Annotated in this window: 51 protein-coding genes; 24 read left to right on the top strand and 27 right to left on the bottom strand. The window is 40.3% G+C overall.

What is annotated here, in order from left to right:
* The 4 genes from B2R65_RS04840 to B2R65_RS04825 form a co-directional block, all read right to left on the bottom strand.
* Positions 1-632: glycerophosphodiester phosphodiesterase family protein (locus B2R65_RS04840; RefSeq protein ID WP_286741380.1), on the bottom strand; the 632-nt coding region annotated here is incomplete at its 3' end.
* Positions 633-687: 55 nt separating this feature from the next.
* Positions 688-1,551: a carboxylate/amino acid/amine transporter gene (locus B2R65_RS04835; protein ID WP_256850692.1), complete on the bottom strand. Its 864-nt coding sequence runs from the start codon at positions 1,549-1,551 to the stop codon at positions 688-690.
* A gap of 103 nt (positions 1,552-1,654) precedes the next feature.
* Positions 1,655-3,790, bottom strand: a complete 2,136-nt coding sequence (locus B2R65_RS04830; protein WP_096042068.1) for a M3 family metallopeptidase — start codon at positions 3,788-3,790, stop codon at positions 1,655-1,657.
* 212 nt (positions 3,791-4,002) lie between these two features.
* On the bottom strand, positions 4,003-4,209 hold the full coding sequence (locus B2R65_RS04825) for a hypothetical protein (protein ID WP_004587392.1): 207 nt from the start codon (positions 4,207-4,209) through the stop codon (positions 4,003-4,005).
* A 197-nt stretch (positions 4,210-4,406) separates the two neighbouring features.
* On the opposite strand from B2R65_RS04825, the gene B2R65_RS04820 reads away from it, so the two are divergent.
* The 6 genes from B2R65_RS04820 to yegD all read left to right on the top strand — a co-directional run bounded on the left by B2R65_RS04820 (position 4,407) and on the right by yegD (position 11,361).
* Complete coding sequence (locus B2R65_RS04820) at positions 4,407-5,270, top strand: mechanosensitive ion channel family protein (protein ID WP_024034237.1); 864 nt, start codon at positions 4,407-4,409, stop codon at positions 5,268-5,270.
* A 409-nt stretch (positions 5,271-5,679) separates the two neighbouring features.
* Positions 5,680-7,944, top strand: a complete 2,265-nt coding sequence (locus tag B2R65_RS04815; protein WP_024034236.1) for a TonB-dependent receptor — start codon at positions 5,680-5,682, stop codon at positions 7,942-7,944.
* A gap of 105 nt (positions 7,945-8,049) precedes the next feature.
* Positions 8,050-8,349 (top strand): hypothetical protein, encoded by a 300-nt coding sequence (locus B2R65_RS04810; RefSeq protein ID WP_004587389.1) that lies wholly within the window; start codon positions 8,050-8,052, stop codon positions 8,347-8,349.
* A gap of 53 nt (positions 8,350-8,402) precedes the next feature.
* Complete coding sequence (locus B2R65_RS04805; protein WP_286741379.1) at positions 8,403-9,059, top strand: HAD family hydrolase; 657 nt, start codon at positions 8,403-8,405, stop codon at positions 9,057-9,059.
* Positions 9,060-9,092: 33 nt separating this feature from the next.
* Positions 9,093-9,935: a DNA ligase gene (locus tag B2R65_RS04800; protein WP_286741378.1), complete on the top strand. Its 843-nt coding sequence runs from the start codon at positions 9,093-9,095 to the stop codon at positions 9,933-9,935.
* Positions 9,936-9,996: 61 nt separating this feature from the next.
* Complete coding sequence (yegD, locus tag B2R65_RS04795) at positions 9,997-11,361, top strand: molecular chaperone (protein WP_286741377.1); 1,365 nt, start codon at positions 9,997-9,999, stop codon at positions 11,359-11,361.
* An 11-nt stretch (positions 11,362-11,372) separates the two neighbouring features.
* Here yegD and B2R65_RS04790 read toward each other — a convergent pair whose 3' ends face one another.
* Genes B2R65_RS04790 through B2R65_RS04780 form a run of 3 tightly spaced genes read right to left on the bottom strand, consistent with a single transcriptional unit; the run spans position 11,373 to position 13,728 of the window.
* Positions 11,373-11,837 carry a methylglyoxal synthase gene (locus B2R65_RS04790; protein WP_004587385.1) on the bottom strand — a complete coding sequence of 155 codons (465 nt, stop codon included), beginning with the start codon at positions 11,835-11,837 and terminating at the stop codon, positions 11,373-11,375.
* Positions 11,838-11,896: 59 nt separating this feature from the next.
* Positions 11,897-12,538, bottom strand: coding sequence for a LysE family translocator (locus tag B2R65_RS04785; protein ID WP_286741375.1), 642 nt, complete (start codon positions 12,536-12,538; stop codon positions 11,897-11,899).
* Positions 12,535-13,728, bottom strand: a complete 1,194-nt coding sequence (locus B2R65_RS04780; protein WP_055252998.1) for a multidrug effflux MFS transporter — start codon at positions 13,726-13,728, stop codon at positions 12,535-12,537. Before B2R65_RS04780 ends, B2R65_RS04785 begins: the two co-directional genes overlap by 4 nt.
* Positions 13,729-13,911: 183 nt before the next feature.
* Here B2R65_RS04780 and B2R65_RS04775 point away from each other — a divergent pair, with 183 nt between their 5' ends.
* On the top strand, positions 13,912-14,385 hold the full coding sequence (locus tag B2R65_RS04775; protein ID WP_029773430.1) for a hotdog fold domain-containing protein: 474 nt from the start codon (positions 13,912-13,914) through the stop codon (positions 14,383-14,385).
* A 7-nt stretch (positions 14,386-14,392) separates the two neighbouring features.
* Here B2R65_RS04775 and B2R65_RS04770 read toward each other — a convergent pair whose 3' ends face one another.
* The 3 genes from B2R65_RS04770 to B2R65_RS04760 form a co-directional block, all read right to left on the bottom strand.
* Positions 14,393-14,884 (bottom strand): bactofilin family protein, encoded by a 492-nt coding sequence (locus tag B2R65_RS04770; RefSeq protein WP_004587381.1) that lies wholly within the window; start codon positions 14,882-14,884, stop codon positions 14,393-14,395.
* Positions 14,874-16,037, bottom strand: a complete 1,164-nt coding sequence (locus B2R65_RS04765) for a M23 family metallopeptidase (protein WP_273607157.1) — start codon at positions 16,035-16,037, stop codon at positions 14,874-14,876. The genes B2R65_RS04770 and B2R65_RS04765 overlap by 11 nt, the downstream gene beginning before the upstream one ends.
* 138 nt (positions 16,038-16,175) lie before the next feature.
* The gene (locus B2R65_RS04760; protein ID WP_055253001.1) at positions 16,176-16,490 is read right to left on the bottom strand and encodes a YebG family protein; all 315 of its coding nucleotides are present in this window, start codon (positions 16,488-16,490) and stop codon (positions 16,176-16,178) included.
* Positions 16,491-16,835: 345 nt separating this feature from the next.
* On the opposite strand from B2R65_RS04760, the gene B2R65_RS04755 reads away from it, so the two are divergent.
* Positions 16,836-17,132 carry a ComEA family DNA-binding protein gene (locus B2R65_RS04755; protein ID WP_273607158.1) on the top strand — a complete coding sequence of 99 codons (297 nt, stop codon included), beginning with the start codon at positions 16,836-16,838 and terminating at the stop codon, positions 17,130-17,132.
* Between the two features lie 11 nt (positions 17,133-17,143).
* Here B2R65_RS04755 and B2R65_RS04750 read toward each other — a convergent pair whose 3' ends face one another.
* On the bottom strand, positions 17,144-17,446 hold the full coding sequence (locus tag B2R65_RS04750) for a DUF6170 family protein (protein ID WP_004587377.1): 303 nt from the start codon (positions 17,444-17,446) through the stop codon (positions 17,144-17,146).
* Between the two features lies 1 nt (position 17,447).
* Positions 17,448-17,966: a disulfide bond formation protein DsbB gene (gene dsbB / locus B2R65_RS04745; protein WP_004587376.1), complete on the bottom strand. Its 519-nt coding sequence runs from the start codon at positions 17,964-17,966 to the stop codon at positions 17,448-17,450.
* 525 nt (positions 17,967-18,491) lie between these two features.
* Here dsbB and fadR point away from each other — a divergent pair.
* Entirely contained in the window at positions 18,492-19,205 is a 714-nt protein-coding gene (gene fadR / locus B2R65_RS04740) for a fatty acid metabolism transcriptional regulator FadR (protein WP_004587375.1), read from the top strand.
* A gap of 235 nt (positions 19,206-19,440) precedes the next feature.
* Complete coding sequence (locus tag B2R65_RS04735; protein ID WP_004587374.1) at positions 19,441-20,046, top strand: peroxiredoxin; 606 nt, start codon at positions 19,441-19,443, stop codon at positions 20,044-20,046.
* A gap of 88 nt (positions 20,047-20,134) precedes the next feature.
* Here the strand turns inward: B2R65_RS04735 and B2R65_RS04730 are convergent, their stop codons facing one another.
* Entirely contained in the window at positions 20,135-22,726 is a 2,592-nt protein-coding gene (locus B2R65_RS04730) for a TonB-dependent receptor (protein ID WP_024031815.1), read from the bottom strand.
* A gap of 378 nt (positions 22,727-23,104) precedes the next feature.
* Complete coding sequence (gene smpB, locus B2R65_RS04725) at positions 23,105-23,584, bottom strand: SsrA-binding protein SmpB (RefSeq protein ID WP_004587371.1); 480 nt, start codon at positions 23,582-23,584, stop codon at positions 23,105-23,107.
* Between the two features lie 145 nt (positions 23,585-23,729).
* Between smpB and B2R65_RS04720 the strand changes: the two genes are divergently transcribed.
* Positions 23,730-24,167, top strand: a complete 438-nt coding sequence (locus tag B2R65_RS04720; RefSeq protein ID WP_055253005.1) for a type II toxin-antitoxin system RatA family toxin — start codon at positions 23,730-23,732, stop codon at positions 24,165-24,167.
* Positions 24,167-24,484 carry an RnfH family protein gene (locus B2R65_RS04715; RefSeq protein ID WP_029773434.1) on the top strand — a complete coding sequence of 106 codons (318 nt, stop codon included), beginning with the start codon at positions 24,167-24,169 and terminating at the stop codon, positions 24,482-24,484. Before B2R65_RS04720 ends, B2R65_RS04715 begins: the two co-directional genes overlap by 1 nt.
* Before the next feature lie 64 nt (positions 24,485-24,548).
* Here the strand turns inward: B2R65_RS04715 and B2R65_RS04710 are convergent, their stop codons facing one another.
* Positions 24,549-24,908 (bottom strand): outer membrane protein assembly factor BamE, encoded by a 360-nt coding sequence (locus B2R65_RS04710; RefSeq protein WP_004587368.1) that lies wholly within the window; start codon positions 24,906-24,908, stop codon positions 24,549-24,551.
* Positions 24,909-25,015: 107 nt separating this feature from the next.
* Here B2R65_RS04710 and B2R65_RS04705 point away from each other — a divergent pair, with 107 nt between their 5' ends.
* A complete protein-coding gene (locus B2R65_RS04705; protein WP_004587367.1) occupies positions 25,016-25,330 on the top strand; it encodes a GIY-YIG nuclease family protein in 315 nt (104 codons plus the stop codon).
* Here the strand turns inward: B2R65_RS04705 and B2R65_RS04700 are convergent.
* The 3 genes from B2R65_RS04700 to ilvC all read right to left on the bottom strand — a co-directional run bounded on the left by B2R65_RS04700 (position 25,316) and on the right by ilvC (position 30,130).
* Positions 25,316-26,494 (bottom strand): tetratricopeptide repeat protein, encoded by a 1,179-nt coding sequence (locus tag B2R65_RS04700; protein ID WP_286741371.1) that lies wholly within the window; start codon positions 26,492-26,494, stop codon positions 25,316-25,318. The two genes, B2R65_RS04705 and B2R65_RS04700, sit on opposite strands and share 15 nt — an antisense overlap.
* 79 nt (positions 26,495-26,573) lie before the next feature.
* The gene (locus B2R65_RS04695; RefSeq protein ID WP_024031820.1) at positions 26,574-28,493 is read right to left on the bottom strand and encodes a methyl-accepting chemotaxis protein; all 1,920 of its coding nucleotides are present in this window, start codon (positions 28,491-28,493) and stop codon (positions 26,574-26,576) included.
* A 164-nt stretch (positions 28,494-28,657) separates the two neighbouring features.
* A complete protein-coding gene (gene ilvC, locus B2R65_RS04690) occupies positions 28,658-30,130 on the bottom strand; it encodes a ketol-acid reductoisomerase (RefSeq protein WP_029773436.1) in 1,473 nt (490 codons plus the stop codon).
* Between the two features lie 139 nt (positions 30,131-30,269).
* On the opposite strand from ilvC, the gene ilvY reads away from it, so the two are divergent.
* The 6 genes from ilvY (at position 30,270) to B2R65_RS04660 (ending at position 35,678) form a co-directional block, all read left to right on the top strand.
* Positions 30,270-31,175, top strand: coding sequence for an HTH-type transcriptional activator IlvY (gene ilvY / locus B2R65_RS04685; RefSeq protein WP_286741368.1), 906 nt, complete (start codon positions 30,270-30,272; stop codon positions 31,173-31,175).
* Positions 31,176-31,296: 121 nt separating this feature from the next.
* A complete protein-coding gene (locus B2R65_RS04680; RefSeq protein WP_004587362.1) occupies positions 31,297-32,343 on the top strand; it encodes a GGDEF domain-containing protein in 1,047 nt (348 codons plus the stop codon).
* Between the two features lie 165 nt (positions 32,344-32,508).
* Positions 32,509-33,318, top strand: coding sequence for a MipA/OmpV family protein (locus B2R65_RS04675; RefSeq protein WP_054982656.1), 810 nt, complete (start codon positions 32,509-32,511; stop codon positions 33,316-33,318).
* 13 nt (positions 33,319-33,331) lie between these two features.
* Entirely contained in the window at positions 33,332-33,700 is a 369-nt protein-coding gene (locus B2R65_RS04670) for a DUF3019 domain-containing protein (RefSeq protein ID WP_036963332.1), read from the top strand.
* A 14-nt stretch (positions 33,701-33,714) separates the two neighbouring features.
* Positions 33,715-34,407, top strand: a complete 693-nt coding sequence (locus tag B2R65_RS04665) for a response regulator (protein ID WP_024031826.1) — start codon at positions 33,715-33,717, stop codon at positions 34,405-34,407.
* A 23-nt stretch (positions 34,408-34,430) separates the two neighbouring features.
* Entirely contained in the window at positions 34,431-35,678 is a 1,248-nt protein-coding gene (locus B2R65_RS04660) for an ATP-binding protein (RefSeq protein WP_286741366.1), read from the top strand.
* Between the two features lie 313 nt (positions 35,679-35,991).
* Here B2R65_RS04660 and B2R65_RS04655 read toward each other — a convergent pair whose 3' ends face one another.
* Positions 35,992-36,213, bottom strand: a complete 222-nt coding sequence (locus B2R65_RS04655; RefSeq protein WP_004587357.1) for a DUF3820 family protein — start codon at positions 36,211-36,213, stop codon at positions 35,992-35,994.
* 405 nt (positions 36,214-36,618) lie between these two features.
* Complete coding sequence (locus tag B2R65_RS04650) at positions 36,619-38,193, bottom strand: cation:proton antiporter family protein (RefSeq protein ID WP_286741364.1); 1,575 nt, start codon at positions 38,191-38,193, stop codon at positions 36,619-36,621.
* Between the two features lie 266 nt (positions 38,194-38,459).
* On the opposite strand from B2R65_RS04650, the gene B2R65_RS04645 reads away from it, so the two are divergent.
* Both B2R65_RS04645 and B2R65_RS04640 read left to right on the top strand, forming a co-directional pair.
* Positions 38,460-39,203, top strand: a complete 744-nt coding sequence (locus B2R65_RS04645) for a sporulation protein (protein ID WP_004587355.1) — start codon at positions 38,460-38,462, stop codon at positions 39,201-39,203.
* Between the two features lie 58 nt (positions 39,204-39,261).
* Positions 39,262-39,711 carry a GNAT family N-acetyltransferase gene (locus tag B2R65_RS04640; protein WP_004587354.1) on the top strand — a complete coding sequence of 150 codons (450 nt, stop codon included), beginning with the start codon at positions 39,262-39,264 and terminating at the stop codon, positions 39,709-39,711.
* Between the two features lie 101 nt (positions 39,712-39,812).
* On the opposite strand, the gene B2R65_RS04635 is transcribed toward B2R65_RS04640, so the two are convergent.
* The 6 genes from B2R65_RS04635 to B2R65_RS04610 form a co-directional block, all read right to left on the bottom strand.
* Entirely contained in the window at positions 39,813-41,165 is a 1,353-nt protein-coding gene (locus tag B2R65_RS04635; protein ID WP_273586181.1) for a sodium-dependent transporter, read from the bottom strand.
* 471 nt (positions 41,166-41,636) lie between these two features.
* On the bottom strand, positions 41,637-42,929 hold the full coding sequence (locus tag B2R65_RS04630; protein ID WP_286741361.1) for a HAMP domain-containing sensor histidine kinase: 1,293 nt from the start codon (positions 42,927-42,929) through the stop codon (positions 41,637-41,639).
* A 17-nt stretch (positions 42,930-42,946) separates the two neighbouring features.
* Positions 42,947-43,654, bottom strand: a complete 708-nt coding sequence (locus tag B2R65_RS04625) for a response regulator (protein ID WP_054982162.1) — start codon at positions 43,652-43,654, stop codon at positions 42,947-42,949.
* Between the two features lie 196 nt (positions 43,655-43,850).
* Positions 43,851-44,234: a DUF3019 domain-containing protein gene (locus tag B2R65_RS04620; RefSeq protein ID WP_004587350.1), complete on the bottom strand. Its 384-nt coding sequence runs from the start codon at positions 44,232-44,234 to the stop codon at positions 43,851-43,853.
* Entirely contained in the window at positions 44,224-45,081 is an 858-nt protein-coding gene (locus tag B2R65_RS04615; RefSeq protein WP_004587349.1) for a MipA/OmpV family protein, read from the bottom strand. Before B2R65_RS04615 ends, B2R65_RS04620 begins: the two co-directional genes overlap by 11 nt.
* 87 nt (positions 45,082-45,168) lie before the next feature.
* On the bottom strand, positions 45,169-45,972 hold the full coding sequence (locus tag B2R65_RS04610; RefSeq protein WP_286741359.1) for a hypothetical protein: 804 nt from the start codon (positions 45,970-45,972) through the stop codon (positions 45,169-45,171).
* Between the two features lie 115 nt (positions 45,973-46,087).
* Here B2R65_RS04610 and B2R65_RS04605 point away from each other — a divergent pair, with 115 nt between their 5' ends.
* Complete coding sequence (locus tag B2R65_RS04605) at positions 46,088-47,233, top strand: serine hydrolase domain-containing protein (RefSeq protein ID WP_286741358.1); 1,146 nt, start codon at positions 46,088-46,090, stop codon at positions 47,231-47,233.
* A gap of 134 nt (positions 47,234-47,367) precedes the next feature.
* Here the strand turns inward: B2R65_RS04605 and yhbY are convergent, their stop codons facing one another.
* Positions 47,368-47,664: a ribosome assembly RNA-binding protein YhbY gene (gene yhbY / locus B2R65_RS04600; protein ID WP_004587346.1), complete on the bottom strand. Its 297-nt coding sequence runs from the start codon at positions 47,662-47,664 to the stop codon at positions 47,368-47,370.
* Positions 47,665-47,752: 88 nt separating this feature from the next.
* Between yhbY and rlmE the strand changes: the two genes are divergently transcribed.
* Together rlmE and B2R65_RS04590 are read left to right on the top strand one after the other, a co-directional pair.
* Positions 47,753-48,382: a 23S rRNA (uridine(2552)-2'-O)-methyltransferase RlmE gene (gene rlmE / locus B2R65_RS04595; protein ID WP_004587345.1), complete on the top strand. Its 630-nt coding sequence runs from the start codon at positions 47,753-47,755 to the stop codon at positions 48,380-48,382.
* Between the two features lie 66 nt (positions 48,383-48,448).
* Positions 48,449-49,041: ATP-dependent metallopeptidase FtsH/Yme1/Tma family protein (locus B2R65_RS04590; RefSeq protein WP_286741356.1), on the top strand; the 593-nt coding region annotated here is incomplete at its 3' end.

Below are 49,041 nucleotides of genomic sequence, written 5' to 3'. Positions count from 1 at the left end.
TGCATATATTCACCAACAGTAGTGGCTTGGGTGTTGGCGCCATCCATTTTACCTTCAAGCGTTAAAAATTCGCTCAGGCTGATATCGCTTGTGCAGCATTTAGCGGTGGCGGGCGTGCCACTTGCTGCGTTAGCTGGAGTAAAAGGCACACTGCATTTAGCGGCAAGTTCAGGAATGGCTAATATATTGGTGGTGGTGTGCAAATCGCACTGAGAGTGGCGACACACGAGCTCTTTGTCGCTGGTAAAGGTTACATCGCACTCGACAATACCTGCGCCCATACGCGCCGCAGCTATATAAGACTCCTTTGTATGCTCAGGGTATTGCATTGGCGCACCACGATGACCAATAGAAAAATCTGTACGGTAAAATGGCCCATCTGTACACGATTCTAATTTTGTTTTTAAATCGCTCTGTACCATATCGTTAATAAGGTAGTCGGCACGAGTACCTAATTGAATATCAGGCGCCTCGCCTTTTGCAACTTCAACAATTACAGGCGTCGGTACTTCAACAACCTCAACAGTGGTATTGGTAACGACTACGTCTTTTTCTACAATTTCGACATCGTCGTCGCAGCCGCTCAGTAGTGCAAGTATTACTGAGCTTGTTATTAGGGTGAGATGTTTCATGTTTGTTCCTTAACGTTATTTTATTCAACCCTAATCGCATTCAATGACAAATTAGCTACAAGGATGTGACGTTCTGTTTATTTGTCCCCAATTGATTAATTACCAGTGCCGCTAACATAATTGCACCCCCCATACTTAAGCGCATAATGTCGGCATTTTTATTCCATATAAGCACGTTAACAATAATACCGGCAGGAATAAGAACGTTGTTCATAACGGCTAATGCTCCCACATTTACTTTTGTTGCCCCTTTGTTCCATAAAAAGTAACCAAGGCCCGAGGCTACAATACCTAAATATATTAAAATACCCCACTGGGTAAGTGTACTCGGTAATTTGCTTGTATTGCCAAATAAAGCGTAGCAAGCACTCGCCACTACTAATGCGCCAATAAAAAACCAACCAAATACGGTTTTGTCATCCAGCTGATTAGTGGCCATTAAACGTTTATAAGTTACTTGTCCGGTGGCAAAACTAATATTGGCACCTTGAACCAGTAATAAACCGATGATGAAATGACTATTGAGGCTTTCCCAGCGAATAGCTACCGCGCCCAGTACGGCAATAAGCGCAACCGCAAAAAAGCGAGGGTTAAAATGCTTATTAAGTGCATCGTTTAAAAGCGTTATATAAAGCGGCGTCATAACGGTAAAGAGCAACACTTCGGGTACGCTTAAAAATAAAAAGGAGTGATAGTAAAAGCTGTACATAACACCCAGTTGCACAGCGCCTATCAGCATTAGCTTAAGTGCGAGTGGCTTTGAGGTAAGTTTAGGTTTTAAAAAGGGTAAAAAAACCAATGTGGCTAATGCAACTCGTATTAATACGCTAAACCACGCATCAACTTGGCCTGCTAGGTACACACCAATTAAACTAAATGAAAAAGCCCAAAGTAGGGTAACTGCAAATAAATAGCCCATAATTGTCGTTTTTTATAATTTATAGTGTGGCTAGTTTATCTGTTATAAACAATAAAAGCCCGCAAGCGGGCTTTTATAAGGTTAAAATTAATAAACGAGGTTATTAATCAACTAAACCACGGCGCTTAAGAAGTGCGTCTGTCGTTGGTTTTTGGCCTCTAAACTCAATGTAACTTTGCATTAAGTCGCGGCTGTTACCTTTTGATAGGATTTCTTCACGGAACTTGTCACCGTTTTCACGGGTTAGGCCACCGTTATTTTCCATATGTGCAAACGCATCGGCTGCAAATACTTCAGTCCATAGGTAGGCGTAGTAACCTGCTGAGTAACCACCGGCAAAAGTATGGCTAAAGTAGTTTGATTTATAACGCGGTGGCACTGGGTAGTAATCAATACCGTGTGCTTTTAGCGCATCGCTTTCAAACTTTTGAACATCACTGATTTTTTTATCAGAACCAAATGAATGCCATTCCATATCAAGTAAAGCAGCTGCTAAGTATTCAGTAGTACCAAAGCCTTGGTTGAATTTTTGCGATGCTAGTACTTTATCAAGTAATGCTTGTGGAATTGGCTCACCTGTTTTGTAATGCTTAGCGTAGTTAGCAAGTACCGTAGGTTCAATCATCCAGTCTTCATGTGCCTGTGAAGGAAATTCAACAAAGTCACGTGCTGTAGCCGTACCCGCTAGGCTTGGGTATTTAACATTTGAGAATAAACCGTGCGCAGCATGACCAAATTCATGGAACATAGTCGATACTTCGTCGAAGGTCATTAGCGTTGGCTCACCTTCAGCTGGTTTTGGAATGTTTTGTGCGTTGTAAATAACCGGTTTAGTGCCTTTTAAGCCGCTTTGGCTTACATATGCACTCATCCATGCACCGCCACGCTTACCTTCGCGTGCGTATGGGTCCATGTAAAATAAACCAATAGCGCTGCCATCTGCGTTAAATACTTCGTACGCTGTTACATCTTCGTGGTAAACAGGTAAGTCTTTACGCTCTTTAAAGGTGATACCGTAAAGCTTGTTCATTGCGAAGAATAACCCATCATGGATCACAGAGTTCATTTCAAAGTAAGGCTTAACTAGCGCAGGATCTAGGTCGTACTTCTCAGCACGTACTTTTTCTGCGTAAAACGCCCAATCCCATGGCTTAAGCTCAAAGCTTTCGCCAGAATCGTTAATTACTTTTTGGATAGCGGCCGCTTCTGCTTTGGCTTTTTCAACAGCTTTTGGTGCAAGGTCATCTAAAATGCCGTACACGTTGTCGGTTGTTTGTGCCATACGCGAAGTCATTACATACGATGCCCAATCTTTAAAACCTAACAGCTCTGCTTTTTGTGCTCGCAGGTTCGTTTCTTCAATAATGATAGGGCCGTTAGTTTTAGCAGCACGGTTTGTAGAGGCTTTAAAAATTTGCTCGCGTAGCTCACGGTTTTCAAGACTTGATAAGATAGGCTGCTGAGTGGTATTAACCAGGGTGATCATGTAGCCATCTTTGCCTGCTTTTTTAGCTGCGGCTGCAAGGCCTGCAATTTCACCTTCAGATAGGCCAGCAAGTTTAGATTTGTCTGTAACAACAATAACGTCTTCTTTAAACGATTTTAAAATGTTTTGAGAGAACGCAGTAGATAGCTCTGCAAGCTGAGCGTTTATTTCACGCATTTTTGCTTTTTCAGCATCGCTTAACTTAGCACCGGCTTTTACAAATTGCTTGTAGTAGAAATCAACTAAGCGTTGATCTTCAGCGTTAAGCGCATCTTTATTGTCGTAAATAGTTTGTACACGCTTAAATAACGCACCATTTAGGTAAATGTCATCAGAGTGAGCAGATAATACCGGCGCCATTTTTTTGCTTATACGTTGGTATTCGTCATCTGAAATTAAACCCGATAGGTTGTAAAAAGCAGCAGACACGCGGTTTAACAACTCACCAGATTTTTCCATCTCAACAAGTGTGTTTTCAAATGTTGCTGGTTCTGGGTTGTTTGCAATAGCTTGAACTTGCGCAGTGTGCTGAGCAATACCTGCATCAAAGCCTGCTTCGTAGTCTTTTGTACCAAACTTATCAAACTCTGGTGCCATGTATTGTAATGGGCTTGGTTTGAATAATACATTGTTTGCGTTCATATCTTGCACTTGTGCTGCGCTCTCTTTAGCTGTGTTCTGAGTTTCGTTAGATGAACAAGCAGATAGGATTAGGGCACTAGCAATAGTAGTGGCGATCAGTGTTTTACGCATAATAACTCCATAAAAAGATGAGCCGAAATAGGCTTTTCGAGTCGAAAACCCAGTTAACTTATCAAATTTTGGCGTTTATACAATAAAGTTTATCGGTATTAAGCGGGATTTAAACGCAAATTAGCTACTAAAAATGCGATTTGGAGGTAAAAGTAGCCTTAAAAATAAACGTAAGGCTACTTAAATATTGTATTGTGTGTGTTTTTTAAAGGCTAGTTATAGCCAAGAACAAAGCGTTTTTCAGAACCAAAGCTATTAGATTGCTGGCCAAATTCTTTATTAATAGTAGCAAGTGTTTGTTCTTGCTCAGCAAGAAGGCACAAAATTTTATTGCGGTAATCTAGGCTGCTTTCAAACAAATTTAAATCTACCTGCGGCTGCAAAGTAGCGAGTCTTTGATTTAGAGTAAGTTGTGACATATGTAATCTCCAGTGCTTGTACACTATTTATATAGCACTCGGTGCAATAAAGAGTTAATAAATTGTTTAAACAAAAACGTTAAACCTATTAACTTAGCGTTTTAACACTATTATGCCGTGCTAAGCTTAGCGAAGACTGAACCACACTCATTTTTACTGAACAAATAACAAACAATAAATAATACTTTGGAAAATACATGACGCTCGAACACATTCAACATTATCTCAGCTTGGTTATTTTTACCTATAACGACGTACACATCACTGTGGCTAAGGTTATACAAGTTCCTTTAATTTTATTTGCTATGTGGTTTGTAGTAACGCGCATTGGCAAACTTATTAAAAAAACACTGTTGGCCAAAAAAATCAGCCAAGACGCGGTTCATCTGTTTACGCGCATTTATTTTATTTTGAGTATCGCAATATTAATTTTCACCTCGTTAGAGGTTTTAAGTATTCCGCTTACGGCCTTTGCATTTGTATCAGGGGCAATAGCCATTGGAGTCGGGTTTGGTGCGCAAAACATTATTAATAACTTTATTAGTGGCTGGATTTTAATGTGGGAGCGGCCAATTCGTATTGGGGACTTTTTAGAAGTAGGTAATGCAAAGGGCGTAGTAGAAACTATTAATACGCGCTCTACCCGCATTCGCCGTAACGATGGTGTGCATATGTTAATCCCTAATTCGCAACTATTAGAAAACACAGTGACTAACTGGACCTTAATAGACGGTAATGCCCGCTCCTCGGTTAGCGTAGGTGTTGCTTATGGCAGCGATGTATTGTTAGTTAAAACGTTAATTCAACAAGTGCTTGATGATCATGATGCGATACTAACAAATCCAAAAGCCTCTGTTTTATTTGACGACTTTGCTGATAGCTCACTGGTGTTTAATGCAATTTTTTGGGTTTGTGCAGAGTCAGAAACCATGCTCAGAAAAGTACGTAGTGATATCCGTTTTAGTATCTATGCTGTTTTTGAAAAACACGATGTGGTGATTGCGTTTCCACAGCGCGATATTCACATTGATGGAGAAATTGCGTTAAAGCGTACTCAATGAATTTAGCCTTAAAAATTTAGCAAGCATTAACGGGTTTTAACTGCGCGTTTCTAGTTTGGGTTTATTTGTAAAAATACGCAGTTTGCTACTTTAAAGTGGGTTTTGAAAGAAAGGACATATGTCCGCATTATTAGTCTTTTGCATCTAAAAGCGGGTAAAAAAGCTATAAAATGAGGTTAAATGTTGCAAAAAAGTTTACTTTTTTGTACATATTTATGCAGTAAATTTGTAATACGATGGTATAATCTTCATCGTTCGTTCAGCCTCATTACTCCGTTTTTGTACTCTCGGTGATGAGGTCCGCGCGCCATAAAGCTAGACGCGAAAAATTGTACGAGCCCGCAATGAATACATTGCGCAACACAAAAAACCGTTGAACAAGAGTGCATACAAAAGGTTTATACCCGACATGAAAGCAATCAAAAAAACTGCAATAGCGACCATAATTAATGCTGCTTTATTATCTGCAGCTGGTACCTCTGTTTCTACTCTTGCTGCTGAAGAAGAAACTGCAAAAAAAAATAACCAATTAGAAGTTATTCAAGTTACTGCTCGTAAACGTGTAGAAAATGCACAAGAAGTGCCTGTTGCTGTATCTGCATTACAAGGTGATAACCTTGATGCTTATAGTTCTGCTGGTATGGATATTCGCTTTATGAGTGCGAAAATCCCAAGTCTTTCAATCGAATCATCGTTTGGACGTTCTTTCCCTCGTTTTTATGTTCGTGGTTTGGGTAATACCGATTTCGATCTTAATGCTTCACAACCTGTTTCATTAGTTGTTGATGAAGTGGTTCAAGAAAATGCCATTTTAAAAGGCTTTCCAGTATTTGATGTTGAGCGTGTAGAAGTACTACGTGGTCCACAAGGTACTTTGTTTGGCCGTAATACGCCGGCTGGCCTAGTTAAATTTGATACTGTTAAACCAAGCCAAGAATTTGAAGGTTACGGTGCTGTTTCTTACGGTAGCCGTGGCGCTGTAGATACAGAAGGCGCTGTAGGTGGTGCATTAACTGACCGTTTATCTGCACGTGTTTCTTTGCTATGGCAAGATAAAGATGATTACATCGACAACCAAGCACCTGGCTTTGAAGCGAAAGACGAGCAGGGCGGCTACACAGAAAAAGCAGCGCGTATTCAGTTTTTATACGAAGGCGATGACTTTACTGCTCTTCTAAACTACCACACGCGTGACCTAGACGGCTCACCAATTGCGTTTCGTGCAAACGTTATTGAATCAGGCTCAAACGATTTAGTAGACAACTACGAGCATGATGTTGTTTATCAAGATGCCGCTGTACGCAATACCCAGCAAGTTGAATCTGAAGGCGCAAGCTTAAAGCTTGAGTGGGATATTAGCGATGAATACACGCTAACCTCTATTTCAGGTTGGGAAAGTGCAGAAATATACTCACGTGCAGATATTGACGGCGGTTACGGTGCTTCTTATATCCCTGATTACATGGGTCCAGGTTTTATTCCGTTTTCTTCAGAAAGTGCGGATGGTATTCCAGAGCAAGATCAGTTAACGCAAGAGCTTCGCCTTGCTAGTAACTTCAGCGGTGACTTAAACTACCAAGTTGGTCTTTTTTACTTTGATGAAGAGCTTACAATCGAAAACTTTAGTTACGATACGTTCTCTTCACCTGCTGGCGCTTTAAACGGTTATGTTCAGCAACAACAAGACACAACAGCATGGGCTATTTTCGGCTCAGTAGATTACATCTTCTCAGATAAGTTAAAAGTAACAGCGGGTCTTCGTTACTCTGATGACGAAAAAGATTTTGTTGCAGACCGTACAATTAGCCCAATTGGCGGTGGTGCTTTATACGTAGAGCGTAGTGTAAGTGACAGCCACGTAAGCTGGGATTTATCTGCAAACTACAAAGTTAATGACGATGTAAACTGGTACAGCCGTGTAGCAAACACGTTCCGTGCGCCTAGCTTACAAGGTCGTATTTTATTTGGTGATGACGTAACAACGGCTGAATCAGAAACCGTTACTTCATTCGAAACAGGTATTAAATCAGACGTGCTAGACGGCCAAGGTCGTGTAAATGCAACGGTATTTTACTACACAATGGACGACCAGCAGCTTACTGCTGTAGGTGGTGGTGCTAACTTTAACCGCCTAGTTAACGCTGATAAAACAACAGGCTACGGTTTTGAGCTAGATACAGAATGGGTATTAAGCGATGAGTTTAATGCAACATTTAACTTAAGCTACAACAAGACTGAAATTAAAGATGATGAGTTAGCTGTAGCGGTATGTGCTCAATGTATCGTGAATGACCCTATTAACGATGCAGGTTTAGCCGTACTAGATGGCAACAGCTTACCGCATGCGCCAGAGTGGATCTCTAACTTTACCCTTCGTTATACGAAAGAACTTGAAGATGGTAATTTCTTCGCATTAGGTGATATTTCTTACCGTAGCGAAATTAACATGTTCCTATACGATTCAGTAGAATTTGAAGGTAAAGCATTAACAGAAGTAGGTTTACGTGCAGGCTACGAGTGGGCTGAAGGTGACTACGAGTACCAAGTATCTGCATTTGTTCGTAACTTATTTGATGAGCAACAAGCAATTGGTGCGGTAGACTTCAATAACAATACGGGTATTGTTAATGAAGAGCGCTACATTGGTGCTGAATTTAAAGTTAACTTCTTCTAAAGATAACCTTAAATTTTATTAATTTTTAAAGCCTGCCTTGTGCAGGCTTTTATGTTTTTATAAAGCTGGTAAAGTAGCGTTAATTAACTTTGATGAGATAGAAAAATGGCTGGATTTTGGAACTACCGTGTAATTTTTTGTGAAGCAACGAAAGACGAAGCAGCGCAATACCAAATACACGAAGTAGAATATAACTTAAATGGTAAAGTAACTAATTGGTCAGAAACAGGCGCAGCACCTTTTGGTACAACGCTAGATGAATTAGCCGCTGATGCTGATCGTTTAAAAACGGCGCTAGAAAAACCAGTACTTAAGGTTGTGCGCAAAGCCCGAGGCTACGAGCTGGTTGATGTTGAAACCGGTGAAGAAGCATTTGCTGAGCCACCTGCTGGCTTAACAGCATAATATTATAAAGGCGCCTAGGCGCCTTTTTTAACGTTAAAATTTAAGGAATGAGGATGAGCTTAAACGCAGTATTGTTTGATATGGATGGCACGCTAGTTGACTCTGAAAGCATGCACTTTGAGTGTTGGAGCCAGCTGCTTGCACCCTACAATGTAAGTTATAACGAAGTGGAGTTTTGTCAGCGCTTTTCAGGGCGCCCAACGTTAGAAGCAGCAATTGATATTAAAAATGAGCATAATTTAGACGTCAGCGCACAGTTTTTAGCAGATGAAAAATATCGATTATTTGGTGAATACGTAAAAACTAATTTACCGCCTGTTATGCCTTTTACTAAGCAAACCTTACACGCTGTTAAAAATAGTGGGCTAAAAATGGCGTTAGTTACCGGCAGTGCTCGCAGCGAAGCTATGCCTATTTTAAAAGGGCTAGGTTTTTATGAGTTATTTGATACTGTAGTGACAAAAGACGATGTAACAAATCCAAAGCCAGCAGGCGATCCTTATCTTTTAGCGCTTGAGCACATACATGTAGACCCAGAGCATGCAATTGCTGTAGAAGACACCTTTACGGGCGTTTGTGCTGCAACTAATGCACAGGTTAGAGTCGTTGCGATTGCAAATCATCATACAATTGACCATGACTTTAGTAAGGCGACGTACAAAATGGCTGACCTAGGTGAGTTTTGGCAGTGGGTCGAATCTCAACTATAGTTATAGCCTTATTTTATTTGCAGGGATGCAGTAATGGCTCAGCTAAAGTACTTACTTTTCATTGCCAGCTTAATTGGCTCATCGCTTGTTTTTCCGGCGCAGCCTCAGGTGTTATTGGCAGAAGTATATGATGAATCTAAACATGGCAATATTAGTGAATACCTCGTCAGTGAAAAATTTGATGGTGTAAGAGCAATATGGACGGGCGATAAATTTATTACCCGTAAAGGAAATGCGATTAACGCCCCGAGTTGGTTTACGGCGCCATTACCAAATGTTTGGTTAGATGGGGAGCTGTGGATAGCGCGCACTCAATTTTCTTTGGTCAGTGGGATTGTAAGAACTAAACGCCCCAGTAATTCAGATTGGCACGCTATACGCTATCAAATATTTGATATGCCAGACTCAACCCTTCCTTTTAGTGCGCGTTATAAAAACTACCAAGCCTTGGTAAAACAAATCAATAAGCAGCATATAACTGCAGTTAAGCAACACCGCTTTACTAGCACAGCCCAATTAACAGCGTACTTTGAAGATTTAACTAAGCAAGGGGCTGAAGGGGTGATGCTGCATTTAGCCAATGCTAAACATAAAAGCGGGCGCAGTAATACATTATTAAAGTTAAAGCCCTACCTTGATGCTGAAGCGGTTGTGATTGCACATTTACCGGGTAAAGGAAAATACACCGGTATGTTAGGTGCATTAAAAGTAAAAACACCTCATGGGCAAATATTTAAAATAGGCACGGGCTTTAGTAACAAACAGCGCCAAACACCTCCGGCTATAGGTAGCACGGTAACGTATCGGTACCATGGGTTAACAAAGTATGGCTTACCACGTTTTGCGAGCTTTTTAAGGGTGAGGGAGGGTCATTAGCGTTTATAATTTTGGCAAAGTATGCTAAATTGCGCGGCCTTTTTCTAATGTATGGTGAAGTATGTTTGTAGGTTTTGATTACGGTAGTTCTAATTGTGCCATGGGTGTTATGGAGCAAGAGGAAGTACAGTTAGTGCCACTTGAGCAAGGAAAGCATTATTTACCTTCTACTCTTTATACACACCATAGCGCATTAGTTGTCGACTTTGTGGCAAAGCATGTAAAAGGCACTGCACACGAGCATGACTTTTTAACGCAGCGCCAAGCTTTATTAAATACACTCCCACGTATTAAGTCAGATCTTGATTTACAACCTACAGATGAAACGCTTTTTATTGGCCGTGAAGCCATTAGTGAATATGTGCAGTTTCCTGAAGAAGGCTACTTTGTAAAATCACCTAAATCGTTTTTTGGTGCCACAGGCTTAAAGCAAGGGCAAATTAATTTTTTTGAAGATATTGCTACCGCAATGATTTTAAAAATAAAGCAACGCGCAGAGCTTTCACTTAAAACCCCATTGACGCAAACGGTTATTGGTCGTCCAGTTAACTTTCAGGCCGTTGGCGGTGAGCAGTCAAATCAGCAAGCTGTAGGTATTTTAGAGCGCGCAGCTAAGCGTGCGGGCTTTACAGATGTGGAGTTTTTATACGAACCGCTTGCAGCAGGGATTGATTACGAAAGTAGTTTAGTGGAAGACCAAAAAGTGCTGGTTATTGATATTGGCGGTGGTACCAGCGATTGCTCGTTTGTACAAATGGGGCCAAGCTTTAGAGGTAACAGTGAGCGCGATAGTGACTTTTTAGCCCACAGCGGTAAGCGAGTTGGCGGGAATGACTTAGATATAGCGCTTAGTTTTCATGGTTTAATGCCATTGCTTGGTTTAGGCAGTACCTTTAAATCGGGCCTACCTTTACCAAACCAACCTTTTTGGCAAGCCTGTAAAATTAATGATGTAAATTTACAAAGTCAGTTTTATAGTGAAAGCCACTATCGAGAACTCACTGCCCAATTACGCGATGTCAGTGCACCTGCGCTTTTCAAACGCTTAATTCATTTACAGCAAAATAAACAGGGCCATCAGTTAGTACAGCAAGGTGAGGCGGCTAAAATAGCGCTTTCATCGGCAGATGCTTTTGATTGCGATCTTCGCTTTTTAGATAATGACCTTAGTAAAAACCTATTGGTAAGCGATTTAGCGGTTGCAGTAGAAAGTAGCATTAGCCAAATAGTAACGTTAGCAAAACAAGCAATTACCGATGCAGGAACCACCCCAGATGTTATTTATTTAACAGGGGGGAGTGCGCAGTCACCACTTATTAAATCGGCGTTAAGTGAGCATTTAGGTGATATTAAAATGCTGAATGGCGATCACTTTGGTAGTGTAACGGCTGGCCTAACAAAATGGGCCAGCATGCTTTATAAGTAGCTTAAAAGGCTTTAAAGACTGATTTGTCGGGTTGCGAGGTATTTTTCGTAATCTGGCAAAGTACGCTCAAGCTCAGTGTCCATTAAGGGCGAGCTTAATAACATGTCGGCGCTGACTTCATTACAGGCCACAGGAATATTCCAAACAGCAGCTAAACGCAGTAATGCTTTAACATCAGGGTCGTGTGGTTGCGATGCCAACGGATCCCAAAAAAACACCAATACATGAATTTCGTGCTCAGCAATTTTAGCACCTAGCTGTTGATCGCCCCCCATAGGACCACTTAATAGCTGAATAACCTCTAGCCCGGTGGTTTTTTCGATTAAATGGCCTGTGGTGCCAGTACCGTATAAGGTGTGTCTGCTTAAGGCTTCTTTGTGTTTTTCGCACCATAATTTAAGCGCGGCTTTTTTACCATCATGCGCAACTAAGGCAATATTTTTATTAGCGGGTAGCGATTGTTTTTTTTGTTCCATGCTGCATCTTATTTTGTTGAGTAACCAAGGCTTTGGTTAAGTAATACAATTTAGTGTAATTAGTATAATAAATTAATGGCCAGTGCAATAAATACCATGCCGGTCACTCGGTCTATCCAAAGTTGGCTATGTGGGTATTTTTTGAAAAATTGCGCTATTTTGTCGCCAAAATAAATATACGTACAGTCAATTGGGAAAGCTAAAATAGGGTAGAGCAGACCAAAAAAAGCTAATTGAAACGTTGCCGATGATAAGCTTGGGTCTACAAACTGAGGGATAAAAGCAATAAAAAATAACGCGACTTTAGGGTTTAATACCTCGGTCATCATGGCTTGAAACATGACATTTGGCTTTTTACTGGTGCTTACATGAGGCTTATCATCACTAGCGCAATCCACGGTATTTGCCTGCGAAAAAGTGCTTTTAATCATCACAAGCCCTAAATAGCACAAATAAGCCGCGCCTAAGTACTGTACTGCACTATAAGCGGTGGGCGAGGCTTTTAATACCGCGCTTAATCCAATAACGGCAAAAAATGTGTGTATTACTCCACCTAAAGCAAAGCCAAATGCGCTTTGCATACCTGCCGCTCTGCCATTGGAAAATGTTTGCGCCATTAAAAATGCGTTTGATGGCCCAGGGGCCACCGCCATTAAAAAGCTCGCCAGTAAAAATGATGCTAAAAAATCAGGGTTGATCATGTATTAACCGGGTGCAATGTATGGGCTTTTTTACTCATTAAAATTAACCAAAGTGGCGCCAGTAACAATAAATGAAAAGCAATTAGCCAAGGTGTGCTAAGGCCTAAATATTGCGTTAAAAACACAAGCACACTAGCGCCACTCATTTGCATAGCACCAATTAAGGCAGAGGCTGTACCGGCTTGTTTAGGAAAGCGCGATAACGCCATACCAGCCGCAGAGCCTAAGCTCAAGGCAAAACCAAGTGCTGCAATTAAAATAGGTAGCATAAGCGCAATGGCCGATTCTATATGGCTAAGTGCAATCATTAATATGCCAGAGGCCACCAATACTGTAACCCCAACACGCAGGGCTTTTTGGCTATTACGTTTAATATAAATGGGCGTAATAAAGCTGGCTACAATACTTAATACGGCATTGAGCGTAAACCAAAAAGTAAAGTCGGCAACAGTGCCCCCTAAGTGCGTAATTATCCACCCAGGTGCCAAGGTGACATACACAAGAATTGCCGACATGGCGACCATACACAGTAAGCTATTAAATAAAAATATCGGTGTTTTTAATATTGGCACAAAGCGGCGTAAGTCCAATATATGCCCTTGGTAGTGACTATCAGCAGGGCGGGTTTCTCTAAATAAGGTGAGCGTAATGACTAGGCCCGCTAACGCAAATAAGGTTAAAAACATAAAGTTCATGCGCCAGCCAAATTGCACGGTAAGCCAAGCACCTAAAATAGGCGCAAGCGCAGGAATAAAACACACTATTCCATTTAAATAGGTAATCATTTGCCCGCTACGTTCGCTGCCGTATTTATCACGTACAATAGCAAAAGCAACAACAAACGTAGCACATGCGCCTAACCCTTGCAGAGCGCGTGCAAACATTAATACAGCAAAAGAGGGCGCCATGTAGGCAAGCAAGGCAGAGCCTGCATACAAGCTAACACCTACAACCGCTACCGGCTTTCGGCCAAACTTATCAGCAAGCGGCCCTGCAATTAATTGCCCTAAACCCACAGTAAGCATAAAAATAGCCACTGTTTGCTGAACCTGTTGTTCGGTTACGTTAAATTGCGTGGCAATAGTTGGAAAAGCGGGAAGATAAATATCAATTGCCATAGGGCAAAATATTACGAGTAACGCTAAGATGAGTAATAAAATTAAGTTAGGTTTAGCGGGCTGTGTTTGCATTAGGTCTCCTTTTGCTGGCTATTTTAGGTGCCCGCATATAAAAAAGAAAGGGCTTATGAGTGAGCCACGCTTTATTGTGATAAATATTTCATGACATTAGGATTAACAGCGCGGTGAATTGCGCTTTTTTTAACTGGTCTGATGTGTTAATTTGAACTTATAAACACAAAATGGGAAATAACAATGAGTAATAAATCAGCCCTTTTAAAAACCTGGCTTAAATTTAAACGCTTACCTTTTGGCAATTGGTTGTTTAGCAAAGCTGTATGCATAAAAGCCCCGTATTTTGGCTCAATGAAACCTTACGTGCTCGATTTAAGAGAAGGGCACTGTAGCGCTGTCGTAAAAAACCGTCGTAGTGTGCATAATCATATTGGGACTATTCATGCTATTGCACAATGTAACTTAGCTGAGCTGTGTGCTGGTGTAATGGTAGATGCCACCGTGCCTTATAAAACGCATCGCTGGATCCCAAAAGGAATGACGGTACACTATTTAGCAAAGGTTGATACCGATGTAACTGCTATTGCAGAAATCGACTTGCCTCGCCAATGGGTAGATAAAGAAGATTTAGTGGTGCCAGTTAAGCTTTACAATACCCGCAATGAGCTGGTGTTCACTGCAGATATTACGATGTACATAACCGAGAAAAAGTAATGAGCGCTTAATTAGATTTGGCTTTATCAGCGGCTTGCTTATTAACAAACGACAAGTCGCTATCAGCATCATCAAGCAAAGTTTTTACTTCTTTAGCCGGCTTTAAATCTTCGCTAATAAGTTCCGGTTCTTCTTTTTCAAAGCGCTGTTTTAAGCTGCCTTCAATAATGGCTCCGGCATCAATACTTAGTGTATCGTGAAAAACATCGCCATGTACGTGAGCGCTGCTTTGAATATTCACTTCACTTGCGTTTAGTGAGCCAATAATTTTGCCTTTTACAATGACACTTTTAGCTTCAACCACACCTTCAACAATGCCGGTAGAGCCAATTACCAGGTGCTCTGCCTTTATATCGCCATCAATTCGGCCATCTAGCTGCACTTCGCCCTGGCTGGTAAGTGTGCCAGTTAAGCGCACATCTTCAGAAATAATAGAAGGGGTATGATTTACTCTTTTCAACGTAGTTTGACTACTTGGTTGCTTTTTTTTACCGAACACGAGAAAGCGCCTTTGTTATTTTTAGAGGATTGACATGTTTGCCATCGAGTAACACTTCATAGTGTAAGTGGGTGCTGGTACTTCTGCCAGTACTGCCCATTAATCCAATTACCTCATTTTTAGCAATTGTTTGGCCTTTTTTCACTTTAATTTTATTTAAGTGGCCAAAACGGGTGACCAAGCCATTTTTGTGCTCTAGCTCGATAAAGTTACCATAGCCGCCATTTTTACCAGCGCGCAATACACGTGCATCTGCAGGGGCAAAAATTTCGGTTTTATGCCAGCCGGCTAAATCAACACCTTTGTGAAAAGCGCGGCGGTTGTTCATCGGATCTTTACGTAACCCAAAGTTGCTCGAAATATAGTATTTAGCCGCAGGCAAGGGCAGTGAGTTAGGCAGCTCTGTTAAAAAGTTTTCAAGGTTGTTAAGTAATAATAGCTTATCAACAATGGCTAAAAACTGCCCTGGTATTTTAGTTTCGTCAAATACATCTAACGGGCCACCTTGCGCACTGGTTTGTGCGCCCAGTGCTAAATGTTGTTCAAGGGCTGATTCTAAGCCTGCGCCTTTTAACATCGCTAAAATTGCATCATGGCGTTTATTAATTTGCGCATCAATAAGCGCAAAATTGTGCTCGTAGTATTTATTTAAGCGCTCGTAACGTGCGGCAAAAGTGATTGGCGTTAGAAGGCTGGCATGTTTGTCTTTCGGCTCTTCATCTACAAGTGGTTCATGAAACTCGCCTTTGTCTTGATTAACAGGCGACTCAAGTTGTTCTTCTAGTTTTATTGTCTCTTTACTAATAGATGCGGGGAGGGATTCAATCATACCTTGCAAAAGTGCTTGCTTTTGCTCTAGTACAGCAAGTTGTTCTAATTGCTTAGCGTGCAGTGCTTTTTGTTCTTGAACCTGTTTTTGCCACGCTTGTTGTTTGTCAATTTGGCTTTGTTCTATGTCGGTAATTTTATTTGTTTGGCTATAAACACGAAAACTAGAAATACCGACCCAAATAATAGTGCCTAAAATAAGCAGTACTGTAAAAAGCTGAAACCAAGGCGCCAAAACAACATGCTTAACTTCGCCATTTTGACGAATAAGCAACTGACGGGATGGGAAAAATTTTTGGTAAAAAGACTTAATAAATACTGACATGGCACATAAACACTCGCTATTAACCGGATTAATGTATCAATTTCAGTCTAAAAAGCCAGAAAAAATTTGTAACTGTTCAAAAATTAATAAAAAAGGGCTGCTATTTAGTAGCAGCCCTTTATTTAAAATAGTCACAAATTAGCTAGCTTGTTGCTCATCGTTATCTTTTATTGATGCTACATTGTCGGCTTTTTTAGCTTTAGCTGTACTTTTTGTTGTGGGCTCTTTTGCGCCTTTTAACACTGCCATAAAGTCATCTTTACTCTTTGCAATTTCAAGCGCAAGCGATTCAACCTGTTGCTCGCTCAGTGGCACATCTACTTTTTCCAGCATTACTTCAAGCGATTCTGCTATATCGAGCATTTTGTCATAGGCATCCGCTTCTTTTTTAGTAGTAAACGTCATTCGCTCAACTCCGTTTCGTTCTACAACATATTTAACAACAACAGCCATGATCTCTCCTGCTTGATTGCGTGGTAATGTGGTTACTGACCCGTAGGTCACTGTTTTTATATACAGTAAATGTTTGTGTGTAAAATTGCAAGTATTCGGTGCATTTTTAGCTTGTCATCAATTTGACAAAAAAGCGTAACTTTACTTTAGTTAAGCAATCACTTGTTGTACCAGCTGCATTTTAGGTTTTCGGATTTAGGTGATTATGCACTGGAAATAATGTAAGTGATGCGCGTTGCTCCTTATTTAACATTATTTCCTCAAATAAAAATTAAGCACATGTTTAAAGCCAAATTAGCCGTTTAACTATAACGCTTTGGTATAAACAAAAATAAGGAATAACAAATGAAAAATCTATTAACGCTACTTATTATTAGCTTTTTAAGCTTTAGCGCGTTTACACACGCTAACCCTGTTGAAGATAAGCCTATGGTTGAAATGCCGCAAGCGACGGTTATTAATATTAATAGTGCCGATTCAGAAATGCTGGCCAAGTTGCCTGGTATTGGTAAGAAAAAAGCGCAGGCTATTGTTGATTACAGGGTTGAAAATGGTGAATTTTCCCAGCTGAGCGACTTAACTAACGTAAAAGGAATAGGTAAAAAGCTTGTAGCTAAACTAGAAGGAAAAGTGTCTTTATAATAGGCAGGGCGCTAAGCGCCCTGTGAATACTGCTCAAGTGCTTTGGCTAAATATTTTTTAGCGAAGTTTATTTCAATCGGGGTTGTTAAAAGCGGGTAACACAGGCCACCTAAAATTAAAAAGGGAATGAGTTCCCATCCTTTAAAAACAGTAAATAATAAAAATAATGGGCTGAGCAATATCAGCTTTACTATTCTTAATAACACTCTATCGGTAGCAGGTAGCATACTTAGCGCAATAGCAACAACGGCTTGTCGCTGCCTCACTTTAAGGTGCTTTAGTTCAGGCAGCTGACTGGTAAAAAACGTAAACATATTAAATAGTCTTTTTAGTAAGTAAGCGAGTGGTAACAATTACAAAAAGCGTGATAGTAAATAACGCAAATAGTATTTCCATCCATGCTGGCATACTTAATCCCGCAAATTGCCAATCGATATTACCGCAATCCCCTGTGGCTTGAAAAAAGCTTGGGATCCATTCATGCAATGGCATAAATGAAGGAAAGTTTGGCTCAAACTCACAGCTAAACGCAAAGGGATCGGTGGTTGTTTGCATTTCAATGTGCTCACGCGCAATAAAGTAACCCCACACACTTGATACACCCCACACTAAATAAGCGATAGCGCGTACTAATTTACTTTGTGGTTTAGTTGCGCCAATAATGCCTGCCCCTAATAAGCCTAATACCGCAGTTCGCTGGTAAATACACATAATGCATGGAGCAAGGCCCATCTGGTATTGAAAAAACAGTGCGGTGACTTCTAATAAAAATACAATGCCTGTAAATAGTAGCCATGGAGTACGTTGAGTAGGGAGTTGTGCTAGCCAGTTCATAAAAAATCCGCATTGAAATAAGACGTTGAATTATGTACTAGGATAAAGTAACGAGCAACAAAAAGGGTAAAAAAGCTACCGAAGTGGCTTTTTTTAAGATGAAATTAATAAGCGGTTATGGCCAATCCTATTTAGGGAAAGGTTAAGCTTAATTTGCTAAGTGAAGATGTAATATAAGATTGGTTCGCTAAAAAGGCTTGATTAAACGTTACAGTTAACAGGTAACAGGCTCTGCTGTATGCGACTTTTAAATGTACTTGTTGTCGCACACGGGAATTATTGTAGTAATGTAATGGTGAAAAAATAACAATAGCATTAATGTACCTACTATGAATAGGGTTAATTTATTTAGCAAATTAGGCCTAATTTAAGCATGTTGAATTTTATTATTTACTATTGCGAAATTTTCAGCGGTTGGTTGGCACTTATATCAACGAGTTTACTTGTTAGTTATATTTCATCTGGTACAATCTGTCAGTTATTCGTATAAAACGATGAGTTGTGATTAATTCGAGTGGGAATTGAATGAGAATTTTTAAAGCTAAAAGCCCAGCAGGATTTGCTGAAGAGTATATAGTTGAATCTATCTGGAACGGCGATTTCCCTCCAGGTTCAATTCTACCTGCAGAGCGTGAGCTTTCTGAGTTAATTGGTGTAACCAGAACAACCTTACGTGAAGTACTGCAACGTTTAGCACGCGATGGCTGGCTAACTATTCAGCACGGCAAGCCAACCAGAGTGAATAACTTTTGGGAAACATCGGGTTTAAACATACTCGAAACGCTGGCGCGCTTAGATGAAGACAAAATGCCAGAGCTGACCGATCAGTTATTATCTGCACGTACTAATATTAGTGCTATTTATACCCGTGCAGCGATAAAGCTTAACCCTGAGCGTGTTATTGAGATTTTATCAAAAAGCGATGAACTTGAAGACACTGCGCAAGCTTTTGCAGATTACGATTACAAAGTACACCACGAATTAGCTGTCGCTGGTAATAACCGCATATACGTACTTATACTTAACGGTTTTAGAGGGTTTTACTTTAAAATTGGTTGTCATTATTTCTCAGACGCAGGCACTCGCCAGTTAGCACGTCAATTTTATAAAGATCTAACAGTATTGGCTGAAAACCGTGAGCATGATGGCGCGATTTCAATGATGCGTAAGTTTGGCCATCAAACCGGTGAAATCTGGCAAAATATTAAAGGCGATATGCCTTCCGATATCATGGATTAACCCATTTTTAAAACCTGCAAATGCAGGTTTTTTTATAGGCGTAATAAAGTTTTAATATCTGTTCGGTATTTTCGATTGTGCACATCGCTAAATACGATTGTTCTTTTTTCCTTATTAAATTTAAAATGCCACGTAATTATGTGTTGGCGCTATTGTTTTTTTATTTTTAGCGCCCATATAAGTATCAGCATTGCGTATGCAATCGACAACAAACTCAAAATATTTGGAGAATAAAATGGGTGTATTAGTAGGCCGCCAGGCACCAGACTTTACCGCTGCAGCTGTACTAGGTAATGGTGAAATTGTAGATAGCTATAACCTTCATGAAACAATTAAAGGTAAAAAAGCAGTAATCTTCTTTTACCCACTAGATTTCACGTTTGTATGTCCTTCAGAACTTATCGCATTTGATAAGCGTTACGAAGAATTCCAAAAGCGTGGCGTAGAAGTAATTGGTGTTTCTATCGATTCACAATTCTCACACAACGCATGGCGTAACACTGCTGTAGCAGACGGCGGTATTGGTAAAGTTCAATACGCACTAGTTGCAGACGTTAAGCACGAAATTTGTAAAGCATACGACGTTGAGCACCCTGAAGCGGGCGTTGCATTTCGTGGCTCTTTCCTAATCGATGAGGAAGGTAACGTACGTCACCAAGTAGTGAACGACTTACCACTTGGTCGTAACATCGACGAAATGATCCGCATGGTTGACGCGCTAGCATTTCACAGCGAAAACGGCGAAGTATGTCCTGCTGGTTGGGAAGAAGGTAAAAAAGGTATGGACGCAAGCCCTGAAGGTGTTGCTAAGTTCCTATCTGAAAACGAAGGCGAGCTATAATTTAGCCCCTACGTTTTAATAAAAAAAACCGCCATATGGCGGTTTTTTTGTTTTTAGCATAGCCCATTTAATAATGGGCTATATTAAATTAAAACGAGAAGGTTACTTTAGTGTAGAAGTAACGACCACGTGGGTTGTGTACACCCGATGCATACCCGTAAAGGTCGGCATCGCCATCACCAATAGCAAATGGTGGCTCTTCGTCAAATACGTTATTTACACCAAGCGACACTTTAGTTGCATCACTTACACGGTAAGATGTTTGTAAATCTACCAGTGCTTGCGAGTCAACCATACGCGATGTATTGCTATCAAAGTCTAAATTACCGTCAAAGTCTATATCTGGGGTATCTTCAAACTCGCCTACGTAGCTAATATTTACGTTGGTATTAAATTGGCCAATTTCCCAGTTAGTAGAGAAAATCCAGCGGTGCTCTGGGTAATTGTATTCACCCGTGTAATCGCGGCCGTCTTTTTCAAACTTGTTTTGGTACGCCCATTCTAAGTTAAATTTAAGTAAGCCTAAATCATCCAGCGAATGGTTGTAATTTGCTGATAAATCAACACCTGACACTTCTTGCGAAGAGACGTTTTCAAAGGTGCTGTATATTTTTTGAATGGTGCCTAAGCTATTGCCACCACTAGGTGCTAAGCGTACACACACCGTGCTATCTTGGTTATTACACTCAGAGTTATAAATTGGGCCAAATTCTTGTTCATCAATTTTATTATCTTGGGTAATACTCCACACATCTACGCTTAAACCAAACTCAGCAGAAGGTGCCCAAATAAAGCCAACGTTCCATGATTCTGACTCTTCTGCTTCTAAGTCAGGGTTACCAGCAAATTCAATGTTGTAATCTAGTGCGTCACAATCAAGGCCAGTTGCTTCACAGCGATAAGTATCTACAAAAAACTGACTTTCTTGTGATGGACCTAAACCTACTTGTGCAAGCGATGGCGCTCTAAACCCTTGTGCCCACGAACCACGAATGGTTATTTCGTCGGTAGGTGCCCAACGTAAAGCGACTTTAGGGTTTGTTGTATTACCAAAGTCGCTGTAATCATCGTAACGTCCAGCGAGTTGTAGCTCTAGGTTTTCAGCAAGTGGGATTGAAAATTCCACATAGGCTGCGTATTGGTCGCGCTCTGCTGCAGCAGACACAGACTCAGTACCAAAAATTAAACCGCGCTGAAATTGGTCATCCGGTGTATCGGTTACATCTTCTTCACGGTATTCAATACCCGCGGCCATCATAACCACATCATCACCAAAGCTGAATGCTTCACCAGAGATGTTAGCGTCGAATGAGGTCATATGAGACTCACCGCGGCGTACTAAGCTTGTGGTAATTCTGTCAATAACTTCTGGGCTGTTATACGTGCCCCCAAATGGGTTATAGTTACCGGCATCAATCTCTTGTTGTAAAAAGTCGGTGCGAACCCAACCTTGCGAGCGATCGCCTGTTTGAAGTGATTTACTACGGCCTTTTTGAACCGCAGCTTCCCAGCTCCATTCGTTAATTTCGCCTCTTAGGCCAGCTACAAAGCGAAGCGTGTCTGATTCAATATCCCATTGGCGAGCGCCCGCATCAACCGTACGGTAACGGCCAATTTGAATATCTTCACCAAACGGGTTGTTAGGGTGGCTAGCAGGTACTGTTAAACCTGCATCTTCATCAAGTGGGGTAGGGGCACCGGCTGCAACTGAGGTATTATGCTGCACTGCCATTTCTAAAAAGCCGGTAATACCATTATCAAAATTGTATTCAAATTGAGAAATAGCACCTACGCGCTCAGACTCAGGGGCGATGTAGCCAAATGGGCCGTAATCAAATAAACAACTGCCGCTTGATGTGGCGTTTTCTGCAGGGCAATCTGGGTCAATTGTTTTTACACCATCAACATAAAAGTAGCCTGGAAAGCCACGAGAAGAGCGAAAGTCTTCGCCGCCATAAGGCGATTGATTAGCGGTGCCTAAGCTGCCCATTTCATCTGACGAAAGCGAGGTGTTTTTAAAGTAATCAATAATAATTGAGGCACTGCTTTTTTCGCTAGTTGTACCCCATACTAAACTTGCTGTTGTTTCTTCGTAATTAGGGCCATCGGTACCGCCGTAGCCTAAGTTTAGTTCAACGCCATCTATGTCTTTTTTCAAAATAACGTTGACTACGCCCGCTACTGCATCAGAGCCATAAATTGCTGATGCGCCATCTTTTAAAATATCAATGCGTTCAATCGCCGATACCGGAATACTATTAATATCGACAAATGAGTTTGTTATACCTTCGGCAAAGGCACTAATAGCCACACGGCGGCCGTTGATTAGTACCAATGTAGCATCAGCACCTAAACCACGTAGGCTGACCGCGGCAGATCCATTTGCAGTTGAATCTTGGTTGTTGCCGCGTGTTGAGAAAGTACCGCTGCCTGCCACAGGCATTCTTTCGAGGAGTTGTTGAAGGTTATCGTAACCCATGTTTTCGATATCTGCTCTGCCAATAGATTGTACTGGCGAAGGCCCTTCGATATCGGTGCGTTTTATGCGCGAACCTGTTACTTCAATGCGTTCTACTTTTTTTGCTTCTTCAGCAGCATAAGCTGTTGTTGTAAACCCTGCTGAAAGTGCGATTGTAGCACCTGCAATTATGCTAGGTGTAAATGCAATTGATTGCTTCATCCTTAAGTCCTTGTTGATATGTTATAAATTTAGTTGCTTAACAAGCGCTGACATTAATACCATGTAACTTAAGTGTTATCAATCTACACCCTTTGCGATTTTAGTATGAGTTTTTGTAGAGTGTTGAGGGAAAAATATTCAATAATAGAAACAACGAAAAAGGATAGACAAGGCTAAATTACTCGCTTTGTACCATAAAATTTGCGCACTAAAATGGGTAGGCATCTAAAGAAATTAAAAAAATAAATAAAGTGTAATAATTTATTTATATCATGCACAGGGATGAATTAAATAAAGCTGAGGGGAATTTGATCAGGTTGTTTTAAATTTAACCGGTGAGAAATTAAAAAAAACGCCTAAATAAATTAGGCGTTGTGTTTATACTTTATGTTTCATGAGGCGTTCTTTCTCACGCGACCAATCTTTATTTTTGCCGTCTTCACGTTTGTCATGCATTTTTTTACCTTTTGCTAAGTGAAATTCAAGTTTCACCCAACATTTTTTCCAATACATGGCAGTGGCAACAAGTGAGTAGCCATCTCGTTCAGTGGCACCGACTAATCTATCAAGCTCTTTGCGGCTTAATAACAGTTTACGGTATCGCATTGGATCGCAAATAACATGAGTCGAGGCGCTATTTAAAGGCTGAATTTGACTGCCTAATAAAAAAGCTTCGCCATTTTTAAGATGAATATAAGTTTCTGAGATGTTTACCTTACCAGCTCGGATACTTTTTACTTCCCAGCCCTGTAGTTCAACACCTGCTTCAAACTTGTCGTGTAAAAAATACTCATGACGCGCTTTTTTGTTAAGCGCGATGGTATTACTGTTCGATTTTGATGATTTGTTCTTAGCCATAGTGCCCTATAATATACGTATTAAGAGATGTTTTACATCGATTTTTTATATGTGCCTTTAAAATAATCTGGTGAACTTAAGACCATGAAAATTTGGGGAAACGCGCAAAGCTTGCTAAAATTCGCCCACACAGTTGGGAGTGAGTATGCCACAAATAGAAAAAAGTGCGCTGGTTATGTACAGCACTAAAGAGATGTTTGACCTAGTTAATGATGTAGAAGCTTATCCGCAGTTTTTACCTAATTGCTCAGACTCTAAAATCGTTTCGCAGCACAATAATAACATGACCGCGAGTTTAGAAATATCCAAGGCGGGTATAAAAAAGTGGTTTACCACTGAAAACACCTTTATTGACGAGCAAACCGTGCAATTAAGGCTGGTTGATGGCCCATTTAAAACTCTTAAAGGGCGTTGGCATTTTCAAGCGTTAGATAAAAAAGCCTGTAAAGTTGAGCTTAAGCTTGAATTTGAATTCTCTAGCAAGCTTATAGAATTGGCGTTTGGTAAAATTTTTAATGATGTAGCTAAAAATATGGTTAGTGCATTCACGCAACGTGCAAAAGATGTATACGGAGCAAGATAATGATTAGCGTTGAGATAGTTTTTGCATTACCGACTAAAGCAACCACATTAACGGTGGAAGTAGCGCAAGGAACCACAGCCGAACAAGCTGTTATTCAATCGGGGATCATTGAAAAGTGCCCTGAAATAGACCCAACTGCGCTTACTTTAGGTGTATGGAATAGAACAGTAAAAGCGCATTACGAATTAAAAGATGGCGACAGAATAGAAATTTATCGTCCACTAATTGCAGACCCTAAAGATGCTCGAAGAAAGCGTGCTGAAAAAGCAAAAGAGGAAGGTCGAGCAAATAAAGTTACCGGTGGGCGTCCTTTATAAAGGTTATTAATGTAGTAAATAAAAAAGGTGAGCCATGCTCACCTTTTTTTAATAACTAAAGCGTTTACTGCTCTAGCGGAGTATCAAAGTTTTCTGGTTGATCATAATCACCCGAAACAGCAACTAGTTGATCATTTTCAAATTTAACCAGCAACTCTTTATGCTGCTCATTATCGCGGCCTTTGTTAAAGCTGTACACATAACGCCAGGTACTATTATCAAACGCATCTTCTGCTATTGGACGACCTAATACATAAATAACTTGCTCTCGTGTCATGTTTACACGAAGCTTATCTACATCTGATTGCTCTAAAAAGTTACCCTGTGGGATATTGATTCTATATACCCAGCTAGAACAACCTGCTAAAGAGCTGAATGTGAGAGCAACGATAAGCCAAAGAGAAAAAGTTTTTAACGACTGCATTGTTAGTTGTGATCCTTATTTTTTATAATCTGCATGATACCGATTAGTCACTGAAGGTAAAACCCTTTTAAGAAATTGTTTTTAGTTACGAGGGTTAGGGCAACGTTTTGACCACAAACACACAAAAAAGTTTAAGTATAAATATAAGCAAAGCACACAAAGTACCCTCAACGTGGTATTTGTATATAGTGCAAACGCGTTTAGGCCACTGGTATACAGGTATAACAACCAATGTTGATAAGCGCTTAGCCACGCATCAAGCGGGTAAAGGCGCAAAAAACTTAAAAGGCAAAGGCCCTTTAGTTTTAATTCATCAACAAAAGGTGGGCTCAAAAAGCGAAGCCAGCAAGTTAGAGTGGCAAATTAAAAAATTAAGTAGGGCCCAAAAAGAGCACTACGTACAACAGCTAATGACTAAGTGAAGCTGTGGCATTTTTTAATGCTTTTAATTTATTACGATAGCGGGCTTTGTCATAGTTAAACTCGGCGTTTATACCCGCTAAACGCATATAATGTGTTGCCTGCTTTATATTGCCGGTAAAATAATATGCTCGCGCAAGGCCAAAGTGGCTTTCGTGTAACTTAGCGTCAATTTTATAAGCGCTTTTAAAATGCTTAATCGCTTGAGAGTAATTTTTAAGTACCAGTTCACTATTACCTAATGATATATGGTAATACGGGTTAGCTTGGCGCTTTTTATTGAGCTGTTTTAGCATTTGCTGACCTTGTTTAGCGCGGTTACTTAAGGTGTACAGCACAGCGAGATTACCTATGGCAGTATGGTTATTTTTATCAAGCAATAATGCATAGTTATATGCCTGTTCAGCTTCTTTTAAATAATTAAGCTGCCTAAATACAATACCTAAATTTCCCCAGCCACCACTGTATAATGGGGCGGCTTCAACGGCGGCACTAAAGTAGCTATAAGCTAAATTATAATTTTTATTTACTAAAGCCAGAGCGCCTTTATTGTTATAAAACATAGCTGTAACAAACTTTTTGCTTATTGGGCTGGTTTTAAAGCGTTGTTTTCTTATATTTGGGTCGAAGTCTATGGTTAACTGTTTATCACGTTGATAAACCATTGTGGCTGGTATTGTTTGCATAAGCGCATTGTCAATTGATAAATTAATATGCCCTGTCAGTAAATTAACCCCTTTATTCATTGCCCAATATTCAGGAATATGGACTTTTTGAAAGCGCGCTTTTATACCTAAATAATCGGCTAAGCTATACGCTAATATCGATAACGACAGGCAATTAGCATTTAAATTAGCGTAGGTTTGCGATGCACTCAATGTGGCGCCACTTTGATAGGTTAACGAGTTATCGCCGTTTTTTAATAAAAAACTTAAAATACTGTTCGCTAAGTAATGCGCGCTGCGCTTACTGGTTAAGTGGGCATCAAGTTGGGAAGTGATTGTTTTGTCGAGCTTAAATATGTCTTGCTCGGTTTCAACGTTAATACGGTTAAATGTTGGATGGTTTGCAAGGGCAAGCGGTGGTGGTTCACGCACCGTGGTGTTACATGCGCTTAAATATAAGCAGCTACTTAGTAATAATGCGTTAAAACAAGATATGTTCATAAACCACCTCCAACATATTACATCTATAAGTGTAGATGCAATATGCGCAGGTGGTTTATTAAAGTGTTACAAAACGTGTTTAGTGGTGTTTTTCAAAGGTGGCTACGAGTGCATCAAGCGCTTGAGCGCTATTTGCTAAATCGCGAATTGCTTGCTCGGTGTTTATTTGCTCATTCATAGCACGGTCACTAATTTCACTTATTTGCTCAATATTACGTCCTACATCAGCAACCACGTTACTTTGCTGCTCAGTTGCGGTGGCAATTAAGGTAGCCATGTCGTTTATTTGATTTGCTGTTTCGCTTATCGCATCAAGCAATTCAACAGAGCTTTGCATTGCGCCTACGCTTTGTTGGGCTTTTTGCTTAGATTGACTAATATCGTTTACTACATCTTCAGAAATAGTGGTTAGCTCTTCAATCATTGACTGAATTTCGGTGGTTGATTGCGAGGTACGATTAGCAAGCGCGCGTACTTCATCGGCTACCACTGCAAAGCCTCTACCATGCTCACCAGCCCGTGCCGATTCGATGGCTGCGTTTAAGGCCAGTAAATTAGTTTGCTCTGAAATGCCGCGAATAGAGTCAACAATACTCGCTATATCAATTGTTTTTTTAGAAAGCAGTGTTACTTGCTCGGTAATGCCGTCAATATCAGTGGCAAGCGCTGAAATTGTAGCTTGGCTTTGCAGTACTTGCTGATGGCTTTGGCTGGTGTTTTCTTGACTGCTTTGCGTTAACTTAGCTGCATTAGCCGCACTTTGTGCTATTTCTTGTACAGTTGCGCCCATTTCGTTAATGGCTGCAGCAACCGAAATGGTTTGCTCTTTTTGATTATCAATAGACTGCGAGTTGTTTTTTGCTTGTTCAAATACATGATTAGAACTTTGGCGTATTTCTGTACTTTCGTTGGCAACTTGCTTGATGGCAGTTTCAATTTTATGAATAAACTGGTTAAAGCCATGGCTTAAATTGTTTAGTTCTGGCTGATTAGACTCTGGCAAACGGTACGCTAAATTAGCATCGCCTGATCCTAAACGTGAGAACAGCTCGGCCATATCCGAAAGCGGTGACGCTAAAGAGCGTGCTAACAAGTAACTTAGCATGCTAGCAACGAGGGCTATCACTAGCGTAAAGGTAAATATTTGCCACTCCAATGTACCTACTGTCGCAAACACCTCACTTTTAGGTACTTGGGCTAATACGTATAAGTCGGTATTGGCTATTGGCATGGCTGCTAAAAATGTGGCTTCGTTATTAAGTGATAATTCTGTAATTGCAAAACCAGAAGGGTTATACAAAGTACTATGAACATTACTGCCATAAAGTGTGTCTATGTTTACTTTAGCCACTTTATTTGCATCTTTATGTAACTGAATTAAGCCGCTTTTATCTGCAATAAACACAAAGCCAGTTTGCTCAATTTTAAATTGTTGTAATAGCTTTTGCATGTCGGTGATGCTTTTTGCAAGCCCCGCTAATCCAAGCCCATTTGTTTGTTGATGATTTACAAACATTTTTACATCAGTCGGGGATTCTTGATAAATACTGATTGAGTACGGATTATTTGAGTTGGTAAAGCCAAAAAACCACCCATCAGCCGCGTCGTTTTTAAGCACGCGTAAAAATCCGTGTTGGTTCCAATATTGTGCTGTATCACGGTTAGCCCACGACGCCGTTGCTAAATCAAACTGCTTTGCTACGCGGTTTAATTCTTTAAGCAGTAGTGTGTCGTCTTGGTTATTTGAGCGCGCCCACTCTAAGATAAATTCATTTGATGATAGTTGCTGTGCAGCACCTAGTAGTTCGTTTATTTCGCCACCAATTTGATTACTAATACTGTGTAATTTGCTGGGTAGCTCAGATTCAATCATACGTCGTTCTATAATATCTTCAGAGCTATATAAAGACGTTAAACCAATTAATGCAGCGACACAGATTGCAATGGTACTGCCTAAAATGGTGATTTTTTGAGTGATAGTTAGGTTTTTTATCGTCATATTATTTAACTTTACAACTAGGTAGATAGCCATGTTAGCACATTATTAATTAAGCGCTAATTATTGCAATATATCTAAAAGGGTATACTCGCTTTTTATTATTACTAGCACGAAAAAGCCCACAGCGTATGCATGTGGGCTTGGTTTCTAACAAGCGAAACTAGTTATACAATTTTCTTCATAGCTGACATGTAGCCGCGTAGTCTAGCGCCAACAATTTCAACAGGGTGCTCACGTAGTGCAGTGTTAATTTGAATCAGTGTTTGGTTATCTACTTGGTTACTTTGCTCATTTAAGCCTTTACCAATAACATCGGTGTCGATGTTTTTCATAAAATCGGCCAATAATGGTAAACACGCATGGTTGTATAAGTAACAGCCGTATTCTGCAGTATCAGAAATAGTACGGTTCATTTCGAATAACTTTTTACGTGCTATTGTGTTGGCAATTAACGGTGTTTCGTGTAAAGACTCATAATAAGCCGACTCGTCAATAATACCTGCTGCAGTCATGGTTTCAAATGCAAGCTCAACGCCCGCTTTAACCATAGCAACCATTAAAATACCGTTATCGAAAAACTCTTGCTCAGAGATTTCTACATCACCAGCAGGGGTTTTTTCAAAGTTAGTTTCGGCAGTTTCTGCACGCCATTTTAGTAAGTTTGCATCGTCGTTTGCCCAATCTTCCATCATTACGCGTGAGAAAGTACCGTCGATAATGTCATCTTGGTGCTTGTTATAAAGCGGGCGCATAATAACTTTAAGTTCTTCGCTTAGTTCAAACGCTTTTACTTTTGCAGGGTTTGATAAACGGTCAAGCATGTTAGTAACGCCGCCGTATTTAAGGGCTTCGGTAATTACTTCCCAGCCGTATTGAATTAGTTTTGATGCGTAACCCGCATCAATGCCTTTCTCAATCATTTTATCAAAACATAAAATTGAACCGGTTTGTAACATGCCACAAAGAATTGTTTGCTCGCCCATTAAGTCTGATTTAACTTCAGCGATAAACGATGACTTAAGTACACCGGCACGATGACCACCGGTACCCGCAGCGTAGGCTTTAGCTTGTGCTAAGCCGTGACCTTGTGGGTCGTTTTCTGGGTGAACAGCAATAAGAGTAGGTACACCAAAGCCGCGTTTGTATTCTTCACGCACTTCAGAGCCAGGACACTTAGGAGCAACCATGATTACCGTAATGTCTTCACGAATTTGCATGCCCTCTTCAACAATATTAAAACCGTGCGAGTAAGCAAGTGTAGAGCCTTGTTTCATTAAAGGCATAATGGCAGTTACAACGGCCGTATGTTGCTTATCAGGTGTTAGGTTTAATACTACGTCAGCGCTCGGAATTAGCTCTTCGTACGTGCCTACAGTAAAACCGTTTTCAGATGCATTTAGGTATGACTGACGACGCTCATCAATTGCTGATTGACGTAACGTGTATGATACATCTAGACCTGAGTCACGTAAGTTTAAACCTTGGTTAAGACCTTGTGCGCCACAGCCAACAATAACCAGCTTTTTACCTTTAAGTGCATCAACACCATCGGTAAATTCACTTGGGTCCATAAATTCACATTGCGCTAATTGAGCTAACTGCTCGCGTAAAGGTAAGGTATTAAAATAATTCGCCATGTTAGTGTCCTATAATTCGTGTTTGTTAGATGCAAAGCGTATTTGCTTTGCTTAAACACACCATAAAAAAAAACTTTGCTTGCGTAAAATGATATATTTGCACTAAAGTATTTCAAAAAATGAAACGTAGAGGCGTGTAATGGAACATAAGCATTTAAATTACTTTTTAGCGTTAGCTAAAACGCTCCATTTTGCCAGGGCGAGCGAGCTGTGCCATATAAGTGCACCTACTTTAAGTCGTAATATTAAGCAGCTTGAAGACGAGGTCGGCGTTGCTTTATTTATACGCGATAACCGAAGTGTAAAATTAACTAAAGAAGGGGAGTCGTTTATTGATTACGCCACCTCTACACTGGCTAATTGGCAGCGCTTTAAAGCGAATGTGAAAGACCCAACCCAGCATATTTACGGTAATGTGAGTATTTATTGCTCAGTCACCGCCTCGTATAGTTTTTTGCATCAAATATTAGAACAGCTCCGCGCGCAGCATCAGCATATAGAAATAACGCTAAATACCGGCGATCCGGCGTTGGCAATAAACCGAGTACTGGATGCCCATGAATCAATGGCTATTGCTGCACGGCCAAGTAAACTGCCTGCCCAAATTGCTTTTGTTAATATAGGCCACTCTCCACTGGTTCTTATTGGCCCTAAAATTCAATGCCCGATCAGCGAAAAAATAGCGAAAAACGCCCCACATATCGATTGGTCAGAACTGGAGTTTATTGTACCTGAGCAAGGTTTTTCTAGGCAGCGGTTAGAGCAGTGGTGGCGGAAAAATAATGTGCATGGAAAAATTTATGCACAAGTAGCAGGGCACGAAGCTATGGTGTCTATGGTGAGCCTAGGATTAGGTGTCGCCATGGTTCCCAAAATAGTGCTAGATAATAGTCCGCTACAAGACAAGGTACACGTACTGCCCAGTGAAAATTACCAGCCAGAAGGGTTTGATATTGGTTTGGCGGTGCTAAAAAAAGAACTTAACGACCCTGCAATCAGTGCATTATGGAATATTGCACAAACTTTAGGCGCAAATGTTATTTAAGCTTTTAACGATTAATATAATTCAGTAAATAGTATGATTAACAGTTGCGTATGAGTTTACTATTACTTAACATGAAAGCTTAATAATAAAAAATAATGACGCACGAGAGTTTATAATAATTATGGATCATGCTGTATCGCTCGCTCATTCTGCTCAATGTTTAAAAAAAGCAATTCCTCTGATGGTAAAATACCGAATGCCGGTAACGCCTATCAATTACGCTATTTGGTATTGCTATGTGCAAGGCAGTAAGCCAGCATTAAATGCTGAGCTTGATCACGTCATTGCTGAGCAACAAACATGTACTCAAAATAAAGCAAAAGAAATTTTTGATAAGCATTTAAGCGAAGATGACTTAGTGTTTTTTCAAGAAATGGCAGATCGCTTCCATGGCACTATGGAGCAAGTACAGCATGATATAAGCGTTACCCTCGATCATTCTAAAAGCTTTACCACGTCGTTGGTAGATTCTCAAAATGAGTTGGCAAGTTTAGCTAATGTAAATTCGTTTAACGAAATACTCGGTTGTGTTGAACGCTTAACCGACGAGTCGGTGGCTATGCAAGACTATGCGCGAGAATTTCAAACTAAGCTTGCGGTAGCCTATAACGAAATTAAAGATTTAAAAGAAGCACTTAACCTTTCTCAAGAAGCAGCTGATACAGACCCCCTGACAGGCTTTTTTAATAGAAGAAAGTTTGATGATGATATTCAGCAGTTTTGTCAAACCTATTCAGAGCAAGCTGACGAGAGCGTATTGGCGGTACTAATCATGTTTGATATTGATCACTTTAAACGTTTTAACGACGATTTTGGTCATCAAAAAGGCGATGAAGTACTTAAATTAGTAGCCAAAAAAGTTTCGCAAAATATTTCCGATAGCCTGAATGTTTACCGCTATGGTGGTGAGGAGTTTTGTATTACCGGGTATTTTGACAGCATCAACGAGATTATGGTGTTTGCTGATAAAATTCGTTTAGATATTGCCTCATTAACTATCCGTAAAAAAGACGATGTAAATTCTAAACGTGCAATTTCTGCAAGTTTTGGGCTCGCTATTTTACGTCCATTCACGAAAGGTTCGGTACTTATTGAGCGCGCCGACCGTGCTTTATATATAGCTAAAACACATGGTCGCAACCGTATTGAAATAGCCCCTGATATTTAAATGTGATACGCATGTATAAAAATTGTGAATGATTGTAACCAGGTGGCGCACTTTTGTGCTTACCTTGCTAGTATGGGTCACTTACTTATTTTACTCATTTAGATTAGGTTAATGCGGCTCAATACTTTTATTTACATTTTTTGCTTTGTGGTGTGTCTTATTTGCGTGCCTAGCACAGCTTCGCAGGCCTACAACGAACAAGAGTATGCGCAGCAACATATTACTGTTAAGAAGTGGCATGTAAATCTAAGTGTCGGCGCGGGTGTTATTACCAACCCTCTGCATGGCGGAAAAAACGTCCCGCTCCCTGTGATCCCGCGAATTGCTTTTTATGGTGAGCGTTGGTTTTTCGATAATGGTCGCCTTGGCTACACACTTAAAGAAAATCAAAAGCATCATTTTAATATCGTTTCAGAACTGAACGCAGAGTCACGCTTTTTTATTGATTGGCATCCTAATAACCTTTTTGTTTTACCAGCAACCGCAGGTGCTTCTGCATTGGCGCAAAATAATCCCCAGCCTAAAAAAATAAATATCGATAATATTGATAATCGCCATTTAGCCCTAGATGCCGGGGGCAGCTATCATTATGTGCAGCAAAACCATGTGCTATCGATACAGTTATTACACGATATAAGTAATGTTTATAACGGTACTCGAGGCGCTATACAATGGCAGTACCACAGTGAAGTAGGGCGTTTAAAGTTAAAGCCAACGCTTGGGGTTAACTATAAATCAGCTGAATTAAACAGCTACTATTATGGTTTAAAAGCACACGAAACCTCATTAGGTAAAATTGACGTTGGTAGTAGCTGGCAACCTTATGCTAAAATCGACGCCAGTTGGCCATTGAGTGAGGCTAACAGTCTTCGTTTTCATGTAGCATATTACGACTATTCAGCTATGGATGGCAGTCCGCTTTTTGAACGTAACTATTCAATGACTGCTTTTATAGGATTCGATCATACTTTTTAATATGAAGTATTTAATGTTGATTGTGCTTACAGTTTTTCTGTTTAGCCCTCCCGTTGTAGCGCAAAATGCGTCTTTAAAGGTCTCTCCCAAAGTGTGTGTTGTGTCTGAGCAGCAAGCGTTTTGCGATCTCGATTTAAAGTTTAATTGGCAGCAACCATCGCCAAGCGATGCATGCCTGTACCAACAAAACAAACTGATTAAATGCTGGCAACAGCAGGCTGTTGGTGAGTTTGAGTATAAAGCGCGTGTTCAGGTAGAGACCATATACTCCTTAATCAATCCTCATACCGGTGTGTTAATTGCTAAAACACACGTTGAAGTGCAAAGTGCTGATGCTAAAAAAAGTAGGCGCAGGCTTCGCTCTCCATGGAGCTATTTTTAATTTAGGAGCAACTCATGCCAAAAATTTTACTTGTTGAAGATGACCTAGGTTTACAGCAACTAACAAAAGATTATCTTGAACATAATGGCTTAGAAGTAGACGTATTAAGCCGTGGTGATGAAGTATTTAGTTATCTTGAGAATAACGCTGCTGATTTAATGATTTTAGATATTATGCTGCCAGGTAAAGATGGCTTTAGCGTATGTCGACAAGTACGTGATAAGTTTTCGTTGCCAATTTTAATGCTTACTGCAAAAGGTGAAGACTTTGATCAGGTGATTGGCTTAGAGCTTGGCGCAGATGACTATGTGGTAAAACCTGCAGAACCGCGTGTTTTACTGGCGCGTGTAAATGCATTACTGCGTCGCGGGCAACCCGTGGTTAAGGCCGCAGAAGAGATTCAGTTTGGTGATTTAGTCATTGATAAAACCAGCCGAATTGTTAAATTAAACGAAAACGAAATAGTACTTACATCCCATGAGTTTGAGCTACTATGGCTACTTGCCTCAAATGCAGGCGAAGTACTAAGCCGTGAACATGTTCATCAACATATGATTGGTCGTCAATACGATGGGCTTGACCGTACCGTTGATGTACGCGTGTCACGAATTCGTAAAAAGCTAGGTGATAACAGCGATAAACCTTACCGTATAAAAACCGTGTGGGGGCAAGGTTACTTGTTTGTATCAGACGCCTGGGAAAAATAATATATGAAGGTAAATAAGGAATAATGGGCAAACTATTTATAAGTTTATATGTTTATATCATTGTTTCTTTATTTATTGTTAGTGGTGTTATAGAACAAATTTGGCCTTACGAAGAGACGCAGCAGCAAGTGCTGTTAGATGATGAGTTTGGCCAAGCACTTTGGTTATTATCGCAAACCGATGATGGTCTAGATAAGCTAAAACACAGCTTTGAAAGCCAAGTTATTGCCCGCAAAGATCTTATTTTACCCCTTAAGGAGCAAGCCTCATTAGATAAAAACCATTACCTGTATCTGTATGATAAAAAGCAGCGCATAGTGTGGTATGTTGAGCTTGGTGATAACAAACTACTTCAAATTGGTCCTGTAGGCGTTATAAAAGCACCTGAAAGCTCTGTTATTCCGTATTTAATGTTACTGGCTATTGTAGGGTTACCTGTGGGGCTGTGGAGCTTTTTACTATGGCGTGATTTTTCTAAATTAAGCCATGCGTGCGAAGCGGTAGATGGCTCGCAAGACTTTAACTTAAGCAGTCCTTCTAAATCGTTTTTTTTACCCGTTACTGATACTCTAAAAGTAATGCAGCAGCGCATAGAGCATCTTCTTAGTGCGCAACAAGAACTGACCTCCTCTGTATCTCATGAATTTAGAACGCCCCTTGCACGATTAAAATTTGGTATAGCCATGTTAGAAGAAACACTGCAATCGGAAAAAGGGCAACATTACCTAACTAATATGCAGGCAGATATAAGCGAACTTGAAGCGCTTGTGTGTGAAATGCTTGAATATGCTCGGCTTGATTCGCAGCAACCAAGCTTAGCTAGAAGCGACGTTGATTTGGCTGCTTTGACACAATCGGTCATTAATAAGCTAAATTTTGCAAGCGGCATAGAGTTTAATGCGGTGTTACCACAGGCTTTAGTGTACAAGTGTGATGCGCACTTTATTGCGCGTGTAATGCAAAACCTAGTGGGCAATGCGTTAAAGTACGCTGTTAGTCGTGTTGATGTCACACTCAAAGCGCAGGGTGATGCAATTTACTTTATTGTGGAAGATGACGGAGAAGGTATTTTAAAAAGCGACAGAGAAAGCGTATTTAAACCTTTTACTCGTTTAGATAAAAGCCGTGATAAAAGCACAGGGGGCTTTGGTTTAGGCTTAGCAATAGTGGCAAAAATTGTATCGTGGCATAAAGGGCACTATTCAATCATTGACTCATCGCTTGGTGGCGCTAAGTTTATAGTTACCTTACCTAATACCAATCCACAATAATACTTAATCATTTTGTGGGGCCAAATGTGTCGCTAGCTACGTTAAAAAATTCCCATTTACGACTGCATGGATGCAGAAGGTAGAGCAATGCAGGAGCAATTGCCGAGAACAACTAAATAGCAAATTTTTTGCCTAGCTATCAACACGTTTTTCCATCCTCAAAATAGATCACTTAATTATGCGGATTGGTATAAAAGCAATTCACCTAAAAACGCCAGGCATAAAAAAAGCGCCTAAGGCGCTTTTTGTGGTTAAAAACCAAAATCAACAAGTAGCAAAATAGTAGACCCGGCTACGTGGAAAAAGTTCTCAATTATTTTTCATTTTTTTTAAGTAGGGGCATCAGCATTTGCTCAAGCCCATTTAATTTAACCTCGTACATCATTGCAAGCTGCGCTCCGAGTTTACTTTCTGGAAACCCTTGCTGTTTAAACCACACTAGGTAGGGCTCTGGCAAAAGCAATAAGGGTCTGCCTGCGTATTTTCCAAAGGGCATAATTGTATTAATGGCGAGCTTGAGTTCGGCTGTATCCATAATAAGTCAGTAATTGATAAAACGTATAATAGTAATACTACTGCTTATTAATAATAAACGCATTAAATAGTGGCTGGGTAAGCGGGCAAGTAAACAGAAATAAAATAGGCTGTGACGGGCAAGAAACAGCCTATTGAACGAGGGAGTAGGCCCTCTGATTGAATAAATTTGTGTTGATAAATAAATGCTTACCTTGCATTAATTAGCTGGAGTCTAATTATGTGACACAGGTGCGAAGGCGTTTATTTAAACAACACCGGTAGTTTATCTGTTTTTTTTACAGATAGAGAGAAGTAATGTAAAGGAATGTAAATAAAATGAGTTTTTAAACTAAAACTAATAAAAAAGCCTTATTAAAAATAAGGCGTTTTCATTTTGTTGTTTTTATTGTTTAGTATAAAAGTACTATTTTTCGAATAGCTCTTGCTTTACGTGCTCGGCAAAACCACTTCCTGCTTCTAAATAAAAGTTATAGGTCGAGTTTACGCCCATTTGTTCAAGCTCTTTTTGTTGATCTGGGTAATTGGCGATAGCCGTTACTTGGCCGTTATAGCCTGAGGCTTGTAATTGCTCTAGTGCAAAAATATTTTGCATATGCTTTGGCATAGCTAACATGACCATTTCAACATGAGAGTGGTTAACGCGCTGCCAAAAGTCAGGGTCGGTGGCATCGGCAAGGAGTACCTTTCTATTGCGTTTAATATGTTTTTCTACCACCTCTGGTTTTATATCAATGCCCGCCACTACATTAGGGTGAGTCGCATTTATTGTTTCGTAAGCACCTGTACCTATGCGGCCCATACCAAATATAACGATTTTAGTGTCGTTTAAATTAACGGGTAACTCTTCAGCTAAGCGGGTTTTGCTTTCGAATTTTAATAGCCAGCGCTCAATTTTTACGTATAACTCGTTTGAGCGTTTATTAAGAGGCGATGCAATAACAAAGGTAATAGACACCGCAATAGCCATTACCGCCAGCCACTCTGAGGTGATCATGCCTGTAGAGGCTGCCACAGCGCACACAATAAGGCCAAACTCACTAAAATTAGCAAGGCTAAATGCAGTGAGTAACGAGGTGCGTGCTCTGAGCTTAAAGGTATTCGTAAACACATAATAAAGTAAGGTTTTAACTGGCAGCACAAATATAAGGATTAACGCTACAATTAATGAATTAGCTGTAAGCTCTGCGTTTAAACCAATACTTAAGAAAAAACCGACCAGCAAAATATCTTTTAAATTAAGCAGCGACTTTGAAAGCTCTCCCGCCTTTTTATGTGGCGCAAACATCATCCCCATAATGAGCGCGCCTAAATCGCCCTTTAAACCTGCAAAATCAAAAGCGTTATAACCGGCAACCAACGCAAAGAAAAAGCCAAATAACGGCAATAGCTCACCATGTTTAGAGCGGTTAAGCACTGCATACATAAGCGGGCACACTAAAGGGAGTGCAATAATTAAAGCAAGAGCCCACATATTAGGTACTTTGCCGGTGCTAATGGCTAAAAATATAACCGCAAAAATATCCTGCATAACTAAAATGCCAATGGCTATTTTTCCGTGTAGGCTTGCCATTTCACCGCGCTCTTCAAGTACTTTTACCGCAAATACAGTGCTTGAAAAGCTTAGCGCAAACCCAACTAATAAGGCACTTTGCCAGCTTAAATCAACAAACATAGGCACAGCAAAAATACCTAGCAGTAACATAAAGCCACTAAATAATGCACTGCTAAAAATAATGTGTAGGGTAGCGGGTGCCCATACTTGGGGCTTGATTAAGCTGTTTACTTTAAGTTTTAAGCCAATACTAAATAAAAGAAGTGTTACACCCAGTGCCGCAATGGTATCGAGTAGTTCGGTGCTTTTATAGCCAGATAAATTTAATGCAAAACCGGCAAGTAAAAAGCCAATAAGGGGAGGAAGTTTTAATTGATAAACACCAAAGCCACAAACAAACGCGGCGGCAAAATAGATTAGTTCCATAATTCTTAATATCACTTCATTTGGGATTGCAGTGTAGCGAAAATTTTATACCATTGAAAATAAAAATAGCCCTAAAAATGAGCGCGTTTAATCAATTACTTGCCCAGCTACGTATAAAAAATGCACATTAAACACGTATTTAATCGTAAATAGCATGTAAATAACATTTTTTCACTGACATTGGCTTTTAAATATGGTTAAGATGCTTTAACGAAGGAGTTTAAGCATGAGCAACAAACTGAGCCGCTCAGCTTAAGGAGATAGATATGTTTAAAAAGATTTTAGCGTCGGTAGGTATTGGCGCTGCAAAAGTAGATACAATTTTAGAAACTGAGCATCTTCAGCCAGGGCAACTCTTTAACGCTAATATCGTTATAACTGCAGGCGATGTGGCTCAAGAAATTGCTGGCCTTGATTTGTTTTTAATGACTCGCGTTAAAGTTGATGGCGAAGAAGGTGAGTACTTTACTAATCACGTAATTGATCAGTGGCGTATAACCGATATAGGCACTGTTGAGCCAGGTGAAGTTAAAAGCATTCCATTTGAAGCGCGCCTTCATCCAGAAACGCCAATTACTGAAATTAATGCCGGCTACAACCAATCACATGTATGGATTGAAACAGGTCTCGATATTGATTTAGCACTAGACCCAACAGATAAAGACCACTTGCATATTTACCCTAACGAAGCTGTTAAAACCTGTATGCAAGCAATGGATAAATTAGGGTTTAGTTTATTAAAAGCTGATGTTGAAAAAGGGCATTTACGTGCGCCTACTTTTCAGTCGGTATCGGGGTGTTATCAAGAGTTAGAATACAAGCCTAATAGCCGCAGCTTATTTGGTATTCAAGAAATTGAATTATCGTTTGTACCAGAAGCACATAAAACGCATGTTTTAATTGAGCTGGATAGAGCATTTAGAGGCGATGGTTATGTTGATTTAACCATAGAGCACGACCATGTGAATTTATCGCAGTTATGCGATCAATTAGAGCGTTTGTTTGCCTAAGTGATGCGTAATTTAACTAAACCCAGCTTAGGCTGGGTTTTTTATTTTAGGATTTTATATGTCGTTTAAATGTGCGCATTTTGATGCGCTTGATACGCGTACTTTATTTACGATAATGCGCGGCCGTGTTGATGTATTTGTAGTAGAGCAAACATGCCCTTACCCTGAACTAGATGAGGTAGACATTAACCCTAGTACTCAGCATTTATATGCAATTGCAGATAATAGTTTATTAGCTTATGCCCGCTGCTATGAAAAAAACGAGCAGTACAGTGCAATAGGCCGTGTACTGGTTTGCAAAAGTGAACGAGGTAAAGGGCGGGCTACTGAGCTTGTAAATGCGGCCATAGCGTGTTGTAAAAAGCAGTGGCCACAGCGTCATATTTATATAGGCGCACAAACCTATTTATTAGCATTTTATCGCTCCTTTGGCTTTACAGAAGTAGGGGAGCAATACCTAGAAGATGGCATCCCTCATCAAGATATGGTGTTAAATACACTAAGCTAATTTATTACGAGTAAATTTAAGCTATTAAAAAGCCCACTTAACGCGTGGGCTTTGCTTAATTTAGAACTTAACCTGAACTCGGGTTAGTTAAAAATAACGTTTTAACTTAACACCGAATGTAAAAACACCGCACCAATAGCTATAGGGCACACAAACTTAGTGTATACAGGCCATACTTTCCAAAAAAGTGTGTTATGAACCTCAGGGTTACCTTGCTGAATTGCTTTTAGTAGTGAGCCACGGTACCAAATCCAGCCAACAAAAATACAACACATTAAGCCAAGTAAAGGCTGAGCAACTTTAGTTGTTAGGGTGATCACTAAACCAAATAAGCTTCCTAAGTTACATACTATGGTAATGCTCACTGCGCTTATTAGCGCGCCAATTAGCCATGTAGCCTGCAGGCGGCTCATTGCAAAGCGTTCCACAGTATACGATACCGGCGCCTCTAACATTGAAATAGAGGAGGTAAGTGCGGCTATACTCATTAGGGCAAAAAATGCAAAGCCTATAAATAAACCCACAGAGCCCATACCATCAAACAATGCTGGTAGCACTTGAAACACCAGTGTGTCTTCAGAGAGAAGTTTGCCTGTAGATGAAAAAATTTCTACGCCTTGAGCTTGTGCGACATACATGGCAGGTATAATTAAAAGGCCCGCTACAAACGCGATAAACACATCTATTAAGGTTACATATGCGCCTAGCGTGACTAGGTTTTCTTTTTTACTTATGTAAGAGCCATAAATAATCATCACACTGGTGCCTAATGACAAAGAGAAAAACGCTTGGCCGAGTGCACTTACGAGTAAGTTTGCATCAAATATAGATGAAAAATCAGGCACTAAATAGGCTTTAAGCCCTTGCATAGCACCTTCTTGGGTCATAACGTAGGCAATTAAGGCAAATAAAATACCTAAAAGAGCAGGCATCAGACGCTTAGACCATTTTTCTATGCCGTTTTCTACGCCACGACTAATAATAGCCACGGTGAGTATAATAAATACCACTGTAAAAATGATGTTTCGTGTAAGTGATTGCTCACTTAACCACGCTGAAGCTTGGTTTGCACCAGCTAGTGTAGTGATAGGTTCAATTGTTGCGCTGAGCATCCAGCCTGCCACAATGGCATAAAAACTTAAAATAAAGCCTGCACATAAAATTCCGCCAAAACCCACGATAAAAGCAAAGCGCTTTTGCCACGCGTGTGATGTTATTTTTGTTAAAGAAGACACCGCATTAGCTTGTCCGTGGCGGCCAATTATAAGCTCAGCCATAAGTGCGGGGTATGCTAAAAAGAACGCGAGTACCAAATAAGCGACTAAAAAAGCGGCACCACCATTACTTGCTGTTTGGGTAGGAAACCCCCAAATATTACCTAAACCTACTGCAGAGCCTGCGGCGGCCATTATAAATCCAAAGCGAGAGCTAAACTCACCTCTAACTGCGCTCATATTGTTGTACTTCTCTATTTTTTGACGGCGCTGACAATCTACTGGAATTGCAAATAAATAAAAAGTACTTATTTGCCCAATTGTGACAATAATTATCGTCTGGTGTGTCTATCACGCGATGCATTTAATTAATGTTATCAACAGGTTTAGAATAAGGAGTTGATTTTGTGTAATAAATTTTAGGGCCTGTTTACCTTTCGAGGTTAAATTTACAGCAGTCTGTTTGGTGTTTAGGCAAGGCAGAGCCTATGTAGTGTGGTTGTTCCCCATAAATAGGCGATAACGACGTATAAATGCCAAACAGGCGCTGCCCTAAGGGTTCTGCCTAGGGGCTATTTACTCTTTGTTACTCGGTTTTTACGTAGCCCACTAGGTTACAAACCTCGCGCCGCGATTAAACAGCCCCTAGATAGAACAAATTATAACCCTAAAAGGCCAACAGGCCCTAATTACAGTTGTGTAAATAATATTTTACGAATCGTGATGCTGGCCAATTTTAAGGGTAAAACACGCCCCTTGAAGCCGCGCACTTTTACTAACGCTTACACTGCCGTGATGCCAATCTGCCACTTTTGCAACAATGGCTAACCCTAAGCCATAACTTTTATCAGCACGGTTACGGTGGCTTTCTTCTCTAAAAAACGGGCTAAAAACGTTATTAAAGTTCTCTGGTGCGATACCTGGGCCATCATCTTCAACTGTAATATATAAATAATGCTCATCGCGCTTTGCACTGACATAGATAGTGTCTTTTGCAAAGTCGCAGGCATTGCCAATTAAATTACTAATAGCCCGAGCAAGCCAATGTAAGTCAGCAAAAACCATATCGTCACTACTGTTTAGTTGTATTTTAAGTTGGCTGGTTTCAACTTTAGGCGAAAGCTGAGTAAGTAAGTCTTCAAGATAGTGCGATAAATTAGTTTGCGAGTAGGTGAGCTGGTTGGCATTTTGCTCAAGGGTTGCAAAGGCTAAATAGCTTTTAAGCATCGATTCCATATGATCGAGATCGTTTTCCATACGCACAAGGTATTGCTTAACTTTAGGCATATCTGCGCTGTCGAGCGCAGCATCTAAGCCAAAGCGTAAACATGCGATAGGGGTTCTAATATCGTGCGATAAGCTCGACGCCATTAATTTGTTTTCCGCCACGAGCTTTTCTATTTGGCTAGCCATGCGGTTAAATGTAAGCTCAACATCTCTTATGTAGGTAAAGTGAGAGACCTTTATTCTCGCTTGTACATCACCTGCGGCAAACTTTTTAGCTGCATCGTTTAATACTGTTAAGCGTTTAGCAAGTGGGGCAATAATAAAGCCCATAAAAATGCAGAGCCCAGCATAAAACAACAAAGTTAAAATAATATCGTTGCGCTGATCTGTTTCAAAGCCTTTATCTAGGCGCATGGAAAGATGATAAGGCGACAATACTTCGCTACTGTAGAGCATATAAAAACCTTGCTGGTCTTCTAAAATAAGACCGCTTTGGGTATGCATTTGTAGTATTAATGACGGCGGCAGGGCTAGGGATTCATTATTTTTGTAATCAAGCTTTACATTAAAGTCGTTTGCCAATTGCTTTACATAAGCTGCGCGCTCTGAGGTCGCTACACTACTCAAATGTTTACTAAAGCCGTTGATCATTTGGCTTTGAAGGCTAAATTCATCATGCGGTGTTTGAGTTTGTTGGCTAAATGCATCGATTAGCCAGCCCAATACAACAATAGAAAGCAGCGCACTACCGAGTAGTGAAATGTAAAATTTTTTCATTTAAACCGCCACGGTTACTATTCCCACGCAGTGGCAACAAGTAAATAACCACGCCCCCAAATAGTTTTAATTTTTTCTGGGTTTTGCGGGTCATCATGAAACTTTTTGCGCAGCGCAGATATTAGTACATCAACACTTCTATCAAGCCCATCGTATTCACGGCCTTTGGTTGCTTTAAACACAGCATCACGCGAGACTACTTGGCCTGCATTACTGGCTAAATAGTGCAGTAGGAGGTACTCAGCACTAGAAATAGCCATATCTTGATTATTAAGCGTTACACTGCGTGATTGAGTATCAATACTGAGTGCGCCTACAGTAATCACACTCTCGTTAGTGGTTACTTTAGTCGGTTCGCTGGTAAGGCGCAGTGCTGCTTTTATACGGGCAAGTAATGCACGAGGGCGCACTGGCTTCATGATGTAATCACTCGCACCTACTTCTAAACCAATTACTTCATCCATTTCATCATCGCGGGCGGTCAGCATAATAATGGGCGCAGTGTAAAAGCTACGTAGCTCTCTGCACACACTTATACCGTCTTGGCCTGGCAACATAATGTCGAGCAACACTATGTTAGGGTTTAAGTTTTTTACCTGGCTTATTACTTCATCGCCGCGGTGGCAAACATGGGTGGTATAGCCTTGCTCGGTTAAGTACTCTGCAACCCATTGGGCTAAAGAGGTGTCATCTTCAACTAATAAAATAGTGCCGTAATTATCCATAAAGCTTCCTTAGTGCTAGTGGGTTGCCGTGTGTGGATTGAAACTCGCCCTTAAATAACCCTAAGGGCTGCATAGGTTTGGGATTTATGCTGCATTAGTGCCTATATAGGTAAACAACCACACTTTATAAGCGCTGACTTACTTAATTACCAAACACACATTGCTGTAAAATCAATCACGAAGGTCACACCTCTAATTAGAACAAGCGCCAGCGGCGTTTTTTTTGTCTATTTTGATAAACCCACTGCAGTTTAACCTCTGTTGTGGCAATAACTTGGGCTGTATTACTATCAAACAATTCAAAAGAAATACTTTGCTGGGAGTCGAAGGTATATTCAAATACGCCTTGTTGCTGCTTTAACCAGCATTGCATTATATATTTTGATGTTGCGTCTCTTAGGCAGTAATTACCAATAGTTGGTTGCTGCCAGCTAAGCGTTACATCAGCGTAGCAATTACGGCCCTCACGTAGTGCAACACAAGTGTCGGGCAGCGCAATTAATGGGGCCGTTTTATCTGTTGTTTTAGCAGATGAAATAGCAGGGAAGATCAATAATAAACAGATCCATCTAAAATACATAACGTAGGCCTACCTTGGCTTTATGTTGATACCCTTGAGAAATAATGGGGCTGTCGTCTATTTCTTTTGAAAACCACGTTGTTAACCAGCCAGACAAAAACACCCAATCTTGAGAAATAGGGTACTCAGCATGAAACTCAAACATAATACTGGTGCTGCCATTAGGGGTGTAAATAGGGCGATTAGCGGTGGCTTCGTCTGCATCTATACCAAAGTAATAGTTAGTAAAACTGCCCGAATAAGCGCTAATACCCACCCCAGATCTAAACTCCCAATTACGCCATGGCAAAATATGGCTAAAAAAGGTGTTAAACACCCAGCCATTATGTGTACCTGTAATATCATGTAAAAACTCAAACGAAATTTGCGAGTTTTCAAAGCGGCGCGTTAATCTTAGCCCAGCATCAAAATCGTAATTACGCGATTTTATACCCGCAAGCTCTTCTATTACACCGTGGTTGTAAAAACCTAAACCTTTGTCATCAAAGCCAGCCTGAGTATTGGTGCCTAATATATCCAAGCCCCAATCAAATTTATCTATAAGGCTGTAACCCACAACTAAGCCGCCGCTTAATTGGTTATGATCAAAGTCGAGATAAAAGTTTTCGTAGGAAATAGCCAGGCTTAAATCGAGTTCAATGCCATCGTCATAGGAATCAAGGCCAATTAGGTAAGAGTCTTCTACATAATAACCAGCCCCAGCGCTCCAATCCCACGCAAAGCCTTGGGTGGGCTCTAGCGTGTTATCAGCATAGTATCGATTGCTTGCCTGGCTTTGAAAGCTCAAAAAACTGGCGCAAAGCAATACGCTATTAATAAAAGTATGCTGTAAGAAAGCGTTTTTCATCCCTGGGGACCTAATTATTATTTGTTATTAAGCGTATTATATTGGTAAGTGAATCCTTGAATCTGTAAAAAAATGTAGTTTTTCACGTTATTGCACTTTTATTTTGTCAATTAAAATACTGCTTAAGTAATATTGCATCATAGGCGTTAAGGCACTCACCTCTGTACGCGTACATGGGCCTTGTAGTTTAGTTAAGCTGCTTAATTTAGTAATGGTTTTAAAGGGCGGTACAGTTACTTCCTTACCTGCGCGCGCTATACGGGCTTGCTCGGTATTTTGTTGATGTACAAATGTTGCCACTTCTAACTCATTAGTAATTTTTTGCTCTTGGGCAAAGCTAAACAATAAAGGCTCACGGTGGAAGCTTGCGCTGTCTATTGATGATTTTGCAAACCACACCACATCGCCAGAGGCGCGGTGCGTAATGCGCATGCTCACTTGCGCTAGTATGGTGGCGCATTGTTGAGTAGGGTATTGATGCGCTACTTTGGCAAATAAAGGGTACGGGTTTTCAGGTTGAGTTAACGCATATTTTGTATCGTCAGTAAATGCTAAATCTAACTGATGAATAGCTAACGTGTAGTCACTGTTTTTACTATCAATCACTTCTAAGCCTTTATCGTTCAAGGCTTGGGTTATTTGCTTTAATAGCGTGTCAGTTACGCTTGCTTTATCGGTTGTAATACGCACTGTTTGGCCGCGTGTTACTTTGTGCGCCGGTAACTGTACAGACTTAACTTTTGGCGATGCGTGCTCTGTTTTGTACTCAAGCTGGTAAGTTTCGCTCTTTAATGTTGGCTTTAACGGTAAAGCCAAAGGCTCGGCCGGCTGTTTGGTAATTGCACAACCTGCTGATAATAATATAAAAAGTGATACAACTATAAAACGCATAAATACTTAACATCCACTTAAAAAGCCAATAATCGCAACATTGTACGTTAGTCCTATCAAAACTTCATGATATTATGCACATAGATGTAGTTAAAAAAGAATAAATTTGTAACGAATGAAGTATCTCACTAATTTTATGTATGTTTGGGTCGCTATTTGTCTATCTTTACCGCTTCAGGCAATAGCTAAAGCAGACTCAAGCTGGGATGGATTCGTAAAACAGTATGGACGCTACGCAGAAAAAAAACTCAACAGTAAAGGTATTCCTGGCGCTGCGCTTTCGATAGTGAGTATTGGTAACGCTGATTATATCCACACCATGGGCCGCACTAAGGCAAGAAGTGGCACACAGGTTAACCGCCACACCCGCTTTAGGTTAGCTTCTGTGTCAAAAACATTTGCAGGGTCGTTAACTGCAAAGCTTGCAAGTGAAGGGGTAATAGATTTATTTAAACCGGTAAGTGAGTATATACCTGCCTTTAAAGGCACGGTTTATAAAGATAATTTAAAAGTGTTTCACTTATTAAGCCACTCCAGCGGTTTGGTTCCTAATGCGTATGACAATTTAATCGAATCAAGAATGAATTACCCCGATATTGTCGAAAAGCTATTAACAGTAAAGCCCATTTGCGAACCAGGCCAATGCTATGGCTATCAAAATGTGATGTTTAGTTTAATTGATGATGTCATTTACAGCAGTACCAATAAAAAATATGACCAGTGGCTGCAAGAGGGAATTTTTACACCATTAAAAATGAGCGATACCAGCTTAGGCTACGATGCAATGGTGCAGGATAAAAATTATGCGCTGCCGCACGTTAGAGGCAAAAAACGTTGGTACACAGCCAAGCTGAAAAAAAACTATTATAAAGTCGGCCCTGCTGCGGGCGTAAATGCAAGTGCCACCGATATGGCAAAATGGTTAAATGCGCAATTAGGGCAAAACCTAGATGTACTTTCTTTAGATGCACTTGCTACACAAACACGTCCTTATACACTTACAAAAAAAGAGCGTTATAGACGAGTATGGAAAAAGGAATTAGAACAAGCTTATTATGGATTAGGCTGGCGTGTTTATAACTATAACGATGAAACGCTTTATTATCATAGTGGCTGGGTGCAAGGCTATCGCAGTGACTTAGTGGTTATACCGCATTTAAATGTGGGTTTTAGCTTGATTGTTAACGCGGAAACAGGCGTGATAAATGAATTAACTACTGAATTTTTAGACCGTTTATTAAAATACAAACGCACTAAATAAAACAGGCCTAAAATTGCCTAAAAAGCGCCGTGCTTTAAATTTATTGTTTAAAGGTAAAAAGCATAAATAAGTACATATAATAAAAAAACCAGCTTAATGCTGGTTTTTTATAAAAAGCTCACTGCACAATTAACTTATGCGCGTGGTAATTGAATCTTTTTTTCTGCACTTTGACGATACAATACAACAGTGTGACCTATTGTTTGTAGCTTAGTAGCGCCGGTTTCACGAACGATTGCATCAAAAATAAGTGCTTTTGTTTCACGATCGTCAGTAGGTACTTTTACTTTAATCAATTCGTGAATTTCTAATGCACTTTGAATTTCCACTACTACGCCCTCGGTTAAACCGTTAGAACCTAGTAAAACTACAGGCTTAAGGCTATGCGCCTGACCTTTTAAAAACTGCTTTTGTTTGTTTGATAATGTCATGTTTATACAAATTTTGCTGAATATGGCTTGAATTAAGGGTATTCTAACGCCATCTAAAGAATATTACTAATTAGTTGCGTGTTAATTTATGACAAATAAAAAACATTCAGCCAGTTCAAAGCGATGGCTGAAAGAACATTTTGATGATCAATATGTTCAGCAAGCGCAAAAAAAAGGCTGGCGTTCTCGAGCTGTTTTCAAATTAGATGAGATCCAAAATAAAGATAAACTGCTTCGCCCTGGTATGACCGTTGTTGATTTAGGTGCTGCACCTGGCAGCTGGTCACAATACTTAGCCGAGAAAGTATCTGATAAAGGTCAGGTTGTTGCGTGTGACATATTACCTATGGACTCACTTGCGGGGGTTGACTTTTTACAAGGCGATTTTCGTGAAGAAGCCGTACTTGATGCATTGTTAAAACGCATTGATGGTAAAAATGTTGATGTGGTACTCTCTGACATGGCGCCAAATATGAGCGGTAATAACTCGGTAGATCAAGCGGGTAGCATGTATTTGGTAGAATTAGCACTTGATATGTGTCATCAAGTATTAAAGAAAAATGGTGCATTTGTTGTTAAAGTGTTTCAAGGTGAAGGCTTTGATCAATACTTGCAAGACGTTCGTAATAGTTTTAAAGCAGTGAAAATACGCAAACCTGATGCCTCACGTGCCCGTTCTCGGGAAGTATATATAGTAGCGACCGGCTACAAACTGTAGTACAGTTGCTTGGCGTTTAGTTGAATTTAAATTAATTGGATACAAGAGGTTAACCCCTTGAGCGATATGGCGAAAAATCTAATACTCTGGCTGGTTATTGCAGTTGTGCTAATGTCAGTATTTCAGAGCTTTAATGGCGGCGATCAAGTTGATCGTCAAACAAGTTACACTCAATTTGTAAAAGACGTGCGTAGCGGCTCTTTACAAGAAGTTATTATTGACCGTGGAACGGGTAATATTACAGGTACTAAAAGCAGTGGTGAGCGTTTTCAAACCACAATGCCAATGTACGATGAAGATTTAATTAATGATTTACTTAAAAATGATGTAAATGTGAAAGGCGTTCAGCCTGAAGAACAATCGTTTTTAGCAAGTATTTTTATCTCTTGGTTCCCAATGTTGCTGCTTATAGGGGTATGGATATTCTTCATGCGTCAAATGCAAGGCGGTGGCGGTAAAGGCGCAATGTCGTTTGGTAAAAGCAAAGCGCGCCTGATGAGCGAAGACCAAGTTAAAACAACTTTTGCTGATGTAGCAGGTTGTGATGAAGCAAAAGACGACGTAACAGAGTTAGTAGACTTTTTACGTGACCCTTCTAAGTTCCAAAAACTTGGTGGTAGTATTCCTAAGGGCGTACTAATGGTGGGTCCTCCTGGTAC

The organism is Pseudoalteromonas sp. UBA2102 (genome assembly GCF_002331165.1).
Lineage (GTDB): Bacteria > Pseudomonadota > Gammaproteobacteria > Enterobacterales > Alteromonadaceae > Pseudoalteromonas > Pseudoalteromonas atlantica.
Note: the sequence above shows the minus strand (reverse complement) of the source record. Positions and strands in the feature narration are given on the sequence as shown.

Excerpts from the sequence above, each read along its gene's own strand:
- B2R65_RS04835 (WP_256850692.1), bottom strand. The coding sequence starts at position 1,551 with ATGGGCTATTTATTTGCAGTTACCCTACTTTGGGCTTTTTCATTTAGT.
- B2R65_RS04830 (WP_096042068.1), bottom strand. The coding sequence starts at position 3,790 with ATGCGTAAAACACTGATCGCCACTACTATTGCTAGTGCCCTAATCCTA.
- B2R65_RS04825 (WP_004587392.1), bottom strand. The coding sequence starts at position 4,209 with ATGTCACAACTTACTCTAAATCAAAGACTCGCTACTTTGCAGCCGCAG.
- B2R65_RS04820 (WP_024034237.1), top strand. The coding sequence starts at position 4,407 with ATGACGCTCGAACACATTCAACATTATCTCAGCTTGGTTATTTTTACC.
- B2R65_RS04815 (WP_024034236.1), top strand. The coding sequence starts at position 5,680 with ATGAAAGCAATCAAAAAAACTGCAATAGCGACCATAATTAATGCTGCT.
- B2R65_RS04810 (WP_004587389.1), top strand. The coding sequence starts at position 8,050 with ATGGCTGGATTTTGGAACTACCGTGTAATTTTTTGTGAAGCAACGAAA.
- B2R65_RS04805 (WP_286741379.1), top strand. The coding sequence starts at position 8,403 with ATGAGCTTAAACGCAGTATTGTTTGATATGGATGGCACGCTAGTTGAC.
- B2R65_RS04800 (WP_286741378.1), top strand. The coding sequence starts at position 9,093 with ATGGCTCAGCTAAAGTACTTACTTTTCATTGCCAGCTTAATTGGCTCA.
- yegD (WP_286741377.1), top strand. The coding sequence starts at position 9,997 with ATGTTTGTAGGTTTTGATTACGGTAGTTCTAATTGTGCCATGGGTGTT.
- B2R65_RS04790 (WP_004587385.1), bottom strand. The coding sequence starts at position 11,837 with ATGGAACAAAAAAAACAATCGCTACCCGCTAATAAAAATATTGCCTTA.
- B2R65_RS04785 (WP_286741375.1), bottom strand. The coding sequence starts at position 12,538 with ATGATCAACCCTGATTTTTTAGCATCATTTTTACTGGCGAGCTTTTTA.
- B2R65_RS04780 (WP_055252998.1), bottom strand. The coding sequence starts at position 13,728 with ATGCAAACACAGCCCGCTAAACCTAACTTAATTTTATTACTCATCTTA.
- B2R65_RS04775 (WP_029773430.1), top strand. The coding sequence starts at position 13,912 with ATGAGTAATAAATCAGCCCTTTTAAAAACCTGGCTTAAATTTAAACGC.
- B2R65_RS04765 (WP_273607157.1), bottom strand. The coding sequence starts at position 16,037 with ATGTCAGTATTTATTAAGTCTTTTTACCAAAAATTTTTCCCATCCCGT.
- B2R65_RS04760 (WP_055253001.1), bottom strand. The coding sequence starts at position 16,490 with ATGGCTGTTGTTGTTAAATATGTTGTAGAACGAAACGGAGTTGAGCGA.
- B2R65_RS04755 (WP_273607158.1), top strand. The coding sequence starts at position 16,836 with ATGAAAAATCTATTAACGCTACTTATTATTAGCTTTTTAAGCTTTAGC.
- B2R65_RS04750 (WP_004587377.1), bottom strand. The coding sequence starts at position 17,446 with ATGTTTACGTTTTTTACCAGTCAGCTGCCTGAACTAAAGCACCTTAAA.
- dsbB (WP_004587376.1), bottom strand. The coding sequence starts at position 17,966 with ATGAACTGGCTAGCACAACTCCCTACTCAACGTACTCCATGGCTACTA.
- fadR (WP_004587375.1), top strand. The coding sequence starts at position 18,492 with ATGAGAATTTTTAAAGCTAAAAGCCCAGCAGGATTTGCTGAAGAGTAT.
- B2R65_RS04735 (WP_004587374.1), top strand. The coding sequence starts at position 19,441 with ATGGGTGTATTAGTAGGCCGCCAGGCACCAGACTTTACCGCTGCAGCT.
- B2R65_RS04730 (WP_024031815.1), bottom strand. The coding sequence starts at position 22,726 with ATGAAGCAATCAATTGCATTTACACCTAGCATAATTGCAGGTGCTACA.
- smpB (WP_004587371.1), bottom strand. The coding sequence starts at position 23,584 with ATGGCTAAGAACAAATCATCAAAATCGAACAGTAATACCATCGCGCTT.
- B2R65_RS04720 (WP_055253005.1), top strand. The coding sequence starts at position 23,730 with ATGCCACAAATAGAAAAAAGTGCGCTGGTTATGTACAGCACTAAAGAG.
- B2R65_RS04715 (WP_029773434.1), top strand. The coding sequence starts at position 24,167 with ATGATTAGCGTTGAGATAGTTTTTGCATTACCGACTAAAGCAACCACA.
- B2R65_RS04710 (WP_004587368.1), bottom strand. The coding sequence starts at position 24,908 with ATGCAGTCGTTAAAAACTTTTTCTCTTTGGCTTATCGTTGCTCTCACA.
- B2R65_RS04700 (WP_286741371.1), bottom strand. The coding sequence starts at position 26,494 with ATGAACATATCTTGTTTTAACGCATTATTACTAAGTAGCTGCTTATAT.
- B2R65_RS04695 (WP_024031820.1), bottom strand. The coding sequence starts at position 28,493 with ATGACGATAAAAAACCTAACTATCACTCAAAAAATCACCATTTTAGGC.
- ilvC (WP_029773436.1), bottom strand. The coding sequence starts at position 30,130 with ATGGCGAATTATTTTAATACCTTACCTTTACGCGAGCAGTTAGCTCAA.
- ilvY (WP_286741368.1), top strand. The coding sequence starts at position 30,270 with ATGGAACATAAGCATTTAAATTACTTTTTAGCGTTAGCTAAAACGCTC.
- B2R65_RS04680 (WP_004587362.1), top strand. The coding sequence starts at position 31,297 with ATGGATCATGCTGTATCGCTCGCTCATTCTGCTCAATGTTTAAAAAAA.
- B2R65_RS04670 (WP_036963332.1), top strand. The coding sequence starts at position 33,332 with ATGTTGATTGTGCTTACAGTTTTTCTGTTTAGCCCTCCCGTTGTAGCG.
- B2R65_RS04665 (WP_024031826.1), top strand. The coding sequence starts at position 33,715 with ATGCCAAAAATTTTACTTGTTGAAGATGACCTAGGTTTACAGCAACTA.
- B2R65_RS04660 (WP_286741366.1), top strand. The coding sequence starts at position 34,431 with ATGGGCAAACTATTTATAAGTTTATATGTTTATATCATTGTTTCTTTA.
- B2R65_RS04655 (WP_004587357.1), bottom strand. The coding sequence starts at position 36,213 with ATGGATACAGCCGAACTCAAGCTCGCCATTAATACAATTATGCCCTTT.
- B2R65_RS04650 (WP_286741364.1), bottom strand. The coding sequence starts at position 38,193 with ATGGAACTAATCTATTTTGCCGCCGCGTTTGTTTGTGGCTTTGGTGTT.
- B2R65_RS04645 (WP_004587355.1), top strand. The coding sequence starts at position 38,460 with ATGTTTAAAAAGATTTTAGCGTCGGTAGGTATTGGCGCTGCAAAAGTA.
- B2R65_RS04640 (WP_004587354.1), top strand. The coding sequence starts at position 39,262 with ATGTCGTTTAAATGTGCGCATTTTGATGCGCTTGATACGCGTACTTTA.
- B2R65_RS04635 (WP_273586181.1), bottom strand. The coding sequence starts at position 41,165 with ATGAGCGCAGTTAGAGGTGAGTTTAGCTCTCGCTTTGGATTTATAATG.
- B2R65_RS04630 (WP_286741361.1), bottom strand. The coding sequence starts at position 42,929 with ATGAAAAAATTTTACATTTCACTACTCGGTAGTGCGCTGCTTTCTATT.
- B2R65_RS04625 (WP_054982162.1), bottom strand. The coding sequence starts at position 43,654 with ATGGATAATTACGGCACTATTTTATTAGTTGAAGATGACACCTCTTTA.
- B2R65_RS04620 (WP_004587350.1), bottom strand. The coding sequence starts at position 44,234 with ATGTATTTTAGATGGATCTGTTTATTATTGATCTTCCCTGCTATTTCA.
- B2R65_RS04615 (WP_004587349.1), bottom strand. The coding sequence starts at position 45,081 with ATGAAAAACGCTTTCTTACAGCATACTTTTATTAATAGCGTATTGCTT.
- B2R65_RS04610 (WP_286741359.1), bottom strand. The coding sequence starts at position 45,972 with ATGCGTTTTATAGTTGTATCACTTTTTATATTATTATCAGCAGGTTGT.
- B2R65_RS04605 (WP_286741358.1), top strand. The coding sequence starts at position 46,088 with ATGAAGTATCTCACTAATTTTATGTATGTTTGGGTCGCTATTTGTCTA.
- yhbY (WP_004587346.1), bottom strand. The coding sequence starts at position 47,664 with ATGACATTATCAAACAAACAAAAGCAGTTTTTAAAAGGTCAGGCGCAT.
- rlmE (WP_004587345.1), top strand. The coding sequence starts at position 47,753 with ATGACAAATAAAAAACATTCAGCCAGTTCAAAGCGATGGCTGAAAGAA.